General features: G+C 66.8%; 52 protein-coding genes and 3 tRNA genes (2 of these 55 running past the window's edge). 23 read left to right on the top strand and 32 right to left on the bottom strand.

What is annotated here, in order from left to right; genetic code table 11:
- On the bottom strand, positions 1-701 hold the 5' portion of the coding sequence (locus ACYVKR_RS13230; protein WP_460481375.1) for an NAD(P)/FAD-dependent oxidoreductase. 604 nt of this gene lie to the left of the window's left edge; the window shows 701 of its 1,305 coding nt (coding positions 1-701); it begins with the start codon at positions 699-701; its stop codon lies off the left edge, out of view.
- 438 nt (positions 702-1,139) lie between these two features.
- On the opposite strand from ACYVKR_RS13230, the gene ACYVKR_RS13225 reads away from it, so the two are divergent.
- From ACYVKR_RS13225 to ACYVKR_RS13215, 3 genes are all read left to right on the top strand, one after another.
- A complete protein-coding gene (locus ACYVKR_RS13225) occupies positions 1,140-1,577 on the top strand; it encodes a hypothetical protein (RefSeq protein ID WP_460481374.1) in 438 nt (145 codons plus the stop codon).
- 47 nt (positions 1,578-1,624) lie between these two features.
- On the top strand, positions 1,625-2,419 hold the full coding sequence (locus ACYVKR_RS13220; RefSeq protein WP_460481373.1) for a collagen-like triple helix repeat-containing protein: 795 nt from the start codon (positions 1,625-1,627) through the stop codon (positions 2,417-2,419).
- A 589-nt stretch (positions 2,420-3,008) separates the two neighbouring features.
- Entirely contained in the window at positions 3,009-3,488 is a 480-nt protein-coding gene (locus tag ACYVKR_RS13215; RefSeq protein ID WP_460481372.1) for a hypothetical protein, read from the top strand.
- Between the two features lie 163 nt (positions 3,489-3,651).
- On the opposite strand, the gene ACYVKR_RS13210 is transcribed toward ACYVKR_RS13215, so the two are convergent.
- Positions 3,652-3,792 (bottom strand): hypothetical protein, encoded by a 141-nt coding sequence (locus tag ACYVKR_RS13210; protein WP_460481371.1) that lies wholly within the window; start codon positions 3,790-3,792, stop codon positions 3,652-3,654.
- An 894-nt stretch (positions 3,793-4,686) separates the two neighbouring features.
- Between ACYVKR_RS13210 and ACYVKR_RS13205 the strand changes: the two genes are divergently transcribed.
- Positions 4,687-5,793, top strand: a complete 1,107-nt coding sequence (locus ACYVKR_RS13205; RefSeq protein WP_460481370.1) for a glycosyltransferase — start codon at positions 4,687-4,689, stop codon at positions 5,791-5,793.
- Here the strand turns inward: ACYVKR_RS13205 and mutL are convergent.
- Positions 5,773-7,734 (bottom strand): DNA mismatch repair endonuclease MutL, encoded by a 1,962-nt coding sequence (gene mutL / locus ACYVKR_RS13200; RefSeq protein WP_460481369.1) that lies wholly within the window; start codon positions 7,732-7,734, stop codon positions 5,773-5,775. The genes ACYVKR_RS13205 and mutL overlap by 21 nt on opposite strands.
- 102 nt (positions 7,735-7,836) lie before the next feature.
- Here mutL and ACYVKR_RS13195 point away from each other — a divergent pair, with 102 nt between their 5' ends.
- Entirely contained in the window at positions 7,837-8,487 is a 651-nt protein-coding gene (locus tag ACYVKR_RS13195; protein ID WP_460481368.1) for an SNARE-associated domain-containing protein, read from the top strand.
- A gap of 124 nt (positions 8,488-8,611) precedes the next feature.
- Here the strand turns inward: ACYVKR_RS13195 and ACYVKR_RS13190 are convergent, their stop codons facing one another.
- Together ACYVKR_RS13190 and ACYVKR_RS13185 are read right to left on the bottom strand one after the other, a co-directional pair.
- Positions 8,612-8,797: a CsbD family protein gene (locus ACYVKR_RS13190; RefSeq protein WP_460481367.1), complete on the bottom strand. Its 186-nt coding sequence runs from the start codon at positions 8,795-8,797 to the stop codon at positions 8,612-8,614.
- Between the two features lie 127 nt (positions 8,798-8,924).
- Positions 8,925-10,118: a GNAT family N-acetyltransferase gene (locus ACYVKR_RS13185; RefSeq protein WP_460481366.1), complete on the bottom strand. Its 1,194-nt coding sequence runs from the start codon at positions 10,116-10,118 to the stop codon at positions 8,925-8,927.
- An 80-nt stretch (positions 10,119-10,198) separates the two neighbouring features.
- Between ACYVKR_RS13185 and ACYVKR_RS13180 the strand changes: the two genes are divergently transcribed.
- Both ACYVKR_RS13180 and ACYVKR_RS13175 read left to right on the top strand, forming a co-directional pair.
- A complete protein-coding gene (locus ACYVKR_RS13180) occupies positions 10,199-11,851 on the top strand; it encodes a glutamine-dependent NAD(+) synthetase (RefSeq protein WP_460481365.1) in 1,653 nt (550 codons plus the stop codon).
- Positions 11,852-11,909: 58 nt separating this feature from the next.
- Positions 11,910-12,248, top strand: a complete 339-nt coding sequence (locus ACYVKR_RS13175) for a P-II family nitrogen regulator (RefSeq protein WP_460481364.1) — start codon at positions 11,910-11,912, stop codon at positions 12,246-12,248.
- Positions 12,249-12,289: 41 nt separating this feature from the next.
- On the opposite strand, the gene ACYVKR_RS13170 is transcribed toward ACYVKR_RS13175, so the two are convergent.
- From ACYVKR_RS13170 to ACYVKR_RS13140, 7 genes are all read right to left on the bottom strand, one after another.
- On the bottom strand, positions 12,290-12,364 hold the full coding sequence (locus ACYVKR_RS13170; protein ID WP_460481390.1) for a (2Fe-2S)-binding protein: 75 nt from the start codon (positions 12,362-12,364) through the stop codon (positions 12,290-12,292).
- Positions 12,345-12,959: an LOG family protein gene (locus ACYVKR_RS13165; RefSeq protein WP_460481363.1), complete on the bottom strand. Its 615-nt coding sequence runs from the start codon at positions 12,957-12,959 to the stop codon at positions 12,345-12,347. Before ACYVKR_RS13165 ends, ACYVKR_RS13170 begins: the two co-directional genes overlap by 20 nt.
- Complete coding sequence (locus tag ACYVKR_RS13160; RefSeq protein WP_460481362.1) at positions 12,956-13,363, bottom strand: diacylglycerol kinase; 408 nt, start codon at positions 13,361-13,363, stop codon at positions 12,956-12,958. The genes ACYVKR_RS13165 and ACYVKR_RS13160 overlap by 4 nt, the downstream gene beginning before the upstream one ends.
- Before the next feature lie 49 nt (positions 13,364-13,412).
- Entirely contained in the window at positions 13,413-13,871 is a 459-nt protein-coding gene (locus tag ACYVKR_RS13155) for an RDD family protein (RefSeq protein ID WP_460481389.1), read from the bottom strand.
- A gap of 82 nt (positions 13,872-13,953) precedes the next feature.
- Positions 13,954-14,751, bottom strand: coding sequence for a DUF3106 domain-containing protein (locus ACYVKR_RS13150; protein WP_460481361.1), 798 nt, complete (start codon positions 14,749-14,751; stop codon positions 13,954-13,956).
- Between the two features lie 74 nt (positions 14,752-14,825).
- Positions 14,826-15,281 (bottom strand): DUF3619 family protein, encoded by a 456-nt coding sequence (locus ACYVKR_RS13145; protein ID WP_460481360.1) that lies wholly within the window; start codon positions 15,279-15,281, stop codon positions 14,826-14,828.
- Entirely contained in the window at positions 15,278-15,841 is a 564-nt protein-coding gene (locus tag ACYVKR_RS13140; protein WP_460481359.1) for an RNA polymerase sigma factor, read from the bottom strand. The genes ACYVKR_RS13145 and ACYVKR_RS13140 overlap by 4 nt, the downstream gene beginning before the upstream one ends.
- Positions 15,842-16,134: 293 nt before the next feature.
- Here ACYVKR_RS13140 and ACYVKR_RS13135 point away from each other — a divergent pair, with 293 nt between their 5' ends.
- The 7 genes from ACYVKR_RS13135 (at position 16,135) to pbpG (ending at position 25,632) form a co-directional block, all read left to right on the top strand.
- Complete coding sequence (locus tag ACYVKR_RS13135; protein ID WP_460481358.1) at positions 16,135-17,919, top strand: acetolactate synthase 3 catalytic subunit; 1,785 nt, start codon at positions 16,135-16,137, stop codon at positions 17,917-17,919.
- A 185-nt stretch (positions 17,920-18,104) separates the two neighbouring features.
- On the top strand, positions 18,105-18,596 hold the full coding sequence (gene ilvN, locus ACYVKR_RS13130) for an acetolactate synthase small subunit (protein ID WP_460481357.1): 492 nt from the start codon (positions 18,105-18,107) through the stop codon (positions 18,594-18,596).
- A 67-nt stretch (positions 18,597-18,663) separates the two neighbouring features.
- Positions 18,664-19,680: an NADP-dependent ketol-acid reductoisomerase gene (ilvC, locus tag ACYVKR_RS13125; protein ID WP_460481356.1), complete on the top strand. Its 1,017-nt coding sequence runs from the start codon at positions 18,664-18,666 to the stop codon at positions 19,678-19,680.
- Positions 19,681-19,928: 248 nt separating this feature from the next.
- On the top strand, positions 19,929-20,792 hold the full coding sequence (gene pssA / locus ACYVKR_RS13120) for a CDP-diacylglycerol--serine O-phosphatidyltransferase (protein WP_460481355.1): 864 nt from the start codon (positions 19,929-19,931) through the stop codon (positions 20,790-20,792).
- 245 nt (positions 20,793-21,037) lie between these two features.
- On the top strand, positions 21,038-22,723 hold the full coding sequence (gene leuA / locus ACYVKR_RS13115; protein WP_460481354.1) for a 2-isopropylmalate synthase: 1,686 nt from the start codon (positions 21,038-21,040) through the stop codon (positions 22,721-22,723).
- 82 nt (positions 22,724-22,805) lie between these two features.
- Positions 22,806-24,344: a 2-isopropylmalate synthase gene (locus tag ACYVKR_RS13110; RefSeq protein ID WP_460481353.1), complete on the top strand. Its 1,539-nt coding sequence runs from the start codon at positions 22,806-22,808 to the stop codon at positions 24,342-24,344.
- Between the two features lie 118 nt (positions 24,345-24,462).
- The gene (gene pbpG / locus ACYVKR_RS13105; protein ID WP_460481352.1) at positions 24,463-25,632 is read left to right on the top strand and encodes a D-alanyl-D-alanine endopeptidase; all 1,170 of its coding nucleotides are present in this window, start codon (positions 24,463-24,465) and stop codon (positions 25,630-25,632) included.
- Positions 25,633-25,691: 59 nt separating this feature from the next.
- Here the strand turns inward: pbpG and ACYVKR_RS13100 are convergent, their stop codons facing one another.
- Genes ACYVKR_RS13100 through aat form a run of 3 tightly spaced genes read right to left on the bottom strand, consistent with a single transcriptional unit; the run spans position 25,692 to position 28,084 of the window.
- On the bottom strand, positions 25,692-26,492 hold the full coding sequence (locus ACYVKR_RS13100) for an IclR family transcriptional regulator (RefSeq protein ID WP_460481351.1): 801 nt from the start codon (positions 26,490-26,492) through the stop codon (positions 25,692-25,694).
- A gap of 46 nt (positions 26,493-26,538) precedes the next feature.
- The gene (locus ACYVKR_RS13095) at positions 26,539-27,306 is read right to left on the bottom strand and encodes an arginyl-transferase family protein (protein WP_460481350.1); all 768 of its coding nucleotides are present in this window, start codon (positions 27,304-27,306) and stop codon (positions 26,539-26,541) included.
- On the bottom strand, positions 27,299-28,084 hold the full coding sequence (gene aat / locus ACYVKR_RS13090) for a leucyl/phenylalanyl-tRNA--protein transferase (RefSeq protein WP_460481349.1): 786 nt from the start codon (positions 28,082-28,084) through the stop codon (positions 27,299-27,301). The genes ACYVKR_RS13095 and aat overlap by 8 nt, the downstream gene beginning before the upstream one ends.
- A gap of 251 nt (positions 28,085-28,335) precedes the next feature.
- On the opposite strand from aat, the gene ACYVKR_RS13085 reads away from it, so the two are divergent.
- A complete protein-coding gene (locus ACYVKR_RS13085; RefSeq protein WP_460481348.1) occupies positions 28,336-28,677 on the top strand; it encodes a hypothetical protein in 342 nt (113 codons plus the stop codon).
- Positions 28,678-28,714: 37 nt separating this feature from the next.
- Here the strand turns inward: ACYVKR_RS13085 and ACYVKR_RS13080 are convergent.
- The 3 genes from ACYVKR_RS13080 to ACYVKR_RS13070 form a co-directional block, all read right to left on the bottom strand.
- A tRNA-Asn gene (locus ACYVKR_RS13080) sits at positions 28,715-28,790 on the bottom strand.
- A 56-nt stretch (positions 28,791-28,846) separates the two neighbouring features.
- Positions 28,847-28,922 (bottom strand) — tRNA-Asn (locus tag ACYVKR_RS13075).
- Between the two features lie 40 nt (positions 28,923-28,962).
- Positions 28,963-29,038, bottom strand: a tRNA-Asn gene (locus tag ACYVKR_RS13070).
- Between the two features lie 125 nt (positions 29,039-29,163).
- Between ACYVKR_RS13070 and def the strand changes: the two genes are divergently transcribed.
- Positions 29,164-29,703: a peptide deformylase gene (def, locus tag ACYVKR_RS13065; RefSeq protein ID WP_460481347.1), complete on the top strand. Its 540-nt coding sequence runs from the start codon at positions 29,164-29,166 to the stop codon at positions 29,701-29,703.
- A 50-nt stretch (positions 29,704-29,753) separates the two neighbouring features.
- Here the strand turns inward: def and ACYVKR_RS13060 are convergent, their stop codons facing one another.
- Both ACYVKR_RS13060 and map read right to left on the bottom strand, forming a co-directional pair.
- Positions 29,754-32,396, bottom strand: a complete 2,643-nt coding sequence (locus ACYVKR_RS13060) for a bifunctional uridylyltransferase/uridylyl-removing protein GlnD (RefSeq protein ID WP_460481346.1) — start codon at positions 32,394-32,396, stop codon at positions 29,754-29,756.
- A gap of 73 nt (positions 32,397-32,469) precedes the next feature.
- Positions 32,470-33,285 carry a type I methionyl aminopeptidase gene (gene map / locus ACYVKR_RS13055; RefSeq protein ID WP_460481345.1) on the bottom strand — a complete coding sequence of 272 codons (816 nt, stop codon included), beginning with the start codon at positions 33,283-33,285 and terminating at the stop codon, positions 32,470-32,472.
- A 158-nt stretch (positions 33,286-33,443) separates the two neighbouring features.
- Between map and purL the strand changes: the two genes are divergently transcribed.
- On the top strand, positions 33,444-37,490 hold the full coding sequence (gene purL / locus ACYVKR_RS13050; protein ID WP_460481344.1) for a phosphoribosylformylglycinamidine synthase: 4,047 nt from the start codon (positions 33,444-33,446) through the stop codon (positions 37,488-37,490).
- Positions 37,491-37,625: 135 nt separating this feature from the next.
- On the opposite strand, the gene ACYVKR_RS13045 is transcribed toward purL, so the two are convergent.
- The 3 genes from ACYVKR_RS13045 to ACYVKR_RS13035 are packed head-to-tail and all read right to left on the bottom strand — an operon-like array spanning position 37,626 to position 40,401.
- A complete protein-coding gene (locus ACYVKR_RS13045) occupies positions 37,626-38,075 on the bottom strand; it encodes a carboxymuconolactone decarboxylase family protein (protein WP_460481343.1) in 450 nt (149 codons plus the stop codon).
- Between the two features lie 5 nt (positions 38,076-38,080).
- Positions 38,081-39,397, bottom strand: a complete 1,317-nt coding sequence (locus ACYVKR_RS13040; RefSeq protein ID WP_460481342.1) for a lyase family protein — start codon at positions 39,395-39,397, stop codon at positions 38,081-38,083.
- Between the two features lie 8 nt (positions 39,398-39,405).
- Positions 39,406-40,401, bottom strand: a complete 996-nt coding sequence (locus ACYVKR_RS13035) for a Bug family tripartite tricarboxylate transporter substrate binding protein (protein WP_460481341.1) — start codon at positions 40,399-40,401, stop codon at positions 39,406-39,408.
- A gap of 110 nt (positions 40,402-40,511) precedes the next feature.
- Here ACYVKR_RS13035 and ACYVKR_RS13030 point away from each other — a divergent pair, with 110 nt between their 5' ends.
- Complete coding sequence (locus tag ACYVKR_RS13030) at positions 40,512-41,420, top strand: LysR family transcriptional regulator (RefSeq protein ID WP_460481340.1); 909 nt, start codon at positions 40,512-40,514, stop codon at positions 41,418-41,420.
- Here ACYVKR_RS13030 and ACYVKR_RS13025 read toward each other — a convergent pair.
- The 5 genes from ACYVKR_RS13025 to ACYVKR_RS13005 form a co-directional block, all read right to left on the bottom strand.
- Entirely contained in the window at positions 41,413-42,369 is a 957-nt protein-coding gene (locus ACYVKR_RS13025; protein ID WP_460481339.1) for a tripartite tricarboxylate transporter substrate binding protein, read from the bottom strand. The two genes, ACYVKR_RS13030 and ACYVKR_RS13025, sit on opposite strands and share 8 nt — an antisense overlap.
- A gap of 16 nt (positions 42,370-42,385) precedes the next feature.
- A complete protein-coding gene (locus ACYVKR_RS13020; protein ID WP_460481338.1) occupies positions 42,386-43,210 on the bottom strand; it encodes an amidohydrolase family protein in 825 nt (274 codons plus the stop codon).
- Positions 43,207-44,361: a CoA transferase gene (locus ACYVKR_RS13015; protein WP_460481337.1), complete on the bottom strand. Its 1,155-nt coding sequence runs from the start codon at positions 44,359-44,361 to the stop codon at positions 43,207-43,209. Before ACYVKR_RS13015 ends, ACYVKR_RS13020 begins: the two co-directional genes overlap by 4 nt.
- 66 nt (positions 44,362-44,427) lie before the next feature.
- Entirely contained in the window at positions 44,428-45,414 is a 987-nt protein-coding gene (locus tag ACYVKR_RS13010) for a tripartite tricarboxylate transporter substrate binding protein (RefSeq protein ID WP_460481336.1), read from the bottom strand.
- A 41-nt stretch (positions 45,415-45,455) separates the two neighbouring features.
- Positions 45,456-46,325: an HpcH/HpaI aldolase/citrate lyase family protein gene (locus tag ACYVKR_RS13005; protein ID WP_460481335.1), complete on the bottom strand. Its 870-nt coding sequence runs from the start codon at positions 46,323-46,325 to the stop codon at positions 45,456-45,458.
- A gap of 68 nt (positions 46,326-46,393) precedes the next feature.
- Here ACYVKR_RS13005 and ACYVKR_RS13000 point away from each other — a divergent pair, with 68 nt between their 5' ends.
- The 5 genes from ACYVKR_RS13000 (at position 46,394) to egtB (ending at position 51,548) form a co-directional block, all read left to right on the top strand.
- Entirely contained in the window at positions 46,394-47,296 is a 903-nt protein-coding gene (locus tag ACYVKR_RS13000) for a LysR family transcriptional regulator (protein WP_460481334.1), read from the top strand.
- A gap of 81 nt (positions 47,297-47,377) precedes the next feature.
- Positions 47,378-48,391 carry a DUF808 domain-containing protein gene (locus ACYVKR_RS12995; RefSeq protein ID WP_460481333.1) on the top strand — a complete coding sequence of 338 codons (1,014 nt, stop codon included), beginning with the start codon at positions 47,378-47,380 and terminating at the stop codon, positions 48,389-48,391.
- Between the two features lie 205 nt (positions 48,392-48,596).
- A complete protein-coding gene (locus ACYVKR_RS12990) occupies positions 48,597-49,199 on the top strand; it encodes an OmpW/AlkL family protein (RefSeq protein WP_460481332.1) in 603 nt (200 codons plus the stop codon).
- 152 nt (positions 49,200-49,351) lie between these two features.
- Positions 49,352-50,317: an L-histidine N(alpha)-methyltransferase gene (gene egtD / locus ACYVKR_RS12985; RefSeq protein ID WP_460481331.1), complete on the top strand. Its 966-nt coding sequence runs from the start codon at positions 49,352-49,354 to the stop codon at positions 50,315-50,317.
- Positions 50,310-51,548 (top strand): ergothioneine biosynthesis protein EgtB, encoded by a 1,239-nt coding sequence (gene egtB, locus ACYVKR_RS12980; RefSeq protein ID WP_460481330.1) that lies wholly within the window; start codon positions 50,310-50,312, stop codon positions 51,546-51,548. Before egtD ends, egtB begins: the two co-directional genes overlap by 8 nt.
- 3 nt (positions 51,549-51,551) lie before the next feature.
- Here the strand turns inward: egtB and ACYVKR_RS12975 are convergent, their stop codons facing one another.
- The 4 genes from ACYVKR_RS12975 to tolQ form a co-directional block, all read right to left on the bottom strand.
- The gene (locus ACYVKR_RS12975; RefSeq protein WP_460481329.1) at positions 51,552-52,787 is read right to left on the bottom strand and encodes an MFS transporter; all 1,236 of its coding nucleotides are present in this window, start codon (positions 52,785-52,787) and stop codon (positions 51,552-51,554) included.
- A gap of 344 nt (positions 52,788-53,131) precedes the next feature.
- Entirely contained in the window at positions 53,132-54,229 is a 1,098-nt protein-coding gene (gene tolA / locus ACYVKR_RS12970; protein ID WP_460481328.1) for an energy transducer TonB, read from the bottom strand.
- A gap of 13 nt (positions 54,230-54,242) precedes the next feature.
- Positions 54,243-54,680, bottom strand: a complete 438-nt coding sequence (locus ACYVKR_RS12965; RefSeq protein WP_460481327.1) for an ExbD/TolR family protein — start codon at positions 54,678-54,680, stop codon at positions 54,243-54,245.
- A gap of 11 nt (positions 54,681-54,691) precedes the next feature.
- Positions 54,692-55,058 carry the 3' portion of a protein TolQ gene (gene tolQ, locus ACYVKR_RS12960; RefSeq protein ID WP_460481326.1) on the bottom strand. Its footprint extends 344 nt past the window's final position, so 367 of the gene's 711 nt are visible here — the last part of the coding sequence; the start codon falls outside the window, past its right edge; the stop codon is at positions 54,692-54,694.

Below are 55,058 nucleotides of genomic sequence, written 5' to 3'. Positions count from 1 at the left end.
AGCCGCGTGCGGGTGGCGGCCGAGATGTCCTCGGGAAACGCCGCCAGCAGGCGCGGCCCGCTCTCCACCAGCGTGACGGTCACATGCTCGCGCAGCCCATGCGCGCCATAGCCCACGCTGCTCTCCACCAGCTGCACCAGTTCGGCCGCCAGCTCCACGCCCGTGGCCCCGCCGCCGACGATGCCTATGCGCAGCTTGGACTGCTGCGATAGGCACTGCAGCAGGCGCAGCCGCACCTCGTCGTGGAAGGCGTCGGCCTGCTGGCGCGAGTCGATGCGGTAGCAGTGCTCGGCGGCGCCGGGCGTGCCGAAATCGTTGGCCTCGCTGCCGATGGCGATGACCAGGGTGTCGTAGCTCAGCTCGCGCGCCGGGATCAGCAGCCGGCCGTCGGGCGCATACAGCGGCGCCAGCCGGATCTCGCGCGTTGTGCGGTTCAGCCCCTCGAGCGCACCCGGCTGGAAGGTGAAGCCCGCCTGCCGCGCCTGCGCCAGGAAGGCGGTCTGCTGCTGCGAGATGTCGCTGGTGCCGGCCGCGATCGTGTGCAGCATGGGCTTCCACACGTGGGCCGAATCGCTGTCCACGAGGATCACGTCGAGCGCGCCCCGCAGGCGCCGCTGGCGCGCCAGCGTGCTGGTGATCTCCAGCCCGGCGACGCCGCCTCCGACGATCACCAGACGATGCGATGGGGGCTTGCCGCTCATGGAATTTCTCCTGGGATTGCAGTGTCCTGGCGAGGATAGCGCATCCCGCACCCCTGGCCGGCCAGGGCGCGCAAACCAGGTGCCGAAGTGCATCCGATTAGTACAAATGTCCCATGGACATTGTTAATAAGCCTATCTAAGCTTCACATTCGTTTGGTTACATATATCAAAAGCATAGCGGCCAGACATGGCTGCATCAGCACCGTTAGTTGATCCGATCCGGAAAGCAAGGCAGGTGCAGCGGGAGTGCAGGACATTTTTGTTTGCACTCTGTCTCAAAAAACACAAATTGATCTATTTGATGTTGGCGTTTCACCGAATGTCGACTGATTCAAATTGATTGGTTATCGACAAAAGGTATCTGAATCCATGCAAACCAAACCACCAACAGGCATGAGCGCGCCAGGGCGTTCAGGGTTGAGGCGGAAAGCAGCCAGCATGGCTTGCCTGGCGGGCCTGGCCTGCGCTGGAGCGGTGCATGCGCAGGGCTACACGGTGCCGGCCGAGACCACGTTCACGTGGGACGGGGCCATGAACCTGCAATGCGGGGACCTGATCGTCAACGGCACGCTGAACGCGAACGGCGCCACGTTCCAGAGCGTGAACAAGATCATCATCGGCGCGGGCGGGGTGCTCAATGCGGGCAACGCGAGCTTCGATGCGGCCCAGAGCAATGTGCAGAACAACGGCACCTTCAACCGGGGCACCAGCACCTTCGTGCCATCGCCCACCTGCGGCGGCAGCAACGTGCCGACCGAGCCGCGGGCAGCCACGCCGGTGCCGGCCAACAGCCCGCTGGGCCTGGCGCTAATGGGCCTGCTGCTGGGCGCAGCCCCGCTGGCGCGGCGCTGGCTGGGCAAGCGCCGCCAGGCCTGATGCCTCCTCTTTACCGAACACACCGAAATACGCAGGAAACCTCGATCATGAAAAAGCACATCTCCTCTCTTCGCACCGTCAGCCCCTTGCTCGCCAGCCTGCTGGCGTTGGGCGCAGCCCACGCCGCTCCCGCCACCATGTCGGGCACCGACGGGGTGGTGATCCAGCAGGGTTCGACCACCATCACGAGCTTCAGCACGAATGGCGTGACGATTCCTTCGCTGGGGCCGACGGGCGGTTTCGTGAGGGCCGATGGCAGTGGCAAGCTGTCGGTGGATTCGACCGGGCCGGTGGGGCCTACGGGAGCTACGGGAGATCCGGGTGCGCCTGGAGCATCTGGTGCACCCGGTGCACCTGGCCCGCAGGGGGCCACTGGCGATACAGGGCCCATGGGTGATGCGGGCCCCACAGGTGCTACAGGGCCTACTGGTCCTACGGGACCCACTGGCCCGAGCAATGTGCCGGTCCTCGGGAGTTCCGGAGATGATGCAATCAGCGGAGCTTTTGGTTCCCCTGTGACCAGGTATGTCGGTATTGCGAGTTCGGGTAGTTCTTCCGATGCCTACAGCTTTGTGATGCCCGTTGGCGGCACGCTGAAGAATTTGAGCGTTAAGACAAGCAATAACCCTGGTGGTGGTCAATCGTATGCCTTTACCGTGAGGGTAAATGGTGTCGATACCTCCATGCAATGCGCCATCAGCGGTAGCGCGACTTCTTGCTCGCATGCAGTCAATTCGGCTCCGATTGCTGCGGGCCAAGCCATCAGCCTCAAGGCGGTTGCATCCGGTTTGGCTGATGTCACGAGAATCACCTCTTGGACGCTGCTGCTCACTCAACCCTGACAGGTGGAGCAGACCGTAAGGCCTGCTCTGCCTAGTCTTGCCACCATGCCGCCTTGTGCGGCATTTTTCTTGCAGCCACGGTGAGTTTCTTGCAGACACCGCTCTGCTAACTCCCGGGGGATAGCAGTCAACCAATTGGCCTCAGCCCGGCTTGCGGGATACCTATGTCCCAAACCACGGTTGGGCTCGCAGCCTTGGTTAATTGGCGAATCGTCGACCCAGGCCGTGGGCGAGCGAATAGCTGCCAGCCCGTGCGCGGCCTGGATCAAGCCCGTTGCACCAGCCTGAGACTAGTACATCTGTGCCATAGACAGCCGGGATTGCGGCCTCTAAGCTTCGAATGCGCTTGGTTACATATTTCAATAAATGTAGCAATCAGTGCTTCCTACATCGGGATCAACCGTCGATTCGAACCAAAAGAATGCAGGCGATTTCGGTGTCTAGGAGCAATTTGTTATCTAAATGTCATTAAATTAACAATTTGTTCCAAATTTAAGAAATCGCGCTAGAATGCAATTGTGTTGATTTGTTAAATTATTAACAGAAGGTAAACTTCACCATGCGAAGCAGGCACTCAGGAGGGGCGGGTATGCCCAAGCGATCGGGAAGGGTGGGCCGACAGGCTGCCTGTTTGGTCTGGATGGCGGGCCTGGCCTGTGCAGGCGCGGTGCACGCGCAGGGCTACACGGTGCCGGCCGAGACCACGTTCACGTGGGACGGGGCCATGAACCTGCAATGCGGGGACCTGATCGTCAACGGCACGCTGAACGCCAACGGCGCCACGTTCCAGAGCGTGAACAAGATCATCATCGGCGCGGGCGGGGTGCTCAATGCGGGCAACGCGAGCTTCGATGCGGCCCAGAGCAATGTGCAGAACAACGGCACCTTCAACCGGGGCACCAGCACCTTCGTGCCATCGCCCACCTGCGGCGGCAGCAACGTGCCGACACAGCCGCCGGTGGCCACGCCGGTGCCGGCCAACAGCCCGCTGGGCCTGGCGCTGATGGGCCTGCTGCTGGGCGCAGCCCCGCTGGCGCGGCGCTGGCTGGGCAAGCGCCGCCAGGCCTGATGCCTCCTCTTTACCGAACACACCGAAATACGCAGGAAACCTCGATCATGAAAAAGCACATCTCCTCTCTTCGCACCGTCAGCCCCTTGCTCGCCAGCCTGCTGGCGTTGGGCGCAGCCCATGCCGCTCCCGCCACCATGTCGGGCACCGACGGGGTGGTGATTCAGCAGGGCTCGACCACCATCACCAGCTTCAGCACGAATGGCGTGGTGGTGCCGTCGCTGTCGGCGGGCGGGTTTGTGAAGGCCGATGGCACGGGCAAGCTGTCGGTGGATGCCGGCCCCACGGGCGGAACGGGTCCCACGGGAGCTACGGGGCCTGCAGGGCCGACGGGTGCCACTGGCGCAACCGGCCCCACCGGGCCGACAGGGGCCACGGGCGCGACGGGTGCTACCGGAGCAACGGGTGCCGGCGGAACAGGATCCACTGGTGCAACGGGTGCAACGGGTGCAACGGGTGCAACAGGGGCCACCGGAGCAACTGGTCCCGCTGGGGCAACGGGTGCAACGGGTGCAGCAGGCCCTGCCGGTGCAACAGGCCCGGCCGGTGCAACGGGCGCTACTGGCCCGATCGGTGCCACGGGGGCCGCCGGTGCTACTGGCGTAGCAGGTCCTGCCGGTGCAACAGGGTCTACCGGCGCAACGGGTCCTGCCGGTACCACAGGCTCCGCCGGTCCCACGGGTGCTACGGGTCCGATCGGTGCCACGGGGGCTACCGGTCCTGCAGGGGCGAATGGCGCGGTGGGTGCCGTTGGTCCGCAAGGCGTGCCAGGTGCTCCAGGCGCGCAAGGTCCGAAGGGGGACACTGGCGGGATTGGCCCGACGGGAGCCACGGGCCCGACCGGCCCTTCTGGTTCGGTCGCCAGTTCGGCGGTGGTTTACAAGAACAACACTGTGAGCACCGGCACTAATCCGAAGTCGAGCAGTGTGGCGTGCGATGCCGGCTACAAGGTCATTGGTGGTGGTGCGACCACGGGCGAGGACAATACGTACATCACGGACAGTTATCCTGATTCTGGCAGCAATGCTTGGATTACTACGCTTACCCGAAGCTTTGGTTCCGGCAACTGGTCCGTGACTTACCATGCGGTATGCCTGAAGGTCCAGTAAGATCGTTCACACTCAGGAAGACCCCGCGCTCCGGGGTCTTTTTTTATGTCTATTTCATACGCCTGCAGGATTTGCGGGCCATCGGTGCCATGCCTTCTCGCCCCCGCATCTGCCTGAACATGATCGTCAAGGACGAAAGCGCCGTCATCGAGCGCTGCCTGTCCTTGGTGCGCCCCTACGTAGACTCCTGGGTGATCGTGGATACCGGTTCCAGCGACGACACCATGGCCAGGATCGAGGCGGCGATGGCGGGCATTCCCGGCAAACTGCACCAACGGCCCTGGCGCGACTTCGGCCACAACCGCAGCGAGGCAGCGGCGCTGGCCTATGCGTCTGGCGCGGACTACCTGCTGTTCATGGATGCGGACGACAGCTTTGTGCCGCAGCCTGGGTTTGCCTGGCCCGCGCTGGATGCCGATGCCTATGCGCTGATGCTGGTGTCGGAGCAGATGCAGTACACCCGCTCTGCTTTGGTCTCGACCCGGCTGCAGTGGCGCTGGGTCGGGGTGTTGCACGAGTACCCTGACTCCACGCCGCCGGCAGCTTCGACCCCGTTGCTGGAGGGCCTGCACATCCTGAGCACCCGGGAGGGCGCGCGCTCACGCGACCCGGACAAGTACAAGAAGGACGCCGCCGTGCTGCGCGCGGCGCTGCAGCGCGAACCGGACAATGCACGCTATGCCTTCTACATGGCGCAAAGCCTGCGCGATGCCGGTGAATTGCAACAGGCGCTCGAAGCCTACCGCCAGCGCATGGCCATGGGGGGCTGGTATGAAGAGCAGTGGCGTGCCGCGCTGGAGGCCGCACGGCTTGAAGAGCGCCTGGGCAGCCCGCTTGCCGTGGTGCAACAAAGCTATCTGGCCGCGTTCGAGCTGCGCGTGCAGCGTGCCGAACCGCTGGTTGATCTGGCCCGGGTGATGCGGGGCCAGCAGCGTTTCGCGCTCGCTTATCTGTACGCCGGCCAGGCCTGTAAGTTGCCCATGCCGGACGACCGCCTGTTCGTCGAGAAGGCCGGTTATCACTGGATGCGCTGGGACGAGCTGTCGATTGCCGCCTACTACGTGGGCGAATACCAGGAGAGCCTGCGCCTGTGCGAGCAACTGCTCGCCAATCCGGTGCTGCCCGAATCGCAGCGTGCCCGGGTGGAGGCAAACCGGCAGTTTGCGCTGGGCCAGCTAGCGCCCGCGCAGAAATAATCCATCCAGCTCCCGCATACTCAGCTGCCGCCAGGTCGGCCGCCCATGGTTGCACTGGTCCGAGCGCTCGGTGCGCTCCATGTCGCGCAGCAGGGCGTTCATTTCGTCGATGGTGAGCTGGCGATTGGCGCGCACCGCGCCGTGGCAGGCCATGGTGGCGAGGATTTCGTTCTGCGCGCGCTGCACCACGGTGCTGGCGTCGTGCTGGGCCAGTTCGGCCAGCACGTTGCGCGCCAGTTCCACCGGGTTGCCCTGGGCCAGCGTGGTGGGCGTGGCGCGCACGGCCAGGGTCTTGGGCGAGAAGGGGGCGATCTCCAGCCCCAGCTGCAGCAGCGTGGCCTGGTGCTCTTCGGCGCAGGCCACTTCTTGCGGCGTGGCGGCGAAGGTGGCGGGGATCAGCAGCGGCTGGCTGGCGATGGCGTTGTCGCCCTGCATCTGGCCCTTGAGCCGCTCGTAGACGATGCGCTCGTGCGCGGCATGCATGTCCACGATCACCAGGCCCTGGGCGTTCTCGGCCAGGATGTAGACGCCGTGGATCTGTGCCACGGCCCGGCCCAGCGGCCAGGGTTCGGCGGCAGCCGATGATGCAGCTGCCGGTGCCGGGATGGTTGGCTGCGGGTCCACGCTCCAAGAGGCCGCTGGCTCCTGCGCGGCAGGGGCGAGTGCTGGCGCAGACGTCGGGGCCGCAGCCACGGGCGTGCCCCACAGCACGGCGGCTTGATCCAATGCCAGGCGCGAGTCGCTGGCGCGGGGGCTATCAAAATGCATAGCTGTCTGCGCTTGCCAGATGGGCGCTGGAGCCGGATTTGACTCCATATTCACCGGCGCAGCAGCGGCTTCGCCGGCGGCCGCGAGCGCCTGCGCGCGCGGGGCGGCGAGGGCGTTTTCCACGCCGTGGCGCACGGCCTGGTGGACTTCGCGGCTATCGCGGAAGCGCACCTCGATCTTGGTGGGGTGCACGTTCACGTCCACGCGCATCGGGTCGATGCTCAGGTAGAGCGCGTAGACGGGCTGGCGCTGGCCGTGCAGCACGTCCTCGTAGGCGGCGCGGGCGGCATGGGTGAGCACCTTGTCGCGCACGAAGCGGCCATTCACATAGCAGAACTGCTGGTCGGCGCGCGAACGGGCGGCATCGGGCAGGCCGGCGCGGCCGCGCACCACCACCGGGCCGGCGCGGTAGTGCACGGCGATGGACTGCTCCAGAAACTCCTGCCCCAGCACATCGGCCAGGCGGCGCTCCAGCGCGCGGTCGTAGATGGCGTTGCGCTCGGCCTCGTCGCCCTGCAGCTCATCCGGCTGCAGGGTGGCGCGCCACTGTTCCACCAGCTTGCCTTCGTGCCAGATGGCGAAGCCGACCTCGGGCCGGGCCAGCGCATGGCGGCGCACGGCCTCGATGCAGTGGGCCAGCTCGGTCGCGTCGCTCTTGAGGAACTTGCGCCGCGCCGGCGTGCTGAAGAACAGCTCCTTGACCTCCATGGTGGTGCCAACCTGGCGCGCGGCCGGCCGCAGCTCGCCGCTGCGCGCGTCGAGCAGCCAGGCACCGTCCTGGTCGGCCGGACGCGAGAGCACGCCCATTTCGGACACCGAGGCAATGGCGGCCAGCGCCTCGCCGCGAAAGCCCATGGTGGCCACCGATTCCAGGTCGTGCAGGTTGCGGATCTTGCTGGTGGCGTGGCGGCGCAGCGCGATCGCCAGCTCGCCCTGCGGGATGCCGCAGCCGTCGTCCTCCACCGTGATGAGGCGCACGCCGCCGGCCATCAGCCGCACGGTGATGCTGCTGGCGCCGGCGTCGAGCGCGTTGTCCACCAGCTCGCGCACCACCGAGGCGGGGCGCTCCACCACCTCGCCCGCGGCGATCTGGCTGACCAGTTCGTCGGGCAGGTCCTGGATGGGGCGGCGCTCGGCCACGGCCGGCGTGGCAAGATCGGTTTCGGTCGTCATGGAGCGGGATTCTAGAGTAGAGTAGCCAGCCTGCAGCGGCCGTGGATATGCAAAATATGTAGCTGCTGGCGCTTGTCTGTATTGGTTTTGAAGGAGATTTCGTTGGAATATGTTTCGTTGTTGATCGACTTCATCCTGCATGTCGACAAGTACCTGGAGGCTTTTGTCGCGAGCTACGGCATGTGGGTGTATGCGCTGCTGTTCGCCATCGTGTTCGTCGAGACCGGCGTGGTGGTGATGCCCTTCCTGCCGGGCGATTCGCTGCTCTTCATCGTGGGCGCGCTGTGCGGCGCGGGGCTGATGGAGTTCCCGCTGGCGGTGGCGGTACTGCTGGTGGCGGCCTTCCTCGGCGATCAGTGCAACTACCAGATCGGCCACCACCTCGGGCCCAAGGTGTTCCAGTGGGAGAACTCGCGCTGGTTCAACCGCAAGGCCTTCGACAAGGCGCATGCGTTCTACGAGCGCTACGGCGGCATCACCGTGGTGCTGGCGCGCTTCATGCCTTTCATCCGCACCTTTGCGCCTTTCGTGGCGGGCGTGGCGCGCATGAGTCGCGGCAAGTTCGTGGCCTACAACCTCCTGGGTGCGCTGGTCTGGGTGCTGGGCATCTGCACGGCCGGCTACTTCTTCGGCAACCTGCCACTGGTCAAGCAGCACCTGGAAAAGATCATCTGGGGACTGATCCTGATCCCCGGCCTGCTGGCCATCTGGGGCGCCTGGCGCGCGGGCAAGAACGAGAAAACCGCTGCCTGACAGGCAAAAAAGAGGCCAGCATGCTGCTGGCCAAGGAGGGGTTCGTTGCGGTATCGATGGGGCTCATCTTGCATGAGCCCGGCGTCCGAAACCCGAAGATTGTGTGTGCGAGCGTGTCAATTTGTCAGGGCTTCTTCGTCGCATCCTTGACGGCTTCCTTGATGTCGCCCGCCGCTTTCTGCAGCTTGCCTTCGACCTCCAGCGCCTTGCCCTTGGCCACTTCCGTCGGGCTGTCGATGGCCCGGCCCACGGTGGCCCGCACCCCGCCGGCCACGTCCTTGATCTTGCCTGCGACCTGGTCCTTGTTCATCCGAGCTCCTTTCGTTCGGTTGCGTGAAACGATGGCTTGATTGTTCCGCGAGCGGCGGCCTGCGGGTGTCGGCCAGCGCGGCACGCTGCTGTGCGGCCTGGCCGACAGCGCAATGCCTGCTTACATTTCAGGCGCCGTGCTTGAACGGCGTGGCCTGCTGCAGCGTCTGCAGGTAGTGCTGCATGCCGTCGCCCTCGCGGTCGAGAAAGCGCTCCACGGCCTCGGCAAAGCCGGGGTGGGCCAGCCAGTGCGCGCTGGGCGTGACGGTGGGCAGCAGCGCCCGGGCCATCTTGTGCTCACCCTGGGCGCCGCCCTCGAAGCGGCCAAAGCCCTGGGCGATGCACCACTCGAGCGGCTGGTAGTAGCAGGCCTCGAAATGCAGGCAGTCCACGCGCTCCAGCGCGCCCCAGTAGCGGCCATAGGCCGTTGCTGCTGTTGCCGCGGCTGGGGCGGCGCTGTCCTCGTCGATGGCGATCAGGCTGCTGGCGATGGGTTGGCCGTCGCGCTCGGCCACGAACAGCAGCCAGTTGCCGGCCATGTGCGCCGCCATGGCCTCGAAGAAGGCGGGCGTCAGGTAGGGTGGATTGCCATGCTCCAGGTAGGTACGCTCGTAGCACTGGTAGAAGAACTGCCAGTCGGCGGCGCTGATGTCCTGGCCGCGGGCGTGGCGGAAGCGCACGCCGGCCTCGGCCACCTTGCGGCGCTCCTGGCGGATCTTCTTGCGCTTGTCCTGCTGCAGCTCGGCCAGGAAGTCGTCGAAGTCGCGGTACGGCGCGGCCGCGCCGTGGACATGGCGGTTGCTCCAGTGGAACTGCACCGTCTGCCGCTGCATCAGGCCGGCGGCCTCGGCCGTCTGCAGGTCGGCCGCGCTGCCGAACAGCAGATGCAGCGACGAGATGCCCTGCGATTCGCAGAATTGCAGCGCCGCGCGCAGCAGCTGGCCGCGCAGTTCGTCGCCCTCGGCCAGCAGCCGGCTGCCCGGCACGGGGGTGAAGGGCACGGCGACCACCGCCTTGGGGTAGTAGGCCAGGCCGTGCTCGGCGTAGGCGCGGGCCCAGGCAAAGTCGAACACGTATTCGCCGTAGGAGTGCGTCTTCAGGTACAGCGGGCAGGCGGCCACCAGCGTGCCGTCCCGCTGCAGCGTGACATGGCAGGGTTGCCAGCCGGTGTCGGGGGCCACGCTGCCGCTTTCCTCCAGTGCCAGCAGGTATTCGTGGCGCATGAAGGGCGTGGCATGCGGCGCGGCGCGCCACAGCCGGTTCCAGGCGGCGGCGTCGATGGACTGCATGCGGTCGTGCACATGCGCGGTGATCGTTGGCATGGAAGGTATTGTGCCGATGCCAATCGGCCCCAGGATTTATGCGATAGTCCTGCGCTGGACGAAATCGGATGGATGGCACGATGACTTTCGCAATAGCCGTGGCCCAGCTGAACCTGGTGGTGGGCGATATGCAGGGCAATGCCCGCAAGATGGTGGAGGCGGCCGCGCAGGCCGCGGGGCAGGGCGCCAGGCTGCTGCTCACGCCCGAGCTGGGTGTATGCGGCTATGCCGCCGAGGACCTGTACCAGCGGCCGTCGTTCCTGGACGAGTGCGATGCCGCGCTGGCCAGCGTGGTGCAGGCTTCCACCCAGTGGCCGGGGCTGACGCTGGTCGTGGGCCACCCGGTGCGGGCGTCGGGGCAGGGCAGGCCGCTGTGCTACAACGCCGCCAGCGTGGTCCGCGATGGCGCCGTGCTTGCCACCTACTACAAGCGCGCGCTGCCCAACTATCGCGAATTCGACGAGGAGCGCTATTTCGCCACCGGCGACCAGCCCTGCGTGTTCGAGGTTGACGGCGTGCGCGTCGGCCTGCTGATCTGCGAGGACGCCTGGTGGCCCGAGGCCGCGCGCAGCACGCAGCAGGCCGGAGCGCAGCTGCTGGCGGTCATCAATGCCTCGCCCTTCCACATCGACAAGCCGCAGCAGCGCGAGGCCGTGATGGCTGAGCGCGTGCGCGAAACCGGCCTGCCCATGGTCTACGCCCACCTGGTGGGCGGGCAGGACGAGCTGGTGTTCGACGGCCACTCGTTCGCGCTGCAGGCCGACGGCAGCGTGGCGGCGCGGGCCCCGGGTTTTGAAGAAAATCTGCTGCTGGTGCAAGTGGATCAAGCGCAGGCTGCTATCAAATTGAGTAGCACCATCACCCCGCAGGGCGACACCAACAGCCAGCTCTGGCACGCGCTGGTGCTGGCGGTGCGCGATTATCTGGGCAAGACCGGCTTTCCCGGCGCGGTGCTGGGCCTCTCAGGCGGCATCGACTCGGCGCTGGTGCTGGCGATCGCCGTCGATGCGCTGGGGGCCGACAAGGTGCGCACGGTGATGATGCCGTCGCCCTACACCGCCGACATCAGCTGGATCGACGCCCGCGAGATGGCCGAGCGCCTGGGCGTGCACTACGAAGAGATCTCGATCGCGCCCATGTTCGAGGGCTTCAAGGCCGCCTTGGCCGCCGACTTCGCCGGCCGTGCCGAGGACACGACCGAGGAGAACCTGCAGGCGCGCATCCGCGGCACGCTCTTGATGGCGCTGTCCAACAAGTTCGGCACCATCGTGCTGACCACCGGCAACAAGAGCGAGATGGCCACCGGCTACTGCACGCTGTACGGCGACATGGCCGGCGGCTTCGCGGTGCTGCGCGACGTGCTCAAGACCCGGGTGTTCGAGCTGGCGCGCTGGCGCAATGCAAACGATCCGTACGGCACCGGCCGCGATCCCATCCCCGAGCGCATCATCACCCGCCCGCCCAGCGCCGAGCTGCGCCCCGACCAGAAGGACCAGGACAGCCTGCCGCCCTACGAGGTGCTGGACGCGATCATCGTGCGCTACATGGAGCAGGACGAGGGCATCGAGCCCATCGTGCAGGCCGGCTACGCGCGCGCCGACGTGGAGCGCGTGGTGCGCCTGATCCGCATCAATGAGTACAAGCGCCGCCAGGCGGCCGTGGGGCCGCGCCTGTCCGAGCGCGGCTTCGGGCGCGACTGGCGCTATCCGATCACCAACCGCTTCCGGGGCTGATGCCTGCCCATGCCACAATAGGCCAATCCGCCCTTTCGCAAATTCCAGGAGTGTTTCCATGAAGATGATTACCGCCGTTATCAAGCCGTTCAAGCTCGACGAAGTGCGTGAGGCGCTGGCCGAAGTGGGCGTGACCGGTCTGACGGTGAGCGAGGTCAAGGGCTTTGGCCGCCAGAAGGGGCATACCGAGCTGTACCGCGGCGCCGAGTACGTGGTCGACTTCCTGCCCAAGATGAAGATCGAGGTGGTGGTCAAGGAAGAGGACGTGGACCGCTGCGTCGATGCCGTGGTCAACGCCGCGCGCACCGGCAAGATCGGCGATGGCAAGATCTTCGTCACCGAAGTGCAGCGCGTGATCCGCATCCGCACCGGCGACCTGGACGAAGCCGCGGTTTAAGCCAAAACAGCCTCTAGCGCTTGTGCAGCAAGCGCGAGCTGCTATAAAAAATGCGCCTCTGGGGCGCATTTTTCATGTGGGGGGATCTTGTCGCGCCTACAGCAGCTTGCGCAGATCGTCCGAGACGGCGCTCAGGCCGGCGTTCTCCACCATCCGGGCCAGCAGGAGCGGCACCTCGGCATGGGCCTCGATCAGCCCCATCTGCCATTCGCCCATGAAACCATGGCCCACGCACTGCTGCAGGAACTGCAGCATGCTGTCGTAGTAGCCGCCGGCGTTGAGCAGGCCGATGGGCTTGTCGTGGTAGCCGAGCTGGCGCCAGGTCCAGACCTCGAACAGCTCCTCGAAGGTGCCGATGCCGCCGGGCAGGGCCACGAAGGCATCGCTGCGCTCGGCCATCAAGGCCTTGCGCTCATGCATGGTGCCAACCACGTGCAACTCGTCGCACAGCTCGTTGGCCAGCTCCTTGTCGACCAGCGCCTGGGGAATAATGCCGACCACACGGCCGCCGGCTTCGCGCGCTGCATGGGCCACCGTGCCCATCAGGCCGGTCTTGCCGCCGCCATAGACCAGCTGGCCGCCATGCTGGCCGATCCAGTGGCCCACCGCCTGCGCGGCCTGCGCATACAGCGGGTCGTTGCCCGGGCGCGAGCCGCAATAGACGCAGATGGAAAATGCCGGCACGTTGGGGGAAGTAGAGGGGGAGTTCATGCAAATCTCTCGTAAAGCGCCGCGCCCCAGACGGCGGCGCACAGGAGGATGGACAGCAGCACCGCGGCGCTGCCCATGTCCTTGGCGTTCTTGGACAACTCGTGCCACTGGGGGCCGAAGCGGTCGATGGCGGCTTCGACCGCGCTGTTGAGCAGCTCGACCACCAGCACCAGCACCACCGGCGCGGCCAGCAGCGCCCATTCGCGCCAGTCGCGCGCCAGCCAGGCGGCGGCGGGCAGCATCACCACGGCGGCCAGCACCTCCTGGCGGAAGGCCTTCTCGCGCCAGGCTGCCTTAAGCCCGGCCACGGAATAGCCGGCAGCGTGCCAGATACGACTCAGGCCGGTGCGGGCCTTCTGCGGGTTGACCTGGGCGTAGGGATCGGGAGTTGGCGGGCGGGACATAGGAGGAAATGCAGCCGGTTGCTATGGCTTATATAGCTGGTAGCGCTTGCTACTTCTTCACAACAGGCAGATTCTGCACCAAACAGGTGCCTGCCAGCGCGTCATGCCAGAACTGCTGCTGCGGATGCAGGCGGCTGGCCAGCGCCCAGACGGCAATCCAGCCGACCAGCAGCACGAAGGTTTCGAGCACTGGCAGGTGGAAGGGCAGGGTGACGAGCAGCGGCGGCAGGAACCACAGCCAGCTCAGGCAATAGCGGCCAAAGGCGCGCAACTGGCTCAGCGGCCGGCCCTGCCGGTCCACCACGCGGATGTGCCAGGTCTTCATCGCCAGGGTCTGGCCCTTGTGCCAGAACCAGCCGAAATAGATGCCGAAGACGACAAACAGGAACAGTTGCAGGCCATGGCGGTTGTCCATGGCGTTGCGGGTCTGGCTCAGCGTGCCGTAGAGGTAGCCGGCGATGAACACCACGCCGAACAGCAGCATGCCCTCGTACAGCCAGCACGCCATGCGCCGCGCCAGCCCGGGCGCCTGCAGTGCGGGTGCGCCTGCTTCAGGACGCAGGGTGATGCTTGGTTCTTGCATGGGCTGCTCAGGAGCCTTCGCCATAGGACAGCTCGGCGGAGGCGCCCTGGTGGCTGGCGGGAGGCAGCGGCGTCGGTGTCACCGACCCCGGCGTCTGCACCGGCGAGGTTTCCACCGGGGGCGGTGGTGGCGGAGGCGGCGGGCTGGCCGGGCTGCTGCCAGAAGGCGGCAACGGAGCCGGCGCGCCGATCTCCACCGTGGTCACCGGCGGGCGGGACTGGATCTTGATCTCCGGCGGCGGCAGGATCTTGGGCGGGTTGGCGCGGTTGGGATTGATGGCCGCGGCCGGGATCTTGGCCAGGCGCGACGAGGCCTTGGAGCTGGAGCGCAGCGCCAGCGCCACGCCGGGCGTGTGCAGGCCGACCTGGGCTAGGCGCTTGCGCTCGCGTGCGCTCAGGGCCTGGTACTCCTCCCAGAGTTCGCGCTTGCGCTCCGGCGAGAGGCTGTTGATGTTCGAATAGTTGAGCCGCGCCTGGCTCTGCTCGCGCAGGCCCAGCTTGGCCCATTCCTTCATGTGCTCGCCGATGCGGGCCTGCTCGTCGGCCGAGAAATCGTCGAAGCTGTCGGCAATCAGGATCCAGCGGCGCTTTTGCGGCTCGCTGATCAGGTCCCAGTGGGCCTCCAGCGGCTCGAGGACTTTCTGCTCGTCCGCATCCAGGCTGTCCCAGCCGGGGCCTTCACCAGCGCGCGGCGTGCCGCCACGGATCGTGGTGGGGGCGCTGACCCAGTCCGTCGGCGCGCTGCCGTAGATATTGCTGGAGTGCGAGACGGCCCAGAAGCCGCCCATAGCGAAAGCAGCCAGCAAGATGCTGGCTGTCGTGGTGAGAATCAGGGGAGACCTGGGACTCTCTTCAGGTGTTGGGGCGGGCTGATCGTGTCTCAATGCTTGTCAACAGACTTGGCGGCGGGCTGCGCCACCATCGCGTTTTTCAGATACTGGGCAAATCCAGGATCAGTATAGGCGCTGGGAGGCAGTTCGTCAGCAAGTAGCGTGGCATCGAATGCGGCCATTTCGCTGGCGCCTTCGTCGGCCTGCACGCCGTTGAAGAAGACCAGGCCGGCCATCAGCGCGCCCAGTGGCACGGCGGACACGGCCGCTCGCCACCATTTGCGCACGCCCGAGATCGCGGAGGCAGTCTCCGGCGCCGGGTGGCGGGCGATCGCGGGCTCGGCCACCACCTTGCGGCGGGCCAGGGCCTGTTCGCGGGCCGCTCGCAACCGCTCGGAGATGTCGTATCCGAGTTCGGATTCACCTTCCGTCAGGCGTGCTGCAAGGCGACGGGCGAATGCGTCGGCGCTGACGGTCTGAGAAAAAGTTGGTTGGTTGCGGTTCATAGCACGATTCCTTTGGCCTTGAGCACTTTGCTCAGGGTTTGGATGGCACGGAAGCAATGGGTCTTGACGCTCCCTTCGGAACAACCCATGGCTGCAGCAGTCTCTGCAATGTCCATCTCTTCCCAGTAACGCATGAGAAACGCTTCGCGTTGACGCGCTGGCAACTCTTGTATCTCTTTTTCGATCAGTGCAAGTGTTTGTACCCGGCGGGTATGGTCCTCGGCGCTCTGCTCGGTCTCGCCTGAGGAGGCATTGTACGTCTCGAGCAGATCGAAGTCGCCATCGTCGTCCGGCCGCTCGAAGTCGCTCATGTTGCTGAAGATGGCGTTGCGCGTCTTCTGGCGGCGGAACCAGTCCAGCGTGCTGTTGGACAGGATGCGCTGGAACAGCATGGGCAGCTCCTCGGGCGGCTTGTCGCCATAGTGCTCGGCCAGCTTGAGCATGCTGTCCTGCACGATGTCCAAGGCCGCATCCTCGTCGCGCACATGAAAAAGCGAGCGCTTGAAAGCTCGCTTTTCAACGCTTTTGAGGAAGTCGGAGAGTTCTCTTTCAGTAGCCAATCTCAGTCAAGCCTAGGCATTTCGGGATGCAGTGTTGTGCTTTTTGTACATCCAAAATGCACCGTGAAAACGTGCGATTATCGCACCGCAGGTAATTTTTTCCAGCTTAGTCGCACAAATGCGATGCTGCAGTGCGATAATGTATTTTCATCTTTACAAATGGCAAAAGGGTCACGGTCCGGCGTCGCAAGCATCTCGCCTATGTCCTTGGCCTCAAGTTCCGAGTGGGCTTCACAAGAGCTGCACAAGGAGCACCCTAGGTTTTTCGTCAGAGAAATTCACAAAGGTTGATCATGGAAATGTCCAAGGCTGAACTCTCGTCAGCAGCTGCCGCAGCGCAGCAACCCCAAGAATTGATGGGCGCTGAAGTGCTGATCAAGTCACTTCAGGCCGAAGGCGTCAAGTACATCTGGGGCTACCCCGGTGGCGCCGTCCTCTATATCTACGATGCCCTGTACAAGCAGGACACCATGCAGCACGTGCTCGTGCGCCACGAACAGGCGGCGGTACATGCGGCCGACGGCTATGCCCGTGCCACGGGCGACGTGGGCGTAGCGCTGGTAACGTCCGGCCCCGGCCTGACCAATGCGGTCACCGGTATTGCCACTGCTTACATGGACAGCATCCCGATGGTGATCGTCTCGGGCCAGGTGCCCACGGCGGCGATCGGCCTCGATGCGTTCCAGGAATGCGACACCGTCGGCATCACGCGTCCCATCGTCAAGCACAACTTCCTGGTGAAGGACGTGCGCGATCTGGCGATCACGATGAAGAAGGCCTTCCATGTGGCGCGCACCGGCCGTCCCGGCCCGGTGGTCGTCGACATCCCGAAGGACGTGTCGTTCAAGAAGACGCTGTACGCCGGCTATCCGCAGACGGTGGAGATGCGCTCGTACAACCCGGTGAAGAAGGGCCACAGCGGCCAGATTCGCAAGGCCCTGCAGCTGCTGTTGGCGGCCAAGCGTCCCTACATCTACACCGGCGGCGGCGTGCTGCTGAGCGGTGCCGAGCAGGAGCTGCGCACGCTGGTGGACATGCTGGGCTATCCGGTGACCAACACGCTGATGGGCCTGGGCGCCTATCCGGCGTCGGACCGCAAGTTCCTGGGCATGCTGGGCATGCACGGCACGATCGAAGCCAACAACGCCATGCAGAACTGCGACGTGCTGCTGGCCGTGGGCGCGCGCTTCGACGACCGCGTGATCGGCAACCCCAAGCACTTCATGTCGGTGCCGGACCGCAAGATCATCCATGTGGACGTCGATCCGTCCAGCATCTCCAAGCGCGTACGTGTCGATGTACCCATCGTCGGCGACGTCAAGGAAGTGCTCACCGAGCTGATCGCCATGATCCGCGAGGCCACGGCCCGCCCCGACGCCGCGGCGCTGGAAGCCTGGTGGAAGACTATCGAAGGCTGGCGCAGCCGCGACTGCCTGCGCTACGACCGCGAGAACACCGAGGTCATCAAGCCGCAGTTTGTCGTCGAGACGCTGTGGAACATGACCCGCGACGCCGACACCTACATCACCTCCGACGTGGGCCAGCACCAGATGTGGGCGGCGCAGTACTACCGCTTCGAGGAGTCGCGCCGCTGGATCAACTCGGGCGGCCTGGGCACCATGGGCGTGGGCATTCCCTATGCCATGGGCATCAAGCTGGCCAAGCCCGACAGCGAGGTGTTCTGCATCACCGGCGAAGGCTCGGTGCAGATGAACATCCAGGAGCTGGCCACCTGCCGCCAGTACGAGACGCCCATCGTCATCTGCTCGCTGAACAACCGCTACCTGGGCATGGTGCGCCAGTGGCAGGAGATCGAGTACTCCGGCCGCTACAGCCACAGCTACATGGATTCGCTGCCCGATTTCGTGAAGCTGGCCGAGGCCTATGGCCACGCGGGCATGCTGATTGAGAAGCCCCAGGACGTGGAGGCCGCGCTGCGCGAGGCGCGCCGCATCGTGCGCGAAGAGCGCAAGAGCGTGTTCCTCGACTTCCGCACCGATCCCACCGAGAACGTGTTCCCGATGGTGCAGGCGGGCAAGGGCATCACCGAGATGCTGCTGGGAGCCGAGGACCTGTAAGCGAATGGGCTGCTGGCGCTTGCCCCTCAAGCGTGAGCAGCTATTCTTTAAATAGCATTTTTTGACGAATCTATTGCCTGCCGAGCCCAGCACTTACCGGTGTCGGGGGAGGGCAGCGAAAAACGGCAGTTTTCTGCGACCACTTGTTGATCGTGCTGCCGTCGCAAAAAGAGGAATCTTCTCTCATGAAACACATCATTGCCGTTCTGCTGGAGAACGAACCCGGTGCGCTGTCCCGCGTGGTGGCGCTTTTTTCGGCCCGTGGCTACAACATCGAGTCGCTGACCGTGGCGCCCACCGAGGATGCCTCGCTGTCGCGCATGACCATCACCACCGCCGGCTCGGATGACGTGATCGAGCAGATCACCAAGCACCTGAACCGGCTGATCGAGGTGGTCAAGGTCGTGGACCTGACCGAAGGCGCCTACACCGAGCGCGAGCTGATGATGGTCAAGGTGCGCGCGGTGGGCAAGGAGCGCGAGGAGATGAAGCGCATGGCCGACATCTTCCGCGGCCGCATCATCGACGTCACCGAGAAGAGCTACACCATCGAGATCACCGGCGACCAGGCCAAGAACGATGCCTTCTTGAACGGCATCGACCGCAGCGCCATCCTGGAAACCGTGCGCACGGGCTCCAGCGGCATCGGCCGCGGCGAGCGTATCCTGCGCGTCTGAACCAGCGTTTCCGGCGCAGTTTTTTCTTTTTTCCACCCCCGAATTTTCCGATTCATCAGGAGCCAACATGAAAGTTTTCTACGACAAGGACTGTGATCTGTCCCTCATCAAGGGCAAGACCGTTGCCATCATCGGCTACGGCAGCCAGGGCCACGCACACGCCCAGAACCTGAACGACAGCGGCGTGAAGGTCGTGGTCGGCCTGCGCAAGGGCGGCGCCTCCTGGCCCAAGGCCGAGAAGGCCGGCCTGACGGTGATGGAAGTGAACGACGCGGTCAAGGCGGCCGACGTGGTCATGATCCTGCTGCCCGACGAAGACATCGCCAAGGTGTACTCCGAGAACGTCAAGGACAACATCAAGCAGGGCGCCTCGCTGGTGTTCGCGCACGGCTTCAACGTGCACTACAACCAGGTCATCCCGCGTGCCGACCTGGACGTGTGGATGGTTGCGCCCAAGGCCCCCGGCCACACCGTGCGCAACACCTACACCCAGGGTGGCGGCGTGCCCCACCTGATCGCCGTGCACCAGGACAAGACCGGCAAGGCCCGTGACCTGGCCCTGTCCTACGCCATGGCCAACGGCGGCGGCAAGGCCGGCATCATCGAAACCGACTTCAAGGAAGAGACCGAGACCGACCTGTTCGGCGAGCAGGCCGTGCTGTGCGGCGGCGCCGTCGAGCTGGTGAAGATGGGCTTCGAGACCCTGGTGGAAGCCGGCTACGCGCCCGAGATGGCCTACTTCGAGTGCCTGCACGAGCTCAAGCTCATCGTGGATCTGATCTACGAAGGCGGCATCGCCAACATGAACTACTCGATCTCGAACAACGCCGAGTTCGGCGAGTACGTGACCGGCCCCGAAGTCATCAACGAGCAGTCGCGCGTGGCCATGCGCAATGCGCTCAAGCGCATCCAGAACGGCGACTACGCCAAGATGTTCATCCAGGAAGGCCGCCTGAACTACCCGGCAATGACCGCCCGCCGCCGCAACACCGCCGATCACCCGATCGAAAAGGTCGGTGGCCAGCTGCGCGCCATGATGCCCTGGATCGCCAAGAACAAGCTGGTCGACCAGACCCGCAACTAAAAAAGAGAGCGGCTGGCGCTCGCTGTATAAAGGATTGCCATAGAAAACTATTGCAATCCATTGCAGAGCAAGCGCTGGCAGCTCCTTTTTTGATAAGCATCGGGCCTCTCACGAGGCCCTTTTTCATGGGCGGCCCGGAGCAAAACCGCTACACTGGCGCACGCATCCGCCCACCGCATGCCGTTGGTGGCGGACTATGAATTCGAGAGCTAGAAGCGCTTGCCGTGCCTGCGCTGGAGTCCTATTTGATGCTTGACAACCAACCGGATGCCGGTCTGCCGCAGCGCAAGCGGCGCAAAGGCATTTACGTGCTGCCCAACCTGTTCACGCTGGCAGCGCTGTTCGGCGGCTTCTACGCCATCGTGATGGCGATGAACGGCCGCTTCGAATCCGCCGCCGTCGGCGTGTTCTGCGCCATGGTGCTCGACAGCCTGGACGGCCGCGTCGCCCGCATGACGCATACCCAGAGCGCCTTTGGCGAGCAGATGGACTCGCTGTCCGACATGGTCTCCTTCGGCGCCGCGCCCGCGCTGATCGCCTACGAGTGGGCGCTGCGCCCGCTGGGCCGCTGGGGCTGGATCGCGGCCTTCGTCTACTGCGCCTGCGCGGCGCTGCGACTGGCGCGCTTCAACGTGAACACCGGCGTGGTGGACAAGCGCTTCTTCCAGGGCCTGCCTTCGCCGGCCGCGGCCGCCCTCGTGGCCGGCTTCATCTGGCTGACCAGCGCGCTGCTGGTGTCGCACCGCGATGTGCCGCTGTTCGGCGATGTCATCTCGCTGTTCGGCGGCTTGCCCACCAGCCGCGACGACCTGAGCTGGATCATGTTCGCCGTCACCATGTTCGCCGGGCTGACCATGGTCACCAACACGCCGTACTACAGCTTCAAGGATTTCGGCGGCCGCCGCAGCGTGCCCTTCGTGATCCTGGTGGTGATCGCGCTCCTGATCGGCGTGGTCAGCATCGAGCCGGCGACCATGCTGTTCCTGATCTTCGTCGGCTATTCGCTCTCGGGCTACGTGATCTACGCTTGGCGCAAGGCCAAGGGCCATCCGGTCAGCATCGTCGCCACGTCGAAGGACGAGCCCGACGAACGCGGCCTGCACGACGATTGATTTTTTCTCGCGCGGCTTGCGCAGTGCAGCAATTGTGATAAAGTGAACCGCATGCAAAACCTGTCGCTAGCACTACTACTGATGTCCCACGGGCAGAGGCGGTAGCGCGCGTACCAACGACAGACACAGGTACGGCAAGCAAGTACCAACCCCATCGGCCCGTTAGCACCAGCAACGGGCCGAATTGTTTTTGCAGGTTGCTGGTCTCCGAATCGCCACCCATGATTTGAGAAAGACCTTTCACCATGTTGAAGAACCCAGCAACCAAGTACCGTGCCTTCCCTGCCATCCAATTGCGCGACCGCACCTGGCCCGATGCCCAGATCACGAAGGCGCCGATCTGGCTGTCCACTGACCTGCGCGACGGCAACCAGGCCCTGATCGAGCCCATGGACCTGGCGCGCAAGCTGCGCATGTTCGAGTTGCTGGTGAAGATCGGCTTCAAGGAGATCGAGGTGGGCTTTCCGGCGGCCTCGCAGATCGAGTACGACTTTGTGCGCAAGCTCATCGAGGAAGACCGTATCCCCGATGACGTGACCATCCAGGTGATGACTCCGGCGCGCGCCGAACTGCTCGAACGCACCGTCGACGCCGTGCGCGGCGCGCCCCGCGCCATCGTCCATGTCTACAACGCGGTGGCGCCGACCTGGCGCAAGGTGGTCTTCAACATGTCGGTGCCCGAGGTGATGAACCTGGTGCAGACCCATATCAGCCAGTTGAAGGACTTGACCGATGCGCGGCCCGAGACTGAATGGGTGCTGCAGTATTCGCCCGAGTGCTTCTCGCTGGCCGAGCTCGAGGTATCGCTCGAGGCCTGCGAGACCGCCATCGCCGCCTGGGGCCCGGGCCGCCCCATCATCCTCAACCTGCCCACCACCGTGGAGAACGCCACGCCCAACGTCTTTGCCGACCAGATCGAGTGGATGGTGCGCCGCTTCCAGGACCGTCCCGAGGTCGTGCTCTCGGTGCATCCGCACAACGACCGCGGCACCGGCACGGCCGCCGCCGAGTTCGCCATCATGGCCGGCGCGCACCGGGTGGAGGGCTGCCTCTTCGGTAACGGCGAGCGCACCGGCAACCTCGACATCGTCAACGTGGCCTTGAATTTTTATGTGCAGGGCGTGTCGCCCGAGCTCGATTTCTCGAACATCGATGCCATCCGCGCCGAGGTCGAGCACTGCAACCAGCTGCCGCTGTCGCCGCGCCATCCCTATGTGGGCGAACTGGTCTACACCTCGTTCTCCGGCTCGCACCAGGACGCCATCAAGAAGGGCTTCGCGGCGCGCAAGGAGGGCGACATCTGGGAGATGCCCTACCTGCCCATCGACCCGAAAGACCTGGGCCGCAGCTACGAAGCAGTGATCCGCGTCAACAGCCAGTCAGGCAAGGGCGGCATCTCGTACCTGCTCGAGGAAAGTCTCGGCCTCGTGATGCCGCGCCGCCTGCAGATCGAGCTCAGCCAGGTGGTGCAGCGCGCGATGGACGTGGAAGGCAAGGAGTTCACCGCCGCCGACATCTGGCAGTTGGTGGATCGCGAATACCAGGTCAGTGCGACGCGCAGCCTGTCGCAATGCCGCATTGCGGACGATGGCGCGCAGGTGAGCATCTCGGGCGACATGCACTGGGGCGCTGCGACCCATGCGGTCCAGGGCACGGGCAACGGCCCGCTGGAGGCCTTCGTCAATGCCGTATCCGCGGTGTTCGGCATGCCCGTGGCAGTGCTCGACTACCACGAGCATGCGATCGCCTCGGGCGCCGGCGCGCAGGCCGCGGCCTATGTGGAACTGCGCATCGGCGACAGCGAGACGCTGTATGGCATCGGCCTGGACAGCAACATCACCCAGGCCGCGATCCGCGCCGTGATGAGCGGCCTGCAGCGCAGCGCACAGATTGCCTTGCCCCAGGAGCAGCCCGAAGCCGCCGAAGCCTGAAAACGCTTAAACTGCCGGGTTATGTTCGGCGTGGCCCGGCAGCCAACTGCAAGAGCACGGATACCTATTGGAGATTGACACGATGAGCGACCAACTGATTATTTTCGACACCACCTTGCGTGACGGCGAGCAGTCCCCCGGCGCGTCCATGACCAAGGACGAGAAGCTGCGCATCGCGCGCCAGTTGGAGCGCCTGCGCGTGGACGTGATCGAGGCGGGCTTCGCGGCCAGCTCGAACGGTGACTTCGAATGCGTGCAGGCCATCGCCGCGGCCATCAAGGACTCGACGATCTGCTCGCTGGCCCGTGCCAACGACCGCGACATCGCCCGCGCGGCCGAGGCGCTCAAGCCCGCCAACCGTGCGCGCATCCACACCTTCATCGCCACCAGTCCGCTGCACATGGAGAAGAAGCTGCGCATGTCGGCCGACGAGGTGTTCGAGCAGTCCAAGCTGTCGGTGCGCTTTGCGCGCAACCTGTGCGGCGATGTCGAGTTCAGCGCCGAGGACGCCTCGCGCAGCGATCCCGATTTCCTGTGCCGGGTCTTCGAGGCTGTCATCAACGAAGGCGCGACCACCATCAACGTGCCCGATACCGTGGGCTATGCCGTGCCCGAGCTGTACGGCGAGTTCATCCGCAGCCTGCGCGAGCGCATCCCGAACAGCGACAAGGCCATCTGGTCGGTGCACTGCCACGACGACCTGGGCATGGCTGTGGCCAACTCGCTGGCCGGCGTGAAGCTGGGCGGTGCGCGCCAGATCGAGTGCACGATCAACGGCCTGGGCGAGCGCGCGGGCAACTGCTCGCTCGAAGAGATCGTCATGGCGGTCAAGACCCGCAGGGACTATTTCGGCCTGGACCTGAACATCGACCCGCAGCACATCGTCGGCATCAGCAAGATGGTCAGCCAGACCACCGGCTTCGTGGTGCAGCCGAACAAGGCGGTGGTGGGCGCAAATGCCTTCGCGCACGCTTCCGGCATCCACCAGGACGGCGTGCTCAAGGCCCGCGACACCTACGAGATCATGCGCGCCGAAGACGTGGGCTGGTCGGCCAACAAGATCGTGCTGGGCAAGCTGTCCGGCCGCAACGCCTTCAAGCAGCGCCTGCAGGAGCTGGGCGTGGTGATGGACAGCGAGGGCGAGATCAACGCCGCCTTTGCGCGCTTCAAGGACCTGGCCGATCGCAAGAGCGAGATCTTCGACGAGGACATCCTGGCGCTGGTCAACACCGAAGGCGCAGAGGCCAGCGGCGAGATGTACCGCCTGGTGTCGCTGTCGCAGTCGAGCGAGACCGGCGAGCAGCCTCACGCCGAGGTGGTGTTCGTCGCCAACGGCACCGAGGTCAAGGGTGCAGCCACCGGCAACGGCCCGGTCGATGCATCGATGAAAGCCATCGAGTCGCAGGTGCACAGTGGGGCGGAAATGGTGCTTTACGCGGTGAACGCCATCAGTGGTTCCACCGAGAGCCAGGGCGAGGTGACGGTGCGCCTGCAGCGCAGCGGCCGCATCGTGAACGGAGTAGGTGCTGACCCCGATATCGTGGTGGCGTCGGCCAAGGCCTACATCAGTGCGCTGAACAAGTTACAAGATCAAACCGAGCGGGTGGCTGCCCAAGGCTGAGGCTTCGGAATATAATTTCACTTAAATAATTGAAGAGTCGCGTAAGTCTATGAAATTGCGCGATTTTTCAATTAACGAAATGTGATAGCAGCTCAGTTTTCTTGTTGGGGATAGCACCATGGCCACCCGTCATTGCAGCGTTTTACGTCGTTTTACGCAAATTTTTACAATTTTGGCGTTGACGGTGAGCATTTCGCTGCCGGCGGCACAGGCGGCGCAGAAAAAGAAGGCGGCGTCCACTGCTTCGCAGAAGACGCATGTGGCGGCCAAGCCGACCAAGAAGGCGGCCGTGGCCAAGGGCGAGCGCAATGGGCGCAGCAAGAAGGAAGTGGCTGCCAGCACCAAGAAAGGTGCCAAGCACACCCAGGTGGCCGAGCGTGGTGGGCGCAAGGGAGGCAAGGGCGAGAAGATGCTGACCGCCAAGCTGCGCAAGCATGGCGCGCACGCGGCCGTGGCGGCCGCGCCGGTGATCATTCCCGAGCGCCTGTCGTTCGGACAGATGGCCGGCCTGCACGACGTGAACGATCCGCTGTCGCTCAAGTCCAGCGTGGCGCTGGTGGTGGACCAGGACACGCATGAAGTGCTGTTCAGCAAGAACGACCAGGCCGTGCTGCCGATCGCTTCGATCACCAAGCTGATGACGGGACTGATCATCTCGCAGGCGGGTCTGCCGATGGACGAGATGATCACCATCACGCAGGACGACGTGGACACCGAGAAGAACAGCAGCTCGCGCCTGCGCGTGGGCACGACGCTGAGCCGCGGCGAAATGCTGCACCTGGCGCTGATGTCCAGCGAGAACCGTGCGGCCCATGCGCTGGGTCGGACCTATCCAGGCGGGCTGGCATCCTTCGTCTACCAGATGAACCTGAAGGCCCGCATCCTGGGCATGACTGATACGCGCTACGTCGAGCCTACGGGCCTGTCCAGCTCCAACCAGTCGAGCGCACGCGACCTGGCCACGCTGGTGAATGTGGCACATGCCGAGCCGGTGATGCGTGAGCTGACCACGTCGCCCTCGTACGAGGTGGAAGTGGGCCAGCGCACGCTGCAGTTCAACAATACCAATCGCCTGGTGCGTAGCCCCGAGTGGAACATCGGCCTGCAGAAGACCGGCTACATCTCCGAAGCGGGCCGCTGCCTGGTGATGCAGGCCCAGGTGGCCGGGCGCAAGCTCATCATGGTGTTCCTGGATTCCGCCGGCAAGTTCAGCCGCCTGGCCGATGCCGAGCGCGTGCGCACCTGGCTGGAGGCTCACCACGGCGAACTGGTGGCCGCCAAGCACTGAGATGCTGGCAGCGCAATGAAGAACGCGGGCCTGGGCCCGCGTTTTTTATTGGGAAGTCATCAGCGCGTGCGCTGGCGGCTGCGTTCGGCGCTGTAGCCCAGGGCTTCGGAGATTTCGCCGGCCGTGGCCTGCAGGCGCGGAATCCAGTTCTCATCGAGGCGATCGGCAGGCGCCGACACCGACAGCCCGGCCACCAGTCGGCCCTGGTCGTCGTAGATGCCTGCGGCCATGCAGCGTACGCCCAGTTCCAGTTCCTCGTTGTCGCGGCCGATGCCGTACTGGCGTGCCTTGGACAGTTCGCGCTCGAGCACGGCCAGGTTGGTGATGCTGTTCTTGGTGTTGCCGGCAAGGCCCGTGCGCATGGCGTAGGCGCGCACGCGTTCGGGGTCTTCCGCCGCCAGGAAGAGCTTGCCCGCCGAGGTCAGGTGCAGCGGCGCATGGCCGCCGATGGCGCGCACCACCTGCATGCCCGAGCGCTCGCTGAAGCTGCGCTCCACATAGACGATCTCATCGCCCTGGCGCATGCTCAGGTTCACCGCCTGCTGCGTGACCAGGTGCAGGTGGCGCATGGGTTGCAGGGCGGCCTCGCGCACGTTGATGCGGGCCTTCACCAGGTTGCCGAGTTCCAGCAGGCGCATGCCGAGCCGGTAGCTGCCGGACTCGGGGCGGTCCACGAAGCGGCCGATGGTCAGGTCGTTCAGGATGCGGTGTGTGGTGGACGGATGCAGGCCGGTGATTTCGCTCAGCTCCTTCAGCGAGACCGCCTCTTCGCGCGATGCGAGCACATCGAGCAGCGTGAACATGCGCTCGATCACCTGCACGCTGGGCTTGGTGGTCGGGGCTGGGGAGGCTTTGGTCATGGGGTACTGGTATTTATGAGTGAAATCAGGGCCTAGGCTTGATGTATCAAGCGCTACCTGCTTCTGAATTAATAGTATTTTGCGGGTTGATCCAACCGGATTGGCGGTAGATCTCGTAGGGGTGGAAGCCGGCCTTGTAGCGCATCTTGGGGCTTTCGGCGATCCAGTAGCCCAGGTACAGGTAGGGCAGGCCCATGGCGCGGCACTGCTCGATCTGCCAGAGCACGTTGAAGGTGCCGTAGCTGGCCCCTGGGTCGTCGGCGTAGAAGGTGTAGACGGCGGAGAGGCCGTCGTTGAGCACATCGATGATCGACACCATCTTCAGCGTGCCCAGTGCCGGGCCGGGGGCGGGCTCGCGGAACTCCACCAGCCGCGAGTTCACGCGGCTTTGCAGCATGAACTGCGAGTACTGGTCAATGCTGTCGTGGTCCATGCCGCCGCCGGCGTGGCGCGAGGCCTGGTAGGCCAGGTAGAGGTCGTAGTGCTCGCGCAGAAAGCTCAGCGGCAGCACGCGTACCTGCAGTTGGCGGTGCTTGTCCCAGGCGCGGCGCTGGCTGCGGCGCGGCGCGAACTCCAGCGCCTTGATGCGCAGCGGAACGCAGGCTTGGCAGCCGTCGCAATAGGGGCGATAGGTGAACAGGCCGCTGCGGCGAAAACCCTGCTGGATCAGGCCGGAATAGACGTCCTGCTGGATGGCGTGACTGGGCGTTGCCACTTGCGAGCGCGCAAGGTGCGAGTCCAGATAGCTGCACGGATAGGGGGCCGTTGCATAGAACTGGAGCGTCTGAAGGGGAAGCTCGTTCAGTCTACTCATCCACGATTGGAGATGTGATTTCGGATAGTGAGATTATGTCAGCCCAATCCGTGCGTGCAAACTCCCACCGTACAGGCGCTAGGGCGATGCCTTCGCGCACGGCTTGCAGGAACTGCCGGCGGGGTACTTCGGCCGCCCCCATGAAGGCCAGGTGCCGGGTGTTCTGCTGGCAGTCGATCATGGCAACCCCGTGGCGCCGGCACAGGTGCACCAGCGCTGTCAGCGCGATCTTGGAGCCGTCGTTCTCGGTGGTGAACATCGATTCGCCAAACACGGCCCGGCCCAGGGCCACGCAGTACAGGCCGGCCACCAGTCGTTCGCCTCGCCAGACCTCCACGCTGTGCGCCAGGCCCTCGCGGTGCAGTTGGGTGTAGGCGGCCTTGATGTCGTCGACGATCCAGGTGCCGTCCTGGCCTTCGCGCGGAATGCGGCTGCAGGCGTCGATCACCTGGGCGAAGGCGGTATCGATGCGGATCTGGGCTGTGTGGTCCTGCGCGAAGCGGCGCAGTGTCTTCTCGAGCGAGCGGTGAAGGCGGAAGTTGCCCGGCTGCAGCACCATGCGGGGATCGGGAGACCACCACAGCGGCGGCGAGTGCGGGCTGTACCAAGGGAAGATGCCTCGCGCGTACGCGGCCTTCAGGTGGGTGCTGTCCACCACGCCGCCGGCGGCCAGCAGGCCTGGGTGCGGGGTGTCGGGGCCCCAGGCCTCGTCTGCCTCGGGGAAAGAATCGTCTGCGGTCAGCCAGCGCAGCGAGGGAGACGCGGTTGTTGGAGGCATGCAACAGTTTGTGGTGCGATCGGCGGTAGCGGCCATTGTGCCCGATGGTCGGAGCAGGGCGGCTCGCCAAGGCATTCAGCTATCAGTTTTGTGCCTGCGGCTTCCCCTGGGCCTGAAAAAACCGCCTGCATTTGCAAATGCATGTCAACTGGGACCTTCCCAAGGTAATTGCTTACAGTCATCGCCAGGCTTTGCTGCAACCATGGAAACCGGGCCGTGCTTGATGGTGCGGCACCCCATAGGAGGTTGCCATGTTGTTTTCCAAAGGAGTGGGCAAGTTTTCCGACCCCAAGCACATCCGCCGTGCCAGGGCCTACCTGGAAGAGGCGCGGATGGCCGTGCTGGAGCATTCGATAGCCGCGGAGCACTACCAGGCCATGGCCGAGATGTATGCGCAGCGGGTCACCCGGCTCGAGCAGGAGATTGCGGCTTGGGAAGCTGGTGTGGAGGCGGTGGCTCCGCAGCAGGCCGCGCCCCGTGCCGCTGCCGGCGCGGCAGAGCATATGCCCAGTCCGCAGCGCCCGTCCGGCGTGGTCAAGCCGCTGGCATCGGAGGGTGGCAGTGATCTGTCCGGGCAGATGCGCGCAGCCTGAAAATAAAAAAGCCTGCACCGAAGTGCAGGCTTTGTACTGGCTCCTCAACCTGGGCTCGAACCAGGGACCTACGGATTAACAGTCCGGCGCTCTACCGACTGAGCTATTGAGGAATGTCGGTAACCTTGTGCACCTTGTTCGATTGCAAGGATTCAAGGCTTGAAAATTTTGGCTCCTCAACCTGGGCTCGAACCAGGGACCTACGGATTAACAGTCCGGCGCTCTACCGACTGAGCTATTGAGGAATGTCGGTGACCTTGTGCGATTGCAAGGCTTGAAAAATCTTGGCTCCTCAACCTGGGCTCGAACCAGGGACCTACGGATTAACAGTCCGGCGCTCTACCAACTGAGCTATTGAGGAATAAGACCGCGATTATACGATGAATTTTGGGGATGTTCGCCATGCCCGGCAATTTTCTGATCGGGACGCCGACGGGCCGGTGCGACAATGCGCCGCAGATCCTCAGCTCCACCCGCGCAAGACCTATGGCGATACTTCCAATCCTGAAAATGGGCGATCCGCGCCTGCTGCGCGTGGCCCAGCCCGTGACCGCGTTCGACACCGACGAGCTGCACCTGCTGGTGCAGGACCTGCTCGACACCATGCGCGCCGCCAGCGGGGCGGGGCTGGCAGCGCCGCAGATCGGGGTGGACCGGCAGGTGGTGATGTTCGGCTCGAACGAGCGCAATCCCCGCTATCCCGACCGGCCGCTGGTGCCGCCGACGGTACTGGTCAATCCGGTGATCACGCCGCTGTCCGACGTGGAGGAGAGCGACTGGGAAGGCTGCCTGTCCGTGCCCGGCATGCGCGGGCTGGTGCCGCGCTGGGCACGCATCCGCTACACCGGCTTCGACCAGTATGGCGACCCGATAGACCGCACGGTGGATGGCTTCCATGCCCGCGTGGTGCAGCACGAATGCGACCACCTGTGGGGCAAGCTGTACCCGATGCGCATGCGCGACTTCAGCCAATTCGGGTTCACCGAGGTGCTGTTCCCCGACATCAATGCCGCCGAGGATGATTGAAAATCATAGCTGCTGGCACTTGCTGCATAAGTGCTAGAGCCTGATTTTGCTTATTTTTCTGTGTGGTCGGCCAGCGCCCACAGCACCTCGGTTTCGAGGGCGATCTGGCGCACATTGCTCTGCAGCTCGGCACCCTGCAGCAGAAAAGTGTCTTCCACGCGCTCGCCCAGCGTGCTGATCTTGGCCAGCTCCACGCTCAGGTGGTGGCGCGCCAGGATACGGGTCACGGTGTAGAGCAGGCCGGCGCGGTCGGCGGCCGAGATCGACAGCAGCCAGCGCTGGCCCTTCTCGTCGGGCTGCAGCGACACGCGCGGCGCCACCGGAAAGCTCTTGACCCGGCGCGACACGCGGCGCTGCACCGGCTCGGGCAGCGGGCCGGCGGCGACCAGCACCTGGGTCAGATGGCTTTCCACCAGCGTGGCGAGTTCGCGGTAGTGCTGCTGCAGCGTCTGCGTGGCGACCTGGAAGGTGTCGAGCGCATAGCGGTTCAGCGCGGTGTGGATGCGCGCATCCAGCACCGACAGGCCGGCGCGGTCGAAGTAGCTGCAGATGCGCGCGAACAGGTCGGGCTGGTCGGCGGTGTAGACCATGACCTGCAGGCCGTCGCCGGCCAGCGACGGCCGCGCGCGCACGATGGGCGCGGCCGTTCCCACGGCACGCGAGAGCTGGCGCGTGTGCCAGGCGATGTCCGCCGCCTCGTGGCGCATGAAGTACTGCACGCCCAGCGTCTCCCACAGCGCCTTCTGCGACTCGAACGGCTGAGCCTGCAGCGCCAGCAGCACCAGGGCCTCGCGTTTGCGGGCTTCCACCTGCGAGGCAATGTCGGGCGCGCGGCCGCCCAGCATGCGCAGCGTGGCACGGTACAGGTCTTCGAGCAGCTTGCCCTTCCAGGCGTTCCACACCTTGGGGCTGGTGCCGCGGATGTCGGCGACCGTCAGCAGGTACAGCGCGGTGAGGTAGCGCTCGTTGCCCACGCGCTCGGCAAAGGCGCGGATCACGTCGGGGTCGCTGGTGTCCTGCTTCTGTGCGACCTGGCTCATGGTCAGGTGCTCGCGCACCAGGAATTCGACCAGCTGCGCATCGGCCTTGGCGATGCCGTGTTCCTTGCAGAAGCGCCGCACCTCGTGGGCCCCGATCTCGGAATGGTCGCCGCCGCGGCCCTTGCCGATGTCGTGGAACAGCGCGGCCACGTACAGCAGCCACGGCTTGTCCCAGCCCGCGGCCAGCTGCGAGCAGAACGGGTATTCGTGCGCATGCTCGGCGATGAAGAAGCGCCGCACATTGCGCAGCACCATCAGGATGTGCTGGTCCACCGTATAGACGTGGAACAGGTCGTGCTGCATCTGGCCCACGATGCGGCGGAAGGGCCACAGGTAGCGCCCCAGCACGGAAGTCTGGTTCATCAGCCGCATGGCGTGGGTGATGCCCGCGGGCTGCTGCAGTATGGCCATGAAGGTGGCGCGGTTGACCGGGTCCTTGCGGAACTCGGCGCCCATCACGTTGCGTGCGTGGTACAGCGCGCGGAAGGTGCGCGCCGACAGGTCCTTGACGCCCGGCGTGGTCTCGTACAGCAGGAAGGTGCGCAGGATGGCGTGCGGGTTGCGCCGGTAGAGGTCGTCCTCGGCCACCTCGATCATGCCGGCCTTCTCGAAGAACTCGTCGTCGATGCGGCGCGGGCTGTGGTTGCCGGGGTGCAGGCGCTCGTCGATGTTCAGCAGCATGATCTGCGACAGCTGCACCACGGCCTTGGCGGCCCAGTAGTAGCGCTTCATCAGCTGCTCGCTGGCGCGCACCGGAAAGCGGTGGCCCGCCGGCGTCTCGCTCGCGTAGCCGAAGGACTCGGCCACGGTGGTCTGCAGGTCGAACACCAGCCGGTCCTCGCGCCGCTTGGCCAGGATGTGCAGCCGCGCGCGGATCAGGCTCAGCAGCGCCTCGTTGCGCTGCAGGTTGCGCAGCTCGTAGGGCGTGACGATGCCGTTGGTGGCCAGCTCCTTCCAGTTGCGCCCGAGCCGCGTGGCGCGGGCGATCCACAGGATGAGCTGCAGGTCGCGCAGGCCGCCGGGCGATTCCTTGCAGTTCGGCTCCAGCGCGTAGGCGGTGTTCTCGTACTTGCTGTGGCGCTGCTGCATCTCCAGCGTCTTGGCGACGACGAAGGCCTGCGGGTCGAGCGCCCGGTTGAAGGCCTGCTGGAACTGCCGGAACAGCGCGGCGTCGCCGGTGACGCGGCGGGCCTCGAGCTGCGCCGTCTGCACGGTGATGTCGGCCGCGGCCTCGCGCACGCAGTCGGCCACGGTGCGCACGCTGGAGCCGATCTCCAGCCCCATGTCCCAGCACATGCCGATGAAGGCCTCGATGCTGCCGCGCAGCTGCTGGGCTTCGGGCGTGTTGCCGTGCATGTCCGCGTCGTCGGGCAGCAGCACCAGCACATCGATGTCGGAGTAGGGGAACAGCTCGCCGCGCCCATAGCCGCCCACGGCGGCCAGGCACAGCGGTGCGGGCACCCCGGCCCGCTGCCACAGCTCCTGCAGCAGCCCGTCGGCCAGCGCCGACAGGCGGCGCAGGTGGGCAGCGATGCCGCGGGTGCCGCTGCTGCTGTCCATGATGGTGGCGAACACCTGCTCGCGGTCTTGCTGGTAGCGCTGGCGAACCGTGGGAAGGGCAGAAAGGGCGGAGGGCTCGGGCGTGGCGGTCATTGTTCGGTCAGTTCGTGGAATCACACTGAGGCAAGCAATGACTATGCCATGTCAGCCCTGGTTCAGAGTGCTTTCAGCACTTGGTGGTGGTCACGAAGTCCGGCAGCGGCGGATAGCCTTCGGACAGCGTCAGCACCTCGAAGCCGGTGTCGGTCACCACCACGGTGTGCTCCCACTGGGCCGACAGGCTGCGGTCCTTGGTCACCACGGTCCAGCCGTCGTTGCCCCAGTCCTTGATCTCGCGTCGGCCCAGGTTCAGCATGGGCTCGATGGTGAAGATCATGCCGGTCCGCAGCTCGACGCCGGTGCCGGGCTTGCCGTAGTGCAGGATCTGCGGCTCGTCGTGGAACACCTTGCCGATGCCGTGGCCGCAGTACTCGCGCACCACCGACAGGCCGTGCCCCTCGGCAAAGCTCTGGATGGCGTGGCCGATGTCGCCCAGGCGGGCGCCGTTCTTCACCTGCTGGATGCCCAGCCACATGGCCTGGAAGGTCAGGTCGCACAGGCGCTTGCCGGCGATCGTGCCTTCGCCCACGACGAACATGCGGCTGGTGTCGCCGAAATAGCCGGCATCGGTGATGACCGTCACGTCCACGTTGACGATGTCGCCCTTCTTCAGCGGCTTGTCGTTGGGGATGCCGTGGCAGACCACATGGTTCACCGAGGTGCACAGGTGGCCCGGGTAGGGCACCATGCCCGGCGGCTGGTAGCCGATGGTGGCCGACTTGGTGCCCTGGCGGGTCATGCATTCCAGGCCCAGGCGGTCGATCTCCAGCGTGGTGATGCCGGGGCGGATGTGGGGGGTGATGTAGTCCAGCACTTCCGACGCGAAGCGGCAGGCCTCGCGCATATGTCCAATGTCTTCGGCGGAATTGATTTTGATGCTCATGGCGGCGAATTATCCCACCCGGCCGATTGGCATGCCGGGGAACTGGCTTAGTCCAGGGAGGGGGCACAGTAGAATCCCGGGTTGCCGACGCGCGGGCGCACCGCCTTGCAGCAGTCTCTTTCTTTTCGATCTCCTTTTTCTCCTCCATAGGCCGCCACGTGACCTTGCACCTGATTTCATTTGCGGGTGGGAATGCCCTTAGCGCTTTTCGCGCCCAGCAACTGCAGACCGCGCTCGCCGCGATCCATCCAAAGATAACGGGCATTGCTGCCCGTTTCGTCCATCTGGTGGCCACCCAGACCGAGCCGGCCGCCGCCGGGCGCGAGCGCTTGCAGGCGCTGCTGACCTATGGCGACCCGTATGCCGGGCCGGAGGACGGCGTGGCGCTGTTCGTCACGCCTCGCCTGGGCACGATCTCGCCCTGGGCCTCCAAGGCGACCGACATCGCGCGCAACTGCGGTCTGGAGGTGTTCCGCGTCGAGCGCATCACCGAATACCGCATCAGCCTGAAGTCGGGCTTGCTCGGCGGCACGCCCGAGCTGAGCGCCGAGCAGACCGCACAGATCGCCGCGCTGCTGCACGACCGCATGACCGAATCGGTCTTCGCCACGCAGGCCGAGGCCGAGCAGCTGTTCTCCACACTGCAGGCCCAGCCCATGGAGTTCGTCGACGTGCTCGGCGGCGGCCGCGCTGCACTGGAGACCGCCAACAAGCAATGGGGCCTGGCCCTGGCCGACGACGAGATCGAGTACCTGGTCGATGCCTTCAAGGGCCTCAAGCGCAACCCCACCGACGTGGAGCTGATGATGTTCGCCCAGGCGAACTCCGAGCACTGCCGCCACAAGATCTTCAACGCCAACTTCACCATCGACGGCGTGGCGCAAGAGAAATCGCTGTTCGGCATGATCCGCAACACCGAGCAGCTCTCGCCGCAGCACACCGTCGTGGCCTATGCCGACAACGCCTCCATCATGGAAGGCCATGCGGTGGAGCGATTTGTAGCCAAATTCGACTCCAAGGCAGGCGCAGCAAGCGCGCCAAGCTATCAAAAGACGAGTGCCACCAACCATGTGCTGATGAAGGTGGAAACGCACAACCACCCGACGGCCATCTCTCCGTTCCCCGGCGCCTCCACCGGCGCGGGCGGCGAGATCCGCGACGAAGGCGCGACCGGCCGCGGCTCCAAGCCCAAGGCGGGCCTTACGGGCTTCACCGTCTCCAAGCTCTGGGGCAGCGAGGTCGGCAAGCCCGAGCACATCGCCAGCCCGCTGCAGATCATGCTCGAGGGCCCGCTGGGCGGCGCCGCGTTCAACAACGAGTTCGGCCGTCCCAACCTGACCGGCTACTTCCGCGAGTACGAGCAGCAGGTGGGCGACATCACCCGCGGCTACCACAAGCCCATCATGATCGCGGGCGGCCTGGGCATCATCGACGCGGATCTCACCAAGAAGATCGAATTCCCGGCCGGCACGCTGCTGATCCAGCTCGGCGGCCCCGGCATGCGCATCGGCATGGGCGGTGGCGCGGCCAGCTCCATGGCCAGCGGCACGAACGCGGCCGAGCTGGACTTCGACTCCGTGCAGCGCGGCAACCCCGAGATCGAGCGCCGTGCGCAGGAAGTCATCAACCACTGCTGGCAGCAGGGCGCGGACAACCCCATCCTGGCCATCCACGACGTGGGCGCCGGCGGCCTGTCCAATGCCTTCCCCGAGCTGACCAACGACGCGGGCCGCGGCGCGCGTTTCGATCTGCGCGCCGTCAAGCTCGAGGAATCGGGCCTGGCTCCGAAGGAAATCTGGTCCAACGAATCGCAGGAACGCTACGTGCTGGCCATCGCGCCCGAGTCGCTGGCGCAGTTCACCGCCTTCTGCGAGCGCGAGCGCTGCCCGTTCGCGGTGATCGGCACGGCCACCGAGGAGCGCCAGCTGGTGCTGGAGGACACGGCGGTCGCCGCTGGCGACCAGAAATTCCCCGTGGACATGCCCATGAACGTGCTGTTGGGCAAGCCGCCCAAGGTGCACAAGGACGTGGCGACCGTCACGCGCGAGCTGCCGGCGATCAACCTCGACGGCGTACCGCTGGAAAAGGCCGTGATCGAGGTGCTGGCGCACCCGACGGTGGCCTCCAAGCGCTTCCTCATCACCATCGGCGACCGCGCCGTGGGCGGCCTCACGCACCGCGACCAGATGGTCGGCCCCTGGCAGGTGCCGGTGGCCGACGTGGCCGTGACGCTGGCCGACTTCAAGGGCTTTGCCGGCGAGGCCATGGCCATGGGCGAGCGCACGCCGCTGGCGGCCATCAACGCCCCAGCCTCGGGCCGCATGGCCGTGGCCGAGGCCATCACCAACATGCTGGCCGCGCCCATCGAGCTGTCCAAGGTCAAGATGTCGGCCAACTGGATGGCAGCCTGCGGCGAGCCCGGCGAAGACGCCGCGCTGTACGAGACCGTGAAGGCCGTGGGCATGGAGCTGTGCCCCGCGCTGAATATCTCCATTCCCGTGGGCAAGGATTCGCTCTCGATGCGCACGCAGTGGAGCGAGAACGGCGCGGTGAAGAAGGTCACCTCGCCCGTCAGCCTGATCATCACCGGCTTTGCCTCCATCGACGACGTGCGCGGCACGCTCACGCCGCAGCTCGACGCCGACGAGGAGAACACCACGCTGGTGCTGGTGGACCTGGGCCGCGGCAAGATGCGCATGGGCGGCTCCATCCTGGGCCAGGTGCTGAACCAGTCCGGCAACGAAACCCCCGACCTCGACAACGCCAAGGACCTGGTCGCGCTGGTCGATGCCGTGAACGCGCTGCGCGCCAAGGGCCAGATCCTGGCCTACCACGACAAGGGCGACGGCGGCCTGCTGGCCACGGCCGCCGAGATGGCCTTTGCCGGCCATGTGGGCGTGGCGCTGAACGTGGACATGCTGGTCACCGAAGGCGACGGCATCAGCGACAGCCGCATGGAATCGGGCGACGCCAAGAACTGGGCGCAGCAGGTCAGCGGCCGCCGCGAGGAGATGACGCTGCGCGCGCTGTTCAACGAGGAACTGGGCGTGGTGCTGCAGGTGCGCACCAGCGAGCGCAACGCCGTCATGCAGACGCTGCGCGAGCATGGCCTCGCCACCTGCAGCCATTTCGTCGGCAACACGCGGCCGCTGTCCAGCAGCATCGACGTGGGCAAGGGCGAGCTGCAGGTCTGGCGTGACGCCAAGAAGGTGTTCGGCGCCAGCCTGTCCGACCTGCACCAGGTCTGGGACGCCGTGAGCTGGAAGATCGCCCAGCAGCGCGACAACCCGGCCTGCGCCGACAGCGAGCACGCCGCCGCCGGCGAGCCGTCGGACCCCGGCATGCACCTGCGCCTGGGCTTCGACCCGCAGGACAACCCGGCCGCGCCGTTCCTGAACCTCGCCGCCAAGCCGGGCGTGGCCGTACCGTCCCTGGGGGCAGCACGACCACGAGTGGCCGTACTGCGGGAGCAGGGCGTGAACTCGCACGTGGAAATGGCCTATGCCTTCACCGAGGCTGGCTTCGACGCCGTCGACGTGCACATGACCGACCTGCAGACCGGCCGTGCGCAACTCAAGGACTTCGCGGGCGTTGTGGCCTGCGGCGGCTTCAGCTATGGCGATACGCTGGGCGCCGGCATCGGCTGGGCCCGCTCCATCACCTTCAACGAGCGCCTGTCCGAGCAGTTCCAGCAGTTCTTCGGCCGCACCGACACCTTCGGCCTGGGCGTTTGCAACGGCTGCCAGATGTTCGCCGAGCTGGCCGACATCATCCCCGGCGCGCAGGACTGGCCGCGCTTCACGCAGAACCAGAGCAATCGCTTCGAGGCGCGCCTGTCCATGGTCGAGGTGCTGGAGTCGCCCAGCCTGTTCCTGCAGGGCATGGCCGGCAGCCGCCTGCCGATCGCCGTGGCGCACGGCGAGGGCTACGCCAACTTCAAATACCGCGGCAATGCCGGCAAGGCCATCGCCGCGATGCGCTACGTGGACAACCACGGCAAGCCCACCGAGCAGTACCCGTTCAACCCGAACGGCTCCGCCGGCGGCCTCACGGCCGTGACCACGGCCGATGGCCGCTTCACGGCCATGATGCCCCACCCCGAGCGCGTGTTCCGCAACGTGCAGATGAGCTGGACTTCGGGCGACCAGTCCGAGTTCAGCCCCTGGATGCGTGTGTGGCGCAACGCGCGCAAGTGGCTGGGGTGATGCCCTGTGGCGCCGCTCCTGCATGCCGGGGGCGGCGTCGCAAGGTTTTTGCTATTTAATAAATAGCTATTGGCGCTTGCTGTATAAGCGCTAGAGGCCAATTTTCCTTGATTGCTTGCGGATGGCGGCAGCCCGTCAGGCTGCGCCGGGTTCGAGGCCGAAGGCGGCTGGTGCCGGTGCGCGGCCCAGCTCGCGCAGCACCTTGAGCGCAATCGCCATGCCGGTGTTGCCCGCGGGCACGCCGGCGTAGACGGCGGTCTGCAGCAGCACTTCCTTGATGGTGTCCACGTCCAGCGGTGCGGCTTCCGCGTCGCTCGGGTCGGCCAGCAGGCCGGTGCGGATGTGCAGCTCGAACTCTTCCCAGCGCCCCATGGCGGCGGTGGTGGCCAACACCATGAGGCGGCGCGTGCGCCGGTCCAGGCCCGGGCGGCTCCAGACCTGGTCCCAGGCGTAGGAGGTGATCAGGCGCTGGAACTCCACGTTCAGCGCATTGGCGTTGGCGATGGACTGGTCCACCCAGGCGTCGCCGAGCACGCGGCGGCGGTTGGCGAGGCCTTGTTCGATGGAGTCGGGCGACAGGGGCATGGTTTCTATTCCTTCAGCAAATCGTGGCAGGCGGCAGCCGAGGCAAGGACGGCGCGCTGCAGGTCGGTGGCCTCGGCCAGCGCACGGCGGGCCTCGGGCTGGGCGGCATGCTGCATCAGCAGCTCGCTTAAGGGGCGCGATGCCGCCAGCGCGATTTCCGACTGCTGCGCCACCAGCGAGGCCGCCTGGTCCGCACCCACGAAGGGCGCCAGCGCCTGCGCCAGGCCTTCGGAAAAAATCACCTGCTGCAAGGCATCGATGTTCGCCTGCATGCGGCCCGCATGCACCTGCAGGCCCGAGGTGGCCAGCGCCAGCGCCTGGCAGGCCGCTATCGCATGCTGCCAGAGCGAGGCCCAGTGGGCAACCTCGGCCTGCCATTCGCCCAGCGCGCGTTCGTGCGCCTGAGCCATGCAGGACAGCAGCAGCGAGGCGATGTGCGGCACGGCCTGCGTCTGCGCGACGGCCTGCATGCAGTGCACGGGATTGCGCTTGTGCGGCATGGCGCTCGACGTGGCGCCGCGCGCGGCCTCGCTGATCTCGCCCACCTCGCACTGCGCCAGCAGCGCCCAGTCCTTGGCCAGTTTGGCGAGGCCGCCGCTGCAGACCGCGACTTCCATGGCCAGGCGCATCCAATGGTCGCGCTGCGTGTGCCAGGCGTGGCCGGCGGGGTGCAGCTGCAGGCGCCGGGCCAGCGCGGCCTCGAGCTTGGCGCCGTGCTGGCCGAAAGCCGCGCGGTTGCCGATCGCGCCGCCGAGCTGCACGCACAGCGCCGAGGCCGACAGGCCCCGCAGCGCCTCGCGCGAGCGCCGCAGCGCCGCCAGCGCCTGCGCGCACTTGAAGCCGAAGCTGGTGACCTGCGCCGGCTGCAGCAAGCTGCGCGCCAGCATGGGCGTCTGCGCATGCTCGCGTGCGAGGCGTTCGAGCGGTGCGCAGAGCGACTCCAGCGCCGACTGCAACTGCGCCAGAGCATCGCGCGTGAGCATGGCATGCGCGGTATCCACCGCGTCCTGCGTGGTCGTGCCCCAGTGCAGCCAGGGCAGCGCCTGCGGCGCGTGCGCGACCAGCCACTGCTGCAGCGGCCGGGTCAGCGCCAGGCCCACCGCGCCGCTGTGGCGGGCTTGCGTGGCAAAGCTGTCGCGGTCCAGCGCCACGCTGTCGCAGGCGAGGGTGATCGCATCGGCCGCGGCCTGCGGGATCAGCCCGCATTCGGCCTGCGCCTGCGCGAGCTGCGATTCAAAGGCGAGCAGGGCGGCCAGCCATTGCTCGTCGGTGAAGACGGCGGCCTCGGTCTGCGGCGCGAGGTAGTCCTGCATCAGGTACATGGCGGGCCTCAGACCTGCACCTTCGAGGCCTTGATCACCGCGGCCCACTTGGCGTTTTCGGCGCGCATGCGCTGGCCGTAGGCGGCCGCGTCGCCCAGCAGCGGCTCGGCGCCTTCCACGCCCAGCTTGGACTGGAAGGCCGGCGTGGCCGCCACCTGCAGGATCTGGCCGCCCAGGGCCTTCACCGTGTCGGCGGGCAGGCCCTTGGGCCCGAGGATGCCATAGGTCAGCGTGCTCTCGAATTTGGCCAGCTCGGGCACGCCCGATTCGGCCACGGTGGGCACGTCGGGCAGCAGCGCGTGGCGCTTGCCGCTGGTGATGGCCAGTGCGCGCAGCTTGCCGGACTTCACCAGCGCCATGGCCGAGGGGATCACGCCGAAGCTGAAGTCCACCATGCCGCCGACCAGGTCGGTGAGCGACGGCGCGGTGCCCTTGTAGGGCACGTGCGTCGCCTGGGCCTGCAGCTCGTGCATGAACAGCTCGCCCGTGAGGTGGCCGCCGGTGCCCGAGCCGCTGGAGGCATAGGTGAAGTGCCTGGACTTGTCGGTGCGCAGCGCCTGCGCGAGCTGCTTCACATCCTGGTAGGGCGACTGGGCCGGCACCACGAGCAGCAGGGCCGACGAGGCGAACATCGCCAGCGGCTGCAGGTCGGTGGCCGCATTGAACTTGAGCCCCTGGTAGAGCGATGGATTGATGGACACGGTGCCGGTGTGGCCGAGCAGCAGCGTGGTGCCGTCGGCCGCCGCGCGCACGACGAATTCCGTGCCCAGGTTGCCGCCCGCGCCAGGGCGGTTCTCGACGATCAGGTTGCGCTTGAATTGCTCGCCCAAACCATGCGCCATCTGGCGCGCGAACACGTCGTTGCCGCCGCCCGGGGCGAAGGGCACGATGAGGCGCACCACCTTGCCGGTGGCCTGCGCCCACAGGGGCGGGTGGGCGGCGCCGGCCAGCAGGGCTGTGGCCGAAGTGGCCAGCAGCTTGCGGCGCGAGAGCGGGAAATGCATGGGCGGGTCTCCTGGGGGCGGTTTTGGGGAATCGTGGATACCGAGTGTGCGGCAGGGCCAAGCCCGGTGCCGCTGGCATGCCTATCTTCAATTTGAAGAAAATGTGTTGAATGGAGACACGTTACCTGCACAATTTCTTGAAAGTCGTGAAGCTGGGCTCGATGTCCGACGCGGCGCGCGAGCTGGACCTGAGCCCTGCCGCCATCGCCCAGCAGATGCGCACGCTGGAGCGCGAGCTGGGCGCGGCGCTGCTGGTACGCCATGGCCGGCGCGTGCGGCCCACGGCGGCGGGGGAGCGGCTGTTCGAGAAGGGCCGGCACTTGGTGCAGGAGTGCGACGAGCTGCGCAGCTGGGTCGCCTCCGATGCCGACCAGGGCGAACTGCGCCTGGGCACGCTCAACACCGTGCTGCACGGCTTTCTGCCCGATGTGCTGCAGCGCTTTCTGCGGCTCCATGGCGGCGTGCAGGTCACTGTCCATGTCGATAGCACGCCCAAGCTCTACACCGAGCTGGCGCAGGACGAACTGGACGTGGCGATCTGCCTGAAGCCCGCGTTCGAGCTGCCCAAGACCATCTGCTGGTCGCCGCTGCGCGAGGAGCCGCTGGTGCTGCTCTGCCAGGCCCGGGATGCGCAGCTTCCGCCGCTCGACCTGCTGCGCACGCGCCCGCTGGTGCGCTACGACCGCGCCCTGGTGGGCGGCCGGCTGGCGCAGCGCTACCTCGAGGCCCACGACATCCGGCCCAGCGTCTGCCTCGAACTGAATTCGGTGGTTGCCGTGGCGATGATGGTGGAGCGGGGCCTGGGCATAGGGCTGGTGCCCGATGTGGGCGAAACCCTGGTGCGCGGCCGCGAGCTGCGCAAGCTCGCGCTGCCGCCCGTCAAGGGCCAGGGCGCCGCACAGCCGGTGCGCGAGCTGGGGCTGCTGTGGCAGCGCACCTCGCCGCGCCTGCGCTGGGCGCACAGCCTGATGGAATGTGCCAAGCAGGTGGTGCAGCAAGAAGATTCCGCGCTCAGTTGACGGTGATGTGGTTGGTCTTCACCACCTGCTCCCAGCGGGCGCGCTCGGCCGCGACGAAGCTGGAGAACTGCGCCGCATTGCTGCCCACGGGCGTGAGGCCGAGCTTTTCCAGGCCGCTCCTGGTGGCGGGCAGGGCCAGGGCCTTCTGCACCAGCTCCTGCAGCCGCGCGACCACGGCGGGCGGCGTGCCGGCCGGCACGAAGAAGCCATTCCACTCCTCGACCTCGAAGTCCTTGATGCCCGATTCGCGCACCGTGGGCACCTGGGGCAGCTCGGGCATGCGCTCGCGCGAGGATACGGCCAGCGCCTTGAGCTTGCCGGCCTTGACGTAGCTCAGGCTCGACGCCGCGTTGGCGAAATACACGTCCACCTGGCCGCCCATCACGTCGACGATGGCCGGCGCGCCGCCCTTGTAGGGCACGTGGATGGCATCGATCTTCGCGCCGATCTTCAGCAGTTCGCCCGCCATCTGCGCCAGGCTGCCCGGGCCGTAGGAGGCATAGGTGTGCTTGCCGGGCTGGGCCTGGGCGGCGCGCACGAAGTCGGACAGGTTGTTGTACGGCGAGGCCGGCGCCGCCACCAGGATGTTGGGCACGCGGATGGCCTGCGACACCGGGATGAAATCCTTGGCCGGATCGTAGGGCAGCTTGCGCAGCGCCGGGTTGATGGCGAACGACGAGGCGTCGTACAGCACGGTGTAGCCGTCGGCCTTGGCGCGGGCCACGAAGGTCGCGCCGATGGAGCCGCTGGCGCCGGCGCGGTTGTCGATCACCACGCTCTGGCCGGCCACCTGGCTCAGGCCCTGGGCGATGATGCGGGCCGCGTTGTCTGCGCCGCCGCCGGCCGAGAAGGGCACGACCACGGTGAGAGTCTGTTCGGGGTAGCCGGCGGCCTGGGCGGCGCCGCATGCCAGGGCCAGTGCGGCCAGCGTCAGGCAAAACTTCTTCATCTCATGTCTCCTCGTTTCAGTGAAATCCATAGAGTTGCGCCGCGTTGTCCACCAGCACTTGCTGGCGGGTGGCGGCATCGGGCACCCAGCGCTGCAGCAGGGCCAGCAGCTGGGCGGTGTCCGGCGGGTCAGCCTTTTCGGTCACGTGGGGCCAGTCGCTGCCCCAGACCAGGCGCTCGGGGGCCTCGCGCACCCAGGCCTGGGCCAATGCATCCACCTCGGGATGGCCGGTGCCGCCGTTGAGGTAGGGGCCCGAGAGCTTGACCCAGGCACGGCCCTGTTGCAGCAGGCTGCGAACCACGCCGAAGGCGGGGTGGCGCGTGCCTTCGCCAGCGGGCAGGCGCGCCATGTGGTCGAAGACGATGGCGCAGGGCAGGCGCTGCAGCAAGGCGTGCTGGGCCACGATCTGGTCGGCGCGCCAGTGCAACTGCACATGCCAGCCCAGCGCGGCCACGCGGCGGGCCAGCGGCTGCAACATGTCCAGGCTGACCATCGCGTCGCGGTCGGTGTAGAGCGAGAAGCGGATGCCGCGGATGCCGCCGTCGTGCAGCGCGCGCAGCTGCGCGTCGTCAACGTCCGGGCGCAGCACGGCGATGCCGCGCGTGTGCTGCGGCCCCAGCGCGCGGATGGCGTCGAGCGTGACGCGGTTGTCGGTGCCGTGCGCGCGCGGCTGCACGATGACGGCGCGCTGCAGGCCCAGGCGCTGGCGCAGCGCCAGGTAGTCGGCCGCGGTGGCGCCGGCCTGCATGGCATGCGGCGCCTCGGCCGCAAAGCGCGCATCGAAGACGTGCAGGTGCGCATCGCAGGCGCCGGCCGGCAGCGCGGGGGATGCCAGGCTCATGCACCGGATTCCTTCAGCGCCGCTGTGTGCTGGCCCAGCGTGGGCGCGGCAAAGGGCGCGGGGCCGGGCGTGCGGCTGAAGTCTATGGGGCCGGCAAAGCCGCGGTAGCTGCCCAGCGTCGGGTGCTCGAAGCGCTCGATCAGCCCCTCGGCCTGCACCTGGGGGTGGTCGAACATGTCCTCGACGGCGCGGGCCGCGGCGCAGGGCACTTCCTCGCCGAACAGGGCTTCCCATTCGAGCGCGGTGCGCGCGGCCAGGGCCTGGCGCAGCACGGGCACCAGCTCGGCATGGTGCTGGGCGCGCTTGCGCACGGTGTCGTAGCGCTCGTTGCTGGCCAGCTCGGGCAGGCCCACCTTGTGGCACAGCGCGGCCCAGAAGTGCTGGGTGTTGGCCGACAGGTACAGGTGCCCCGCCTTGGTGGGATGGATGCCGGTGATGCCGCCCGAGCGCATGTCGCGCCCGACCTCGCGCGGCTCGCCCTCGGCCCAGACCAGGCGCGCCGACTGCATGGTGAGCGCGGCGCGCAGCAGCGACACGCCCACATGCTGGCCCAGGCCGCTCTTCTCGCGCTCGTACAGCGCTGAGGCCACGCCGCCGGCCACCAGCGCGGCCGCGTAGTAGTCGACCACCGAGCCGTAGAGGATCTCGGGCGGGCCGCCGGCCTTGCCCTGCATGGCGCACATGCCGGTCAGGGTCTGCAGCACCTGGTCGTAGCCGGCCTTGGCCTTGAGCGGGCCCTGCTGGCCGTAGCCGGTCACGCTGCAGTAGATGAGGCGCGGGTGCAGCGCGGCGAGCTGCTCGAAGCCTATGCCCAGGCGCTCGGGCACGCCGGGGCGGAAGTTGTGCACCAGCACGTCGGCCTCGCGCACCAGGCGCAGCAGCGCGGCGTGGTCGGCCTCGTTCTTGAGGTCCAGCACCATGCCCCATTTGCTGCGGTTGACGCCGACGAAGGCGCGGCTCTCGGTCTCCAGCGTCGAGGGGTACTTGCGCAGGTTGTCGCCCACGGGCGGCTCGATCTTGACGACCTCGGCGCCCTGGTCGGCCAGCAAAGAGCAGCCGTAGGGCCCGGCGATGTAGGCGCTGAGGTCGAGCACGCGCACGCCGCTGAGCGGGCCGCGCGGGCCCTGGCGCTGGATGGATGGTTGGCTCATGATTCAGGATGAAATTGGCCGCTGGCGCTTATGTATCAAGCGCGAGAAGCTATTGTTTTTGATAACTCAATCGGCCACGATGTTGCGCGCCTTGGCCAGCGCCTGCCAGCGCTTCACGTCCTGCTCGATGGTGGCTGCGAACTGCGCCGGCGTGACCGGCGTGGCGATGGCGCCTTCGCGCAGGAAATTGGCCTTGATCTCGGGCTTGGCCAGCACCTGGTTCACCGCCTGGTTGAGCTGGCTGACGATGGCCGGCGGCGTGCCGGCGGGCGCGAGCAGCCCCCACCACAGGTCGAACTCGTAGCCGGGCACGACCGTGGCCATGGGCGTGAGATCGGGCGCGATCGGGCTGGGCGCGAGGCTGGTGATGCCGATGGCGCGCAGCTTGCCGTTGCGCACCATGGGCAGGATGGACGGGCCGCTCGAGATCATCAGCTGCACCTGGTTGCCGATCACGTCCGTCACCGCCGGGCCCTGGCCCTTGTAGGGCACGTGGGTGATGTCGAAGCCGGGCACCATGGAGCGCAGCAGCTCGGTGGCGAAGTGGTTCACGCTGCCGGTGCCCGAGGTGGCGTAGTTGTATTTGCCGGGCTCGGCCTTGACCACGCGCAGCAAGTCGGCCGGCGTCTTCGCGGGGAAGTCGTTGTTCACCGCCACCACGAACGGCCCCTTGGCGAACATGGCGACCGGCGCGAAGCTCTTGACCGGGTCGAAAGGCAGCTTGGTCTGCACGGCCGCGTTGGTGGTCATGCTCGACGACACCGCCACCAGCGTGTAGCCGTCCGGCGCGGCCTTGGCCGCCATGGCGGTGCCGGTGTTGCCGCTGGCGCCGGGGCGGTTGTCCACCACGATGGGCTGCTTGAGCAGGTCGCCCAGCTCCTTGGCCACCTGGCGCGCGAACACGTCGTTCGAGCCGCCCGGCGGGTAGGGCACGACCATGGTGATGGGCTTGGCTGGATAGGGCGCGTCGGCGGCGTGGGCGGGTGCCGAGACCGCTGCGGACACGGCAAGTGCGCAGGCAGCGATGGCGAAATGGCGACGGCTTGGCGTCATGGTTTGTCTCCTGTGTCTGGAATGGAAAAAACGGTTGGCGCTCACTCGCCCAGCAGGCCGGCAGCGCGCGCGCCGGCCACGATGGCCTGGGCACGCAGCACGAAGGGGCGGTCCACCATCTTTCCGTCGACCACGTAGGCGCCGACGGCCGCGTCGCTGGCCGCATCGGCGGCCTGCAGCACGCGCAGCGCCTGCGCGATCTCGGCCTCGGTGGGCTGGTAGACGGCGTTGGCCAGCGCGATCTGGCTGGGGTGGATGCAGCTCTTGCCCAGGTAGCCCAGGCGGCGCGACAGCTCGGCCTCGGCGCGAAAGCCCTCGGCATCGCGGATGTCGGCAAAGGCGCCGTCGTAGGCGAACACATCGGCCTCGGCGGCCGCCATGCGCATGGTGAACAGCGCTTGCTGCAGCGCGCTGGGCTCGCGGCGGTGCACGCCGTAGGGCTCGAACAAATCGCCTAGGCCCAGCTGCAGGCCGGCCACCGACGGGTGGGCGCAGGCCAGCGCGGCGGCGCAGCGCAAGGCCTTGGGGGTTTCGATGTTCAGCAGCAGGCGCGGCGGCTGTTGCACGCCATTGGCGCGGGCGGCCTCGGCAACCAGGGCCGCAGCCTCGGCCACGGCCTCGGGGCTCTCGGGCTTGGGCAGGTTGACCAGGTGCAGGCCGGGCTGCACCACGGCGGCGATGTCTGCGGCGAAGTGCGGCGTGTCCATGGCGTTCACGCGCACGATCAGGGTCTTGGCGTGGCCTTGCGATTCAGGGCTTTGCAGAAAGCCGCGCAGAAGGGCACGCGCCTCGTCCTTGCGCGGCTCGGCCACGGCGTCTTCCAGGTCGAAGGAGAGTGCATCGGCCGCGCTGGCCAGGGCCTTGGCGAACAGCTCGGGGCGGGAGGCGGGAACGAACAATTTGCTTCTCATCCAGCGATTGTGGACAGCAAACACCAAAGCAAAACACAGCTAATATTGCTTCAAACGATAGAAAAACTATGGAAACAAGCTACCTGACGAGCTTCCTGCTGGTGGTCGAGACCGGCTCCATGGCCGAGGCGGCGCGGCGGCTCAACATCACCGCGGCAGCGGTCGCGCAGCAGATCCACAGCCTGGAGCGCGAGTTCAGCGCGCCGCTGCTGGCGCGCGCGGGCCGTACCGTGCAGCCCACGCCGGCCGGCCACCGCCTGGCGCAAAGCGCGCCGGCGCTGCTGCGCGAGCTGGCCAATGCCAAGACGCTGGTGAACGACGCTGGCGCGGCGGGCGAACTGGTGATAGGCACCATCAACACCGCGCTGCACAGCCTGCTGCCCGACATCCTCTCGGGCTTTGTCGCGCGCTGCCCGGATGCGACGGTGTTCCTCGAATCGGGCACCACGCGCCAGCTCTACCAGGCCGTGCAGCAGGGCCGGCTCGATGCCGCCGTGTGCCTGTACCCGCCGTTCGCGCTGGCCAAGACCTTCGACTGGGCGCTGCTGCGCGAGGAGCCGCTGGTGCTGCTGGCGCCGCGCCGCCTCGCGCACATCGATCCGCACGAGCTGCTGCGCCGCCAGCCGCTGATCCGCTACGACCGCACGCTGGGCGGCGGCCAGATGGTGGAGCGCTACCTGCGCGCGGCGCAGATCGTGCCGCACGAGCGCTTCGAGCTCAGCTCGCTGGTGGCGATCGCGATGATGGTGGACAAGGGCCTGGGCGTGGCCCTGGTGCCCGACACCGCACTGGCCTGGCCCGACGGCCAGGGCGTGGTGCGCCTGGCGCTGCCGCAGATGCAGACGGAAGTGCGGCGCTTCGGCGTGATCTGGCTGCGCGCCTCGGCCCGGCTGCCGCTGATCCACCACCTGGTGGACTGTGCCCGCGCCGTGGTGGCCGAGCGCGGCGGGACACAGGCGCCGCCGCGGTAACGCCCGGTTACGCGGGGGCAGGGCCTGGGCCGTCATCCATTGCAGGCATGATGGCGGACATTTCAAACCGGAGGAGATGCGATGGCGAGTGCAGGCCTTTTGATGCTGCTGGACGATATTGCGGCGCTGCTGGACGACGTGGCCCTGATGACCAAGACCGCGGCGGGCAAGAGCACCGCGATCCTCGACGACGTGGCCACCCAGACCAAGGTGGCCGTGCAGAAGACGGCCGGCGTGCTGGGCGACGACCTGGCGCTCAATGCCGAGCAGGTCACCGGCGTCAAGGCCAACCGCGAGCTGCCGGTGGTCTGGGCCGTGGCCAAGGGCTCGCTCATGAACAAGGCCATCCTCGTGCCGGCGGCGCTGCTCATCAGCGCCTTCGCGCCCTGGCTGATCACGCCGCTGCTCATGCTGGGCGGCGCCTTCCTGTGCTTCGAGGGCGTGGAGAAGATCCTCGAACTGGTGCACAAGCGCCGCCAGCATGGCGTGCCCGAGGTGGTGGCCGATGCCGGCGAGGCCGAGCAGCGCGGCGTGGCGCCGTCGTCGGTGCGCGCCGCGCACGAGAAGCAGATGGACCCGGTCGAGTACGAGAAGCTCAAGGTCAAGGGCGCCGTGCGCACCGACTTCATCCTCTCGGCCGAGATCATGGCGATTGCGCTGGGCACGGTGTCGGCCAAGCCGCTGGCGGAGCAGTTCGCCGTGCTGGTCGCGGTGGCGCTGGCCATCACCGTCTTCGTCTACGGCCTGGTGGCCTGCATCGTGCGCATGGACGACGTGGGCGAATGGCTGATGCGCAAGGCCAGCAGCGCCGCGCAGGCGCTGGGCCGCGGCCTGATCGCCTCCACGCCGTGGCTGATGCGCGGCCTGTCCATCGTCGGCACGGCCGCCATGTTCATGGTGGGCGGCAGCCTGCTGGTGCATGGCATGGGGCCCATCGAACACTGGATCGAGCAGACCCTGGTGCCCATGGGCGGCGTGGCCGCTTTCCTGGGGCCCGTGCTGGTGCATGTGGTGGTGGGCGCCATCATTGGCGGCATCGTGGTGCTGGGCGTGGAGCTGTGGCACAAGCTGCGGCCGGGTAAGGCGGTGCACTGAAAAAGCATAGCTAGCATTCACTGTGGTGTGGCGCATTGCGCTGCATCAGCGGCAGGGCGGACGTGGTCACAGGGCAACGTCCGCCTTTTTCATAGGCGGGTTGCCGGAAGGGGTTGACCTGGGACAAACCCGCGGGGGAGGGGCTTTGCTTCAATCAAGTTCATGGAGTGCACGCTGCTCCACGACTTTCTTGAAGGAACAATAGATGAAAAAGACCCTGATCGCGATTGCAGCCGCTGCCAGCGCCCTTGCCGCCGGCCCGGCCCTGGCCCAGACCGCCGACGGCACCAGCCCGTGGATGGTGCGCGTGCGCGCCCTGCACCTGGACAGCGCCAACAAGGACAGCACCGGCCTCGACCTGTCGATCAACAACAAGTGGATGCCCGAGGTCGACGTCTCGTACTTCTTCACGCCCAACCTCGCGGCCGAGCTGGTGTTGACCTATCCGCAGAAGCACGATCTGCGCGCCGGCGATGCGAAGATCGGCTCGCTCAAGCACCTGCCGCCCACGCTGCTGGCGCAGTACCACTTCACCGGCTTCGGCAACTTCAAGCCCTATGTGGGCGCGGGCCTGAACTACACGCGCTTTTCCAATGTGAACCTGCCCGCCGGCGTGGACGTGGACCGCAACAGCTGGGGCGGCGCGCTGCAGCTCGGCATGGACTACCGGCTGTCGAAGAATCTGTACCTGAACGTCGATATCAAGAAGGTCCAGATCCGTACCGACGTGAGCGCGGCGGGCAGCCGGATCGGCCGCTTCAAGGTCGATCCGGTGCTGGTGGGCGTGGGCCTGGGTTGGCGCTTCTGAACTCCTGAAACAATAGCTGCTGGCGCTTGCTGTATAAGCGCCAGACGCCGATTTCATTGAGAAACCGGTGCCTGGGAGAAGCGCTGCTGTCCTACCCGCAGGTCAGTGGGGACTGCTACGCTGGAGGCTTCGTGGGTTGAGGAGAGCCAGCCATGCTCCGTACCGTTGACGATGCCGCGCCGCCCGCGGTGGTGGTGCCGGCCCTGCTGGCCGCGCGCGCCGATCTGCTGCAGGGCCTGCAGCAGCCGCAGGCGCGCATTTCGCCCAAGTACCTGTACGACGCGCGCGGCTGCGAGCTGTTCGAGCAGATCACCCGCCTGCCCGAGTACTACCCCACGCGCACCGAGGCCGCCATCCTCGCCGACGCCGGGCCGGACATGGCGCGGGCGCTGCGCGGCTGCGAGGTGCTGATCGAGCTGGGCGCCGGCAACTGCGAGAAGGTGCGCGCGCTGTGCCGCAGCCTGAGGCCGCGCCACTTCGTGGGCGTGGACATCGCCGGCGACTTCCTGCGCGAGGCGGTGCGCCGGCTGGCCGACGAGTTTCCGGGCCTGGATGCGCGCGCGGTGCAGGCCGACATCACCGGCCCGCTGCAGCTGCCGCCCGACTTGGCGCGCCGCGGGCGGCTGCTGTTCTACCCCGGCTCGTCCATCGGCAACTTCGACCCGGCCGATGCGCTGGCCATGCTGGAGCGCATGCACGGGCTGCTGGGGCCGGACGGCGGATTGCTGATCGGCATCGACCTGCCCAAGCCACGGCAGTGGCTGGAGCCCGCCTACGACGATGCCCAGGGCGTGACGGCGCGCTTCAACCTGAATGTGCTCAGCCATGTGAACACGCTGCTGGGCAGCGATTTCGACCCGGGCGACTGGGCCCACCACGCCTTCTTCAACACCCGCCATTCGCGCATCGAGATGCACCTGCGCGCGCGCCGGCCGCTGGCCGTGGCCTGGCCGGGCGGCGGGCGGCGCTTTGCCGAGGGCGAGACCATCCACACCGAGAACAGCTACAAATACCCGCTGCCGCGGTTCCAGGCGCTGCTGGCCGAGGCCGGCTTCGGCGCCTGCCAGGCCTGGACCGACGAGCGGCAGTGGTTTGCCATGGTGCACGCCCATGCCTGACCTCGCTTCACCCGTACTCGCCCAACGCTTCGACGCCGTCCGCCAGCGCACGCTGCGGCTGGCCGCGCCGCTGTCGGCCGAGGACGCCTGCGTGCAGTCCATGCCCGACGCCAGCCCGGCCAAGTGGCACCTGGCGCACACCACCTGGTTCTTCGAGACCTTCGTGCTGGGGCAGGAACTGTCGTTCGACCCCGACTTCCGCGTGCTGTTCAACTCGTACTACCAGCAGGTCGGCGACCGCCATCCGCGCGCGCAGCGCGGCCTGCTCACGCGGCCGCCGCTGGCGCGGGTGCTGGACTACCGCACCGCCATCGATGCGCGCATGCATGCGCTGCTGGCGCGCGAGCTGCCCCTGCCGCTGGCCGAGATGGTCGAGCTGGGCCTGCAGCACGAGCAGCAGCACCAGGAGCTGCTGCTCACCGACATCAAGCACCTGCTGTCGTGCCACCCGCTGTGGCCGGCCTACCAGCCGCTGGATGCCATGCCCGAGCCGGTGCCGCAAGCCGTTCCCTTGACTTGGCTGCCGGTGGCGCCCGGACTGCAGGAGATCGGCCACGCGGGCGCCGGCTTTGCCTTCGACAACGAGCGGCCCCGGCACCCGGTGTTCCTGGCCGGTTGCGAGATCGCCAGCCGGCCGGTGAGCAATGCCGAGTTCCTGCGCTTCGTCGAGGCCGGCGGCTACGCCCAGCCGCAGTGGTGGCTGGCCGAGGGCTGGGACTGGTGCTGCGCGCAGCGGCTGGAGCACCCCTGGTACTGGCGCAGGACCGGCCAGCCCGAGCAGACCACGGCCGGCTGGCAGGAGTTCAGCCTGCACGGCGCGCTGCCGCTCCTCGATAACCGCCCCGTGGCGCACCTGTCGTACTACGAGGCCGATGCCTTTGCGCGCTGGGCCGGCGCCCGGCTGCCGACCGAGGCCGAGTGGGAAGTGGCCTGGGCGGCCGCGATGGCGGGCCAGCCGGGGCAGGAGTCCTTGCACCCCGCCGGCATCGCGGGCGACGGCCTGGGCCTGGTCTGGGAATGGACCCAGTCGTCCTACGCGCCGTACCCGGGCTTTCGCATCGCCGACGGCGCGGTGGGCGAGTACAACGGCAAGTTCATGGTCAACCAGTACGTGCTGCGCGGCGGCTCGTGCCTCACGCCACCCGGCCACGCGCGCGCCAGCTATCGCAACTTCTTCCCGGCGTCGGCGCGCTGGCAGATGACGGGGCTGCGGCTGGCGCGGAACCGGTAGCGCTCATGCGGTGGGGCGAGCCTGCGCGCCCGCGTCTGCAGCCAGCTGCCTTTCCGCACGGACGATGCCCAGCGCCGCGGCGCCAGACAGCAGCGACGCGACCAGCATCGTGCCCAGCACGGCCCCGTGCGCATGTGCCGGCTGGACGACCAGGCCCGAGAGCAGCGAGATGAGGCCGGCGCCGGCCACCGTCAGCGCCGAGGCCAGGCCCGATGCCGTGCCCGCCAGCCCGGGGTGGATCGACAGCACCCGGGCGTTCGCCGCCGGCATCGTCAGGCCGTTGCCCAGGCCCACGGCCATGCAGGGTCCGAAGAAGGCGAGGGGGTGCGTGGCGCCCAGCGCAGCCAGCCCCAGGCCCAGCAGCAGTCCCAGGCCGGTGAGCGCCCGCCCGGCGACGATGAAGCCGGTGGCCGTGCAGCGGCCGCTGGCATGCCCGACCACATAGCTGCCGAGCATGAAGCCGGCCGGCACCAATCCCATGTAGAGCCCGAGCACCGTGCCCGATGCCAGGCCGAGCTGCGCCGCCACCAGGGGCGCGCCGCCGAGAAAGGCATACAGCGTGCCGATCGCGCAGGCCATGCAGGCGGCATAGGCCCAGAACCGCGTCGAACGGGCCAGCTCGGCATAGCCGCGCAGCTGCCGCGCGAAGGTGCTGCTGCGGTGCCGGTGGGTCTCCGGCAGGCCGAAGACCGCCAGGCACAACGCCGCGGCGCCGAGGCCGGCGAACACAAAGAAGTTGGCACGCCAGCCGAAGTGCGCATCCAGCGCCCCGCCGATCGCCGGGCCGACCATGGGCGCCACCGCCCACGCGGAGGACAGGTAGCCGATGCGGCCCGCCACCATCCGCTCGTCGCAGGTGTCGCGGATCGCCGCGAGCGACACGGCATACCCGGCAATCACCACGCTCTGCAGGCACCGGAACAGCAGGAAGCTGCCGATGCTGCCGGCCAGGCCGCAGCCCAGCGAGGCCAGCGTGAAGATGGCCAGCGCCGCCAGCGCGACGGGCCTGCGCCCGAAGCGGTCGGACAGCGCACCGGCGGCGAGGTGCGCGAAGGCGGTGGCAACGGCATAGCCCGCGACGGCCAGGTTGGCCAGCGCGAAACCGGCGTCCAGGTCCTCGGCAATGCGCGGCAGCGACGGCACGAACATGTTCAGCGGCAGCACGGCGAGCGCGGACAGGAAGATCAGGATCGAAAGGCGCGGCGTGGCGGGCGAGCCGGGTGGCGTGGAAGGGGGCATGGCGGTTGAGTCCTGGTGCACGGCGCCGCTGCGGCAAGGGCGGCAGCGCCCATGGGGATTGCGGGAGAGGCCGCCCGGTGGGTGGTGCAACCTCGGTCTGCCCGTGCTGGGTTCAACAGGATTCAACGCATCGCCGGCCCTGGTGGTGCGGGCCGGCAGGCAGCGAGCCGGTGGGAGGTCGCTGAGTCGGGGCGTTTCGCGGCCCATCATAGTGCATCCGCTGGATGGACAGCCACCGTCAAAAAGAATAGCTGCCAGCGCTTGCTGTGATACGGTTTTGCAATGAAAAAAGCTGGAAGTGCTCTGGGAATGAGCGCTGCCAGCTATCTTTTTTACAGGCGGGATCAGTCGTTGGGACGGAAGCCGATGTCCAACTCGGGCGGCACGCGGCCGTCGATGTCCTTGGGCAGGGTCTCGGTCTTCTGCAGCGCGCGCACCACGGCGTTGTCCCAGGCCGGGTTGCCGCTGGACTGCACGATGCGCGTGCCGACGATGGTGCCGTCCGGCGCGGTACGCACCCGCACCACAGCGCGCGGGTTGCCGGCGATGGAGTCGGGGAAGGTGATGTTGGGCTTGACCTTGGCCACCACCTTGCCGGCATAGCCGGCCGAAGGACCGCCGCTGCCCGCAGCCGAGCCGCCGGGCGAGCCGCCGCCGGCATGGCTGCCGCTGCCTGCACTGGCCGAGCCGGCCATGGCCTGCATGCGCGCCAGGTTGGCCTTGCGCTGGGCATCGGCCTCCTTGGCATCCGCGGCGGCCTTGGCCTTGGCGTCGGCAGCCGCCTTGGCCTTGGCTTGGGCCTCGGCCTGCTTGCGCTTGTCCTGCTCGGCCTTTTCCTTTTCCGCCTTTTCAGCCTTCTCCTTCTCGGCCTTTTCCTTCTGCAGGCGCTGCTGCTCGGCCTTTTCCTGCGCGGCTTTTTCCTTGGCGGCCTTTTCCTTGTCCGCCTTGGCTTTCTCGGCCTTGTCGGCCTTGTCCTGCTTCAGGCGTTCCTGCTTCTCGCGCTCGGCCTGTTCGGCCTTTTCACGGCGGTCGTCCTCGCGGCGCTCGCGTTCGGCCTGCTCGCGCTGTTCACGCTGCTTCTTCTCGCGCTCCTTCTTCTTCTGCAGCGCGATCTCGGCCTCGTGGTCGTCATCCGGCTGCACGGCCGCCTTCGGGGGCGGCGCAGGGGCCGGCGTGGGCGCGGGGGCTGGCGGAGGAGGGGGCGGTGGCGGCGGCTGGTGCACCGGCGGAGGCGGGGGCGGCGGTGTAGGCGCGGCCTGCTGCGGCGTGGGCGACCACAGCTCGGCCTCCACCGCGGGCTGGTCGGCGTCCCGCGGGTTGCGCACCGTCCACAGCAGGGCCATGACGGCCAGCAAATGGGCCAGCAGCGCGATGGCCCAGGACTTGAACCTGGACTTCGGTGCCGGCGGGGCGAACTGGTCGCGTTCTTGGCGAGGGGACATGGATATCTGGGGGCTACTTGGCGCTGCCGCCTGCTACGTTCAGGGCCACCCGCTTGACGTTGGCGCCCTGCAGCACGCCCATGGCCTCCATCACCTTCTGGTAGCTGAGGTCCTTGTCGGCGACGATGAGCACGGCGCTGTCCTCGGCGCCCAGGCCATCCTGCCAGGACTTGGCCTGCCGGCCCAGCTCCTGCAGCGAGATGGGCTGCTCGACGCTGCCCATCTTGAGGCTGAGGCTGCCGTCCTTCTTGATGAGCACGTGGGCCACGTTCTTGGTGGGCGGGCGCTCGCTCTTGCCGGCCTTGGGCACGTTGATGGCGCCGGGCGTGAGCATGGGCGCGGTCACCATGAAGATGATGAGCAGCACCAGCATCACGTCGATGAAGGGCACCATGTTGATTTCGTTGAAGCTGCGGCGCTTGCGGCTGCCGCGCGAGGCCGAGGATGGCATGTCTCGGCTCCTCAGTGGGCAGGATGGGCGTGCGCGGGGACCGGGTGGGCGCCCAGGTTGCGCTGCACGATGTTGGAGAACTCCTCGATGAAGGTCTCCTGCTGGCTGGCGATGCGGTCGATGCCGGCGGCGAAGCGGTTGTAGCCGGTCACCGCGGGAATGGCGGCGAACAGGCCCATGGCTGTGGCCACCAGTGCTTCGGCGATGCCAGGCGCCACGGTGGCGAGCGTGATCTGTTCCATGTTGGCAAACCCGGTGAAAGCGTGCATCACGCCCCAGACGGTGCCGAACAGGCCCACGTACGGAGCGACGGAGCCGATGGTGCCCAGCAGCGACAGGCCGCCCTCGATCTCGTCCATCTCGCGCTGGAAGCTGGCG

The organism is Comamonas humi, assembly GCF_054782535.1.
Note: the sequence above shows the minus strand (reverse complement) of the source record. Positions and strands in the feature narration are given on the sequence as shown.

Excerpts from the sequence above, each read along its gene's own strand:
- ACYVKR_RS13225 (WP_460481374.1), top strand. The coding sequence starts at position 1,140 with ATGGCTTGCCTGGCGGGCCTGGCCTGCGCTGGAGCGGTGCATGCGCAG.
- ACYVKR_RS13220 (WP_460481373.1), top strand. The coding sequence starts at position 1,625 with ATGAAAAAGCACATCTCCTCTCTTCGCACCGTCAGCCCCTTGCTCGCC.
- ACYVKR_RS13215 (WP_460481372.1), top strand. The coding sequence starts at position 3,009 with ATGCCCAAGCGATCGGGAAGGGTGGGCCGACAGGCTGCCTGTTTGGTC.
- ACYVKR_RS13205 (WP_460481370.1), top strand. The coding sequence starts at position 4,687 with ATGCCTTCTCGCCCCCGCATCTGCCTGAACATGATCGTCAAGGACGAA.
- mutL (WP_460481369.1), bottom strand. The coding sequence starts at position 7,734 with ATGACGACCGAAACCGATCTTGCCACGCCGGCCGTGGCCGAGCGCCGC.
- ACYVKR_RS13190 (WP_460481367.1), bottom strand. The coding sequence starts at position 8,797 with ATGAACAAGGACCAGGTCGCAGGCAAGATCAAGGACGTGGCCGGCGGG.
- ACYVKR_RS13185 (WP_460481366.1), bottom strand. The coding sequence starts at position 10,118 with ATGCCAACGATCACCGCGCATGTGCACGACCGCATGCAGTCCATCGAC.
- ACYVKR_RS13180 (WP_460481365.1), top strand. The coding sequence starts at position 10,199 with ATGACTTTCGCAATAGCCGTGGCCCAGCTGAACCTGGTGGTGGGCGAT.
- ACYVKR_RS13175 (WP_460481364.1), top strand. The coding sequence starts at position 11,910 with ATGAAGATGATTACCGCCGTTATCAAGCCGTTCAAGCTCGACGAAGTG.
- ACYVKR_RS13165 (WP_460481363.1), bottom strand. The coding sequence starts at position 12,959 with ATGAACTCCCCCTCTACTTCCCCCAACGTGCCGGCATTTTCCATCTGC.
- ACYVKR_RS13160 (WP_460481362.1), bottom strand. The coding sequence starts at position 13,363 with ATGTCCCGCCCGCCAACTCCCGATCCCTACGCCCAGGTCAACCCGCAG.
- ACYVKR_RS13155 (WP_460481389.1), bottom strand. The coding sequence starts at position 13,871 with ATGGCGTGCTGGCTGTACGAGGGCATGCTGCTGTTCGGCGTGGTGTTC.
- ACYVKR_RS13145 (WP_460481360.1), bottom strand. The coding sequence starts at position 15,281 with ATGAACCGCAACCAACCAACTTTTTCTCAGACCGTCAGCGCCGACGCA.
- ACYVKR_RS13135 (WP_460481358.1), top strand. The coding sequence starts at position 16,135 with ATGGAAATGTCCAAGGCTGAACTCTCGTCAGCAGCTGCCGCAGCGCAG.
- ilvN (WP_460481357.1), top strand. The coding sequence starts at position 18,105 with ATGAAACACATCATTGCCGTTCTGCTGGAGAACGAACCCGGTGCGCTG.
- ilvC (WP_460481356.1), top strand. The coding sequence starts at position 18,664 with ATGAAAGTTTTCTACGACAAGGACTGTGATCTGTCCCTCATCAAGGGC.
- pssA (WP_460481355.1), top strand. The coding sequence starts at position 19,929 with ATGCTTGACAACCAACCGGATGCCGGTCTGCCGCAGCGCAAGCGGCGC.
- leuA (WP_460481354.1), top strand. The coding sequence starts at position 21,038 with ATGTTGAAGAACCCAGCAACCAAGTACCGTGCCTTCCCTGCCATCCAA.
- ACYVKR_RS13110 (WP_460481353.1), top strand. The coding sequence starts at position 22,806 with ATGAGCGACCAACTGATTATTTTCGACACCACCTTGCGTGACGGCGAG.
- pbpG (WP_460481352.1), top strand. The coding sequence starts at position 24,463 with ATGGCCACCCGTCATTGCAGCGTTTTACGTCGTTTTACGCAAATTTTT.
- ACYVKR_RS13100 (WP_460481351.1), bottom strand. The coding sequence starts at position 26,492 with ATGACCAAAGCCTCCCCAGCCCCGACCACCAAGCCCAGCGTGCAGGTG.
- ACYVKR_RS13095 (WP_460481350.1), bottom strand. The coding sequence starts at position 27,306 with ATGAGTAGACTGAACGAGCTTCCCCTTCAGACGCTCCAGTTCTATGCA.
- aat (WP_460481349.1), bottom strand. The coding sequence starts at position 28,084 with ATGCCTCCAACAACCGCGTCTCCCTCGCTGCGCTGGCTGACCGCAGAC.
- ACYVKR_RS13085 (WP_460481348.1), top strand. The coding sequence starts at position 28,336 with ATGTTGTTTTCCAAAGGAGTGGGCAAGTTTTCCGACCCCAAGCACATC.
- def (WP_460481347.1), top strand. The coding sequence starts at position 29,164 with ATGGCGATACTTCCAATCCTGAAAATGGGCGATCCGCGCCTGCTGCGC.
- ACYVKR_RS13060 (WP_460481346.1), bottom strand. The coding sequence starts at position 32,396 with ATGACCGCCACGCCCGAGCCCTCCGCCCTTTCTGCCCTTCCCACGGTT.
- map (WP_460481345.1), bottom strand. The coding sequence starts at position 33,285 with ATGAGCATCAAAATCAATTCCGCCGAAGACATTGGACATATGCGCGAG.
- ACYVKR_RS13045 (WP_460481343.1), bottom strand. The coding sequence starts at position 38,075 with ATGCCCCTGTCGCCCGACTCCATCGAACAAGGCCTCGCCAACCGCCGC.
- ACYVKR_RS13040 (WP_460481342.1), bottom strand. The coding sequence starts at position 39,397 with ATGTACCTGATGCAGGACTACCTCGCGCCGCAGACCGAGGCCGCCGTC.
- ACYVKR_RS13035 (WP_460481341.1), bottom strand. The coding sequence starts at position 40,401 with ATGCATTTCCCGCTCTCGCGCCGCAAGCTGCTGGCCACTTCGGCCACA.
- ACYVKR_RS13030 (WP_460481340.1), top strand. The coding sequence starts at position 40,512 with ATGGAGACACGTTACCTGCACAATTTCTTGAAAGTCGTGAAGCTGGGC.
- ACYVKR_RS13025 (WP_460481339.1), bottom strand. The coding sequence starts at position 42,369 with ATGAAGAAGTTTTGCCTGACGCTGGCCGCACTGGCCCTGGCATGCGGC.
- ACYVKR_RS13020 (WP_460481338.1), bottom strand. The coding sequence starts at position 43,210 with ATGAGCCTGGCATCCCCCGCGCTGCCGGCCGGCGCCTGCGATGCGCAC.
- ACYVKR_RS13015 (WP_460481337.1), bottom strand. The coding sequence starts at position 44,361 with ATGAGCCAACCATCCATCCAGCGCCAGGGCCCGCGCGGCCCGCTCAGC.
- ACYVKR_RS13010 (WP_460481336.1), bottom strand. The coding sequence starts at position 45,414 with ATGACGCCAAGCCGTCGCCATTTCGCCATCGCTGCCTGCGCACTTGCC.
- ACYVKR_RS13005 (WP_460481335.1), bottom strand. The coding sequence starts at position 46,325 with ATGAGAAGCAAATTGTTCGTTCCCGCCTCCCGCCCCGAGCTGTTCGCC.
- ACYVKR_RS13000 (WP_460481334.1), top strand. The coding sequence starts at position 46,394 with ATGGAAACAAGCTACCTGACGAGCTTCCTGCTGGTGGTCGAGACCGGC.
- ACYVKR_RS12995 (WP_460481333.1), top strand. The coding sequence starts at position 47,378 with ATGGCGAGTGCAGGCCTTTTGATGCTGCTGGACGATATTGCGGCGCTG.
- ACYVKR_RS12990 (WP_460481332.1), top strand. The coding sequence starts at position 48,597 with ATGAAAAAGACCCTGATCGCGATTGCAGCCGCTGCCAGCGCCCTTGCC.
- egtD (WP_460481331.1), top strand. The coding sequence starts at position 49,352 with ATGCTCCGTACCGTTGACGATGCCGCGCCGCCCGCGGTGGTGGTGCCG.
- egtB (WP_460481330.1), top strand. The coding sequence starts at position 50,310 with ATGCCTGACCTCGCTTCACCCGTACTCGCCCAACGCTTCGACGCCGTC.
- ACYVKR_RS12975 (WP_460481329.1), bottom strand. The coding sequence starts at position 52,787 with ATGCCCCCTTCCACGCCACCCGGCTCGCCCGCCACGCCGCGCCTTTCG.
- tolA (WP_460481328.1), bottom strand. The coding sequence starts at position 54,229 with ATGTCCCCTCGCCAAGAACGCGACCAGTTCGCCCCGCCGGCACCGAAG.
- ACYVKR_RS12965 (WP_460481327.1), bottom strand. The coding sequence starts at position 54,680 with ATGCCATCCTCGGCCTCGCGCGGCAGCCGCAAGCGCCGCAGCTTCAAC.